This window comes from Halomonas ramblicola (assembly GCF_030409215.1).
GTDB lineage: Bacteria > Pseudomonadota > Gammaproteobacteria > Pseudomonadales > Halomonadaceae > Halomonas > Halomonas ramblicola.
Genome location: NZ_JAUFPL010000017.1, coordinates 13,411 through 69,075 on the forward strand (window position 1 = coordinate 13,411; position 55,665 = coordinate 69,075).

At 68.3% G+C, this 55,665-nt stretch carries 52 protein-coding genes, 4 tRNA genes and 1 riboswitch (1 of these 57 only partly in view); of the genes, 42 read left to right on the forward strand and 14 right to left on the reverse strand.

The features are described 5' to 3' along the window. Positions 1-136 precede the first annotated feature (136 nt). The 3 genes from QWY80_RS04380 (at position 137) to QWY80_RS04390 (ending at position 1,275) form a co-directional block, all read left to right on the forward strand. On the forward strand, positions 137-391 hold the full coding sequence (locus QWY80_RS04380; RefSeq protein WP_290229489.1) for a type II toxin-antitoxin system Phd/YefM family antitoxin: 255 nt from the start codon (positions 137-139) through the stop codon (positions 389-391). Further along, positions 391-642 carry a Txe/YoeB family addiction module toxin gene (locus tag QWY80_RS04385; protein WP_290229490.1) on the forward strand — a complete coding sequence of 84 codons (252 nt, stop codon included), beginning with the start codon at positions 391-393 and terminating at the stop codon, positions 640-642. Before QWY80_RS04380 ends, QWY80_RS04385 begins: the two co-directional genes overlap by 1 nt. Before the next feature lie 207 nt (positions 643-849). Next, the gene (locus QWY80_RS04390) at positions 850-1,275 is read left to right on the forward strand and encodes a phasin family protein (RefSeq protein ID WP_290229491.1); all 426 of its coding nucleotides are present in this window, start codon (positions 850-852) and stop codon (positions 1,273-1,275) included. Between the two features lie 206 nt (positions 1,276-1,481). On the opposite strand, the gene QWY80_RS04395 is transcribed toward QWY80_RS04390, so the two are convergent. From QWY80_RS04395 to QWY80_RS04415, 5 genes are all read right to left on the reverse strand, one after another. Continuing rightward, the gene (locus tag QWY80_RS04395; protein ID WP_290229492.1) at positions 1,482-1,697 is read right to left on the reverse strand and encodes a hypothetical protein; all 216 of its coding nucleotides are present in this window, start codon (positions 1,695-1,697) and stop codon (positions 1,482-1,484) included. A 149-nt stretch (positions 1,698-1,846) separates the two neighbouring features. Then, positions 1,847-2,110 (reverse strand): HigA family addiction module antitoxin, encoded by a 264-nt coding sequence (locus QWY80_RS04400; RefSeq protein WP_290229493.1) that lies wholly within the window; start codon positions 2,108-2,110, stop codon positions 1,847-1,849. Between the two features lie 15 nt (positions 2,111-2,125). Further along, positions 2,126-2,407: a type II toxin-antitoxin system RelE/ParE family toxin gene (locus tag QWY80_RS04405; protein ID WP_290229494.1), complete on the reverse strand. Its 282-nt coding sequence runs from the start codon at positions 2,405-2,407 to the stop codon at positions 2,126-2,128. A gap of 110 nt (positions 2,408-2,517) precedes the next feature. After that, positions 2,518-3,063: a hypothetical protein gene (locus QWY80_RS04410; protein WP_290229495.1), complete on the reverse strand. Its 546-nt coding sequence runs from the start codon at positions 3,061-3,063 to the stop codon at positions 2,518-2,520. A gap of 134 nt (positions 3,064-3,197) precedes the next feature. Continuing rightward, positions 3,198-3,752: a hypothetical protein gene (locus tag QWY80_RS04415; protein ID WP_290229496.1), complete on the reverse strand. Its 555-nt coding sequence runs from the start codon at positions 3,750-3,752 to the stop codon at positions 3,198-3,200. 513 nt (positions 3,753-4,265) lie between these two features. Between QWY80_RS04415 and QWY80_RS04420 the strand changes: the two genes are divergently transcribed. The 9 genes from QWY80_RS04420 (at position 4,266) to QWY80_RS04460 (ending at position 14,988) form a co-directional block, all read left to right on the forward strand. After that, positions 4,266-4,841 (forward strand): YqhA family protein, encoded by a 576-nt coding sequence (locus tag QWY80_RS04420; RefSeq protein ID WP_290229497.1) that lies wholly within the window; start codon positions 4,266-4,268, stop codon positions 4,839-4,841. A 383-nt stretch (positions 4,842-5,224) separates the two neighbouring features. Beyond that, positions 5,225-6,649, forward strand: coding sequence for an MBL fold metallo-hydrolase RNA specificity domain-containing protein (locus tag QWY80_RS04425; protein WP_290229498.1), 1,425 nt, complete (start codon positions 5,225-5,227; stop codon positions 6,647-6,649). Beyond that, complete coding sequence (locus tag QWY80_RS04430) at positions 6,646-7,863, forward strand: O-antigen ligase family protein (RefSeq protein WP_290229499.1); 1,218 nt, start codon at positions 6,646-6,648, stop codon at positions 7,861-7,863. Before QWY80_RS04425 ends, QWY80_RS04430 begins: the two co-directional genes overlap by 4 nt. Before the next feature lie 79 nt (positions 7,864-7,942). Further along, the gene (locus QWY80_RS04435; protein ID WP_290229500.1) at positions 7,943-10,333 is read left to right on the forward strand and encodes a Lon protease family protein; all 2,391 of its coding nucleotides are present in this window, start codon (positions 7,943-7,945) and stop codon (positions 10,331-10,333) included. Continuing rightward, positions 10,326-11,072 (forward strand): universal stress protein, encoded by a 747-nt coding sequence (locus tag QWY80_RS04440; RefSeq protein ID WP_290229501.1) that lies wholly within the window; start codon positions 10,326-10,328, stop codon positions 11,070-11,072. Before QWY80_RS04435 ends, QWY80_RS04440 begins: the two co-directional genes overlap by 8 nt. Before the next feature lie 78 nt (positions 11,073-11,150). After that, positions 11,151-12,191: a calcium/sodium antiporter gene (locus tag QWY80_RS04445; RefSeq protein ID WP_290229502.1), complete on the forward strand. Its 1,041-nt coding sequence runs from the start codon at positions 11,151-11,153 to the stop codon at positions 12,189-12,191. Between the two features lie 292 nt (positions 12,192-12,483). Then, on the forward strand, positions 12,484-12,936 hold the full coding sequence (locus tag QWY80_RS04450) for a hypothetical protein (protein WP_290229503.1): 453 nt from the start codon (positions 12,484-12,486) through the stop codon (positions 12,934-12,936). 206 nt (positions 12,937-13,142) lie between these two features. Then, a complete protein-coding gene (locus tag QWY80_RS04455; protein WP_290229504.1) occupies positions 13,143-13,595 on the forward strand; it encodes a tellurite resistance TerB family protein in 453 nt (150 codons plus the stop codon). 148 nt (positions 13,596-13,743) lie between these two features. Then, positions 13,744-14,988 carry an NAD(P)/FAD-dependent oxidoreductase gene (locus tag QWY80_RS04460; RefSeq protein ID WP_290229505.1) on the forward strand — a complete coding sequence of 415 codons (1,245 nt, stop codon included), beginning with the start codon at positions 13,744-13,746 and terminating at the stop codon, positions 14,986-14,988. Between the two features lie 5 nt (positions 14,989-14,993). Here QWY80_RS04460 and QWY80_RS04465 read toward each other — a convergent pair whose 3' ends face one another. Continuing rightward, a complete protein-coding gene (locus QWY80_RS04465; protein WP_290229506.1) occupies positions 14,994-15,419 on the reverse strand; it encodes a hypothetical protein in 426 nt (141 codons plus the stop codon). A 118-nt stretch (positions 15,420-15,537) separates the two neighbouring features. On the opposite strand from QWY80_RS04465, the gene pyrC reads away from it, so the two are divergent. From pyrC to QWY80_RS04480, 3 genes are all read left to right on the forward strand, one after another. After that, entirely contained in the window at positions 15,538-16,578 is a 1,041-nt protein-coding gene (gene pyrC / locus QWY80_RS04470) for a dihydroorotase (protein ID WP_290229507.1), read from the forward strand. Between the two features lie 78 nt (positions 16,579-16,656). Next, positions 16,657-16,959: a helix-turn-helix transcriptional regulator gene (locus QWY80_RS04475; protein WP_290229508.1), complete on the forward strand. Its 303-nt coding sequence runs from the start codon at positions 16,657-16,659 to the stop codon at positions 16,957-16,959. Then, the gene (locus QWY80_RS04480; RefSeq protein ID WP_290229509.1) at positions 16,949-18,202 is read left to right on the forward strand and encodes a type II toxin-antitoxin system HipA family toxin; all 1,254 of its coding nucleotides are present in this window, start codon (positions 16,949-16,951) and stop codon (positions 18,200-18,202) included. Before QWY80_RS04475 ends, QWY80_RS04480 begins: the two co-directional genes overlap by 11 nt. 45 nt (positions 18,203-18,247) lie before the next feature. Here the strand turns inward: QWY80_RS04480 and mtnN are convergent, their stop codons facing one another. The 3 genes from mtnN to folD all read right to left on the reverse strand — a co-directional run bounded on the left by mtnN (position 18,248) and on the right by folD (position 20,382). Further along, entirely contained in the window at positions 18,248-18,976 is a 729-nt protein-coding gene (mtnN, locus tag QWY80_RS04485; protein ID WP_290229510.1) for a 5'-methylthioadenosine/S-adenosylhomocysteine nucleosidase, read from the reverse strand. Then, on the reverse strand, positions 18,973-19,437 hold the full coding sequence (locus QWY80_RS04490; RefSeq protein WP_290229511.1) for an S-ribosylhomocysteine lyase: 465 nt from the start codon (positions 19,435-19,437) through the stop codon (positions 18,973-18,975). The genes mtnN and QWY80_RS04490 overlap by 4 nt, the downstream gene beginning before the upstream one ends. Before the next feature lie 84 nt (positions 19,438-19,521). Further along, positions 19,522-20,382 carry a bifunctional methylenetetrahydrofolate dehydrogenase/methenyltetrahydrofolate cyclohydrolase FolD gene (gene folD / locus QWY80_RS04495; RefSeq protein WP_290229512.1) on the reverse strand — a complete coding sequence of 287 codons (861 nt, stop codon included), beginning with the start codon at positions 20,380-20,382 and terminating at the stop codon, positions 19,522-19,524. A 169-nt stretch (positions 20,383-20,551) separates the two neighbouring features. Between folD and QWY80_RS04500 the strand changes: the two genes are divergently transcribed. From QWY80_RS04500 to QWY80_RS04550, 11 genes are all read left to right on the forward strand, one after another. Beyond that, positions 20,552-20,628 (forward strand) — tRNA-Pro (locus tag QWY80_RS04500). Positions 20,629-20,696: 68 nt separating this feature from the next. Then, positions 20,697-20,773: transfer RNA gene (locus tag QWY80_RS04505), tRNA-Arg, on the forward strand. 55 nt (positions 20,774-20,828) lie between these two features. Then, positions 20,829-20,903 (forward strand) — tRNA-His (locus QWY80_RS04510). A gap of 32 nt (positions 20,904-20,935) precedes the next feature. After that, positions 20,936-21,010: transfer RNA gene (locus QWY80_RS04515), tRNA-His, on the forward strand. A gap of 237 nt (positions 21,011-21,247) precedes the next feature. After that, positions 21,248-22,612 carry a trigger factor gene (gene tig, locus QWY80_RS04520; protein WP_290229513.1) on the forward strand — a complete coding sequence of 455 codons (1,365 nt, stop codon included), beginning with the start codon at positions 21,248-21,250 and terminating at the stop codon, positions 22,610-22,612. 91 nt (positions 22,613-22,703) lie between these two features. Further along, positions 22,704-23,324, forward strand: a complete 621-nt coding sequence (gene clpP / locus QWY80_RS04525; RefSeq protein ID WP_290229514.1) for an ATP-dependent Clp endopeptidase proteolytic subunit ClpP — start codon at positions 22,704-22,706, stop codon at positions 23,322-23,324. A 109-nt stretch (positions 23,325-23,433) separates the two neighbouring features. Next, positions 23,434-24,714 carry an ATP-dependent Clp protease ATP-binding subunit ClpX gene (gene clpX / locus QWY80_RS04530; protein WP_290229515.1) on the forward strand — a complete coding sequence of 427 codons (1,281 nt, stop codon included), beginning with the start codon at positions 23,434-23,436 and terminating at the stop codon, positions 24,712-24,714. A gap of 169 nt (positions 24,715-24,883) precedes the next feature. Then, positions 24,884-27,289 carry an endopeptidase La gene (lon, locus tag QWY80_RS04535; protein WP_290229516.1) on the forward strand — a complete coding sequence of 802 codons (2,406 nt, stop codon included), beginning with the start codon at positions 24,884-24,886 and terminating at the stop codon, positions 27,287-27,289. 176 nt (positions 27,290-27,465) lie between these two features. After that, complete coding sequence (locus tag QWY80_RS04540; RefSeq protein ID WP_290229517.1) at positions 27,466-27,738, forward strand: HU family DNA-binding protein; 273 nt, start codon at positions 27,466-27,468, stop codon at positions 27,736-27,738. Positions 27,739-27,840: 102 nt separating this feature from the next. Continuing rightward, the gene (locus tag QWY80_RS04545; RefSeq protein WP_290229518.1) at positions 27,841-29,658 is read left to right on the forward strand and encodes a SurA N-terminal domain-containing protein; all 1,818 of its coding nucleotides are present in this window, start codon (positions 27,841-27,843) and stop codon (positions 29,656-29,658) included. Then, positions 29,655-30,689: a CobW family GTP-binding protein gene (locus QWY80_RS04550; RefSeq protein ID WP_290229519.1), complete on the forward strand. Its 1,035-nt coding sequence runs from the start codon at positions 29,655-29,657 to the stop codon at positions 30,687-30,689. The genes QWY80_RS04545 and QWY80_RS04550 overlap by 4 nt, the downstream gene beginning before the upstream one ends. On the opposite strand, the gene QWY80_RS04555 is transcribed toward QWY80_RS04550, so the two are convergent. Beyond that, the gene (locus QWY80_RS04555) at positions 30,681-31,442 is read right to left on the reverse strand and encodes a UDP-2,3-diacylglucosamine diphosphatase (RefSeq protein ID WP_290229520.1); all 762 of its coding nucleotides are present in this window, start codon (positions 31,440-31,442) and stop codon (positions 30,681-30,683) included. The genes QWY80_RS04550 and QWY80_RS04555 overlap by 9 nt on opposite strands. Before the next feature lie 80 nt (positions 31,443-31,522). After that, entirely contained in the window at positions 31,523-32,020 is a 498-nt protein-coding gene (locus tag QWY80_RS04560) for a peptidylprolyl isomerase (protein WP_290229521.1), read from the reverse strand. A gap of 351 nt (positions 32,021-32,371) precedes the next feature. Here QWY80_RS04560 and QWY80_RS04565 point away from each other — a divergent pair, with 351 nt between their 5' ends. Both QWY80_RS04565 and cysS read left to right on the forward strand, forming a co-directional pair. Then, positions 32,372-34,066 (forward strand): glutamine--tRNA ligase/YqeY domain fusion protein, encoded by a 1,695-nt coding sequence (locus tag QWY80_RS04565; protein ID WP_290229522.1) that lies wholly within the window; start codon positions 32,372-32,374, stop codon positions 34,064-34,066. 14 nt (positions 34,067-34,080) lie between these two features. Beyond that, the gene (gene cysS, locus QWY80_RS04570; RefSeq protein ID WP_290229918.1) at positions 34,081-35,472 is read left to right on the forward strand and encodes a cysteine--tRNA ligase; all 1,392 of its coding nucleotides are present in this window, start codon (positions 34,081-34,083) and stop codon (positions 35,470-35,472) included. A gap of 84 nt (positions 35,473-35,556) precedes the next feature. On the opposite strand, the gene QWY80_RS04575 is transcribed toward cysS, so the two are convergent. After that, positions 35,557-36,567, reverse strand: a complete 1,011-nt coding sequence (locus QWY80_RS04575) for a DUF1853 family protein (RefSeq protein WP_290229523.1) — start codon at positions 36,565-36,567, stop codon at positions 35,557-35,559. 99 nt (positions 36,568-36,666) lie between these two features. On the opposite strand from QWY80_RS04575, the gene osmF reads away from it, so the two are divergent. From osmF to QWY80_RS04645, 14 genes are all read left to right on the forward strand, one after another. Beyond that, complete coding sequence (gene osmF / locus QWY80_RS04580; protein ID WP_290229524.1) at positions 36,667-37,578, forward strand: glycine betaine ABC transporter substrate-binding protein OsmF; 912 nt, start codon at positions 36,667-36,669, stop codon at positions 37,576-37,578. Between the two features lie 4 nt (positions 37,579-37,582). Beyond that, a complete protein-coding gene (locus tag QWY80_RS04585; RefSeq protein ID WP_290229525.1) occupies positions 37,583-38,767 on the forward strand; it encodes an ABC transporter permease in 1,185 nt (394 codons plus the stop codon). Then, positions 38,764-39,708 carry an ABC transporter ATP-binding protein gene (locus QWY80_RS04590; protein ID WP_290229526.1) on the forward strand — a complete coding sequence of 315 codons (945 nt, stop codon included), beginning with the start codon at positions 38,764-38,766 and terminating at the stop codon, positions 39,706-39,708. The genes QWY80_RS04585 and QWY80_RS04590 overlap by 4 nt, the downstream gene beginning before the upstream one ends. Beyond that, entirely contained in the window at positions 39,701-40,450 is a 750-nt protein-coding gene (locus tag QWY80_RS04595; RefSeq protein WP_290229527.1) for an ABC transporter permease, read from the forward strand. Before QWY80_RS04590 ends, QWY80_RS04595 begins: the two co-directional genes overlap by 8 nt. Before the next feature lie 156 nt (positions 40,451-40,606). Continuing rightward, positions 40,607-41,818, forward strand: a complete 1,212-nt coding sequence (locus QWY80_RS04600) for a thiamine pyrophosphate-dependent dehydrogenase E1 component subunit alpha (protein ID WP_290229528.1) — start codon at positions 40,607-40,609, stop codon at positions 41,816-41,818. A gap of 1 nt (position 41,819) precedes the next feature. Beyond that, entirely contained in the window at positions 41,820-42,797 is a 978-nt protein-coding gene (locus tag QWY80_RS04605) for an alpha-ketoacid dehydrogenase subunit beta (RefSeq protein WP_290229529.1), read from the forward strand. 45 nt (positions 42,798-42,842) lie between these two features. Beyond that, positions 42,843-44,450 carry a dihydrolipoyllysine-residue acetyltransferase gene (locus tag QWY80_RS04610; protein ID WP_290229530.1) on the forward strand — a complete coding sequence of 536 codons (1,608 nt, stop codon included), beginning with the start codon at positions 42,843-42,845 and terminating at the stop codon, positions 44,448-44,450. Positions 44,451-44,787: 337 nt separating this feature from the next. Next, positions 44,788-45,603 (forward strand): glycine/sarcosine N-methyltransferase, encoded by an 816-nt coding sequence (locus tag QWY80_RS04615; RefSeq protein WP_290229531.1) that lies wholly within the window; start codon positions 44,788-44,790, stop codon positions 45,601-45,603. After that, complete coding sequence (locus QWY80_RS04620) at positions 45,600-46,460, forward strand: methyltransferase domain-containing protein (protein WP_290229532.1); 861 nt, start codon at positions 45,600-45,602, stop codon at positions 46,458-46,460. Before QWY80_RS04615 ends, QWY80_RS04620 begins: the two co-directional genes overlap by 4 nt. A 93-nt stretch (positions 46,461-46,553) precedes the next feature. Further along, positions 46,554-47,717 carry a methionine adenosyltransferase gene (metK, locus tag QWY80_RS04625; protein WP_290229533.1) on the forward strand — a complete coding sequence of 388 codons (1,164 nt, stop codon included), beginning with the start codon at positions 46,554-46,556 and terminating at the stop codon, positions 47,715-47,717. Between the two features lie 19 nt (positions 47,718-47,736). Next, positions 47,737-47,834: riboswitch (S-adenosyl-L-homocysteine riboswitch) on the forward strand. 14 nt (positions 47,835-47,848) lie between these two features. After that, the gene (gene ahcY / locus QWY80_RS04630; RefSeq protein WP_290229534.1) at positions 47,849-49,258 is read left to right on the forward strand and encodes an adenosylhomocysteinase; all 1,410 of its coding nucleotides are present in this window, start codon (positions 47,849-47,851) and stop codon (positions 49,256-49,258) included. Positions 49,259-49,362: 104 nt separating this feature from the next. Next, positions 49,363-50,355, forward strand: coding sequence for a methylenetetrahydrofolate reductase (locus QWY80_RS04635; protein WP_290229535.1), 993 nt, complete (start codon positions 49,363-49,365; stop codon positions 50,353-50,355). A gap of 14 nt (positions 50,356-50,369) precedes the next feature. Continuing rightward, the gene (locus QWY80_RS04640; protein ID WP_290229536.1) at positions 50,370-51,932 is read left to right on the forward strand and encodes a bifunctional aminoglycoside phosphotransferase/ATP-binding protein; all 1,563 of its coding nucleotides are present in this window, start codon (positions 50,370-50,372) and stop codon (positions 51,930-51,932) included. A gap of 159 nt (positions 51,933-52,091) precedes the next feature. After that, positions 52,092-53,933: a protein kinase domain-containing protein gene (locus tag QWY80_RS04645; RefSeq protein ID WP_290229537.1), complete on the forward strand. Its 1,842-nt coding sequence runs from the start codon at positions 52,092-52,094 to the stop codon at positions 53,931-53,933. Here the strand turns inward: QWY80_RS04645 and QWY80_RS04650 are convergent. Together QWY80_RS04650 and QWY80_RS04655 are read right to left on the reverse strand one after the other, a co-directional pair. Further along, complete coding sequence (locus QWY80_RS04650; RefSeq protein ID WP_290229538.1) at positions 53,930-55,231, reverse strand: TRAP transporter large permease; 1,302 nt, start codon at positions 55,229-55,231, stop codon at positions 53,930-53,932. The genes QWY80_RS04645 and QWY80_RS04650 overlap by 4 nt on opposite strands. Before the next feature lie 27 nt (positions 55,232-55,258). Further along, positions 55,259-55,665 carry the 3' portion of a TRAP transporter small permease gene (locus QWY80_RS04655; RefSeq protein WP_290229539.1) on the reverse strand. 151 nt of this gene lie beyond the right edge of the window, so 407 of the gene's 558 nt are visible here — the last part of the coding sequence; the start codon falls outside the window, past its right edge; the stop codon is at positions 55,259-55,261.

Below are 55,665 nucleotides of genomic sequence, written 5' to 3' on the forward strand. Positions count from 1 at the left end.
GTCGGCGCCAGTCGACCGGGGGACCCGGCCTCCTGCAGCGCGGCTTCACGCTGATCTGCGCAGAACCCCATTTCTCAGGGTGCTGGCGAATAGGTACAAGAATACGTACAATGAGTAATGAGCCGAGGAGGAAAGCATGGATACCGTTACCTACAGCCACTTTCGCAGCCACCTGGCCAAGGTGCTGGACCGGGTCAACGATGACCACGTGCCGGTGCTGATCACGCGCCAGAACGGCAAGCCGGCCATCCTGATGTCAGTCGAGGACTTCAAGTCCTACGAGGCGACCGCTTATCTGATGGCCAGCCCGCGCAACGCCCAGCGATTGAACGAGGCCATCGCCGAGGTGGAACGCGGCGACGGTGCCGAGCATGACCTGATCGACCCGTGATGCTGACCTGGGCCAGCCAGGCCTGGCAGGACTACCTCTACTGGCAGTCACGCGATCGGAAGACGCTCAAGCGCATCAACACCCTGATCAAGGACATTCAGCGCCAGCCGTTCGATGGCCTGGGCGATCCGGAGCCGCTGCGGCACCAGTGGTCAGGCTACTGGTCGCGGCGGATCGATCGTGAGCATCGCCTCGTCTACAAGGTGACCGACAGCGCGATCGTGATCGTTCAGTGTCGGTATCACTATTGAGGGGCGACTATCTCGGGGACAGGCCCCCATTTCCCCGCTGGCTATGCCAGCTCGATCAGGCGGTTGCCCGCATCGATGCAGGCCTCACAGGCGCCGGGCGGCGCCCTCCCGGCCATGTTGCACTGCACAAAAATCCCTGTTACTATGGCTTGCATCAGAACGGGACTCTCCCGTTCCATGTCATCCAGAACCCCGGAGGTTCCCATCATGACCAACGCCTTCTTCGCATTCGACGCCAAGTCGTTCGACACCGCCCAGTTCGAGTCCCTGTTCTTCGGCCCGGCGCGCGCCTTCGCCGCCCTGTCCGTCGACGTCACCGAGAAGCTGGTCACTACCCAGCTCGAGGCCACCAGGGCCTGTGCCGACATCAACCTGGCGCAGCTGCGCCGCCTGGTGGAGGTCAAGGACGCCGAGGGCCTGAAGGGCTATCTGGAAGGCCAGCCGGAGGTCGCCAAGGAGCTGACCGAGCGCCTGAAGGGCGATGCCGAGAAGGTGGTGGCCCTGCAGCAGGAGTTCGTCCAGGAAAGCCAGAAGCTGACCGAGGGCAGCGTCAAGCAGGCCCAGGAAAGCGCCCAGCAGGCCACCGCGACCGCCACCAAGGCCGTCAAGGAAGCCGCGCCCAAGGCCAAGTAAGCCCTGGGCCCGCCCCGCGGGCCGCGATGGCGCAAGATCAAACAAACCGCCGATCCATGATCGGCGGTTTGTTTTTTTCGTTCCTAGGGCCAATCGGGGATAGGCCCCCATTTCCATTTCCCACCTAGCCTGAAGTTCAGCGGCCGGCAGCGATGCCGGCCGCTGGCGTTTTATCGGATATCATCGTCCCCTCTTTTTCGATGGTCTCAGTCGTGCCGCGGCGTCTTGGGGGGAAGGGGCACGGGGCGGTGGATCCTGGCCCGTTCGCGGCACCGGGTGCAGGTCACCCGGGCCCTGTCGTCGGCCCCGGGCTGGACCTCGAAGCTCTGCCAGCTCTCGCCACGGCCGATCTCGGTGGTGCCGCAGCGACAGGCCATCACGTAGCTGCCCAGCGGGGAGACTTCCAGGGTGATAGGAGGCATCGGCAGGTATCCGTCGATCGAGACGCCGCCAGGCTAGGCCAGGACGGGCGGTCGCGCCAGGCGCCTCTCGCCATGCGGCGTGTAGGCGAAACCGGTATGCGGTCACTAACCCGGCCTCCCCCGGCGGGTCATCCGGCCCCATTTCCCCATTATGCCGCCATGTTACGGCGGGCCTCTTCCAGGTCGTAGGCATTCTGCAGCCGTAGCCAATAGCCTTCGCTGGTGCCCAGGTAGCGGGACAGGCGCAGGTCGGTGTCCCCGGTGATGCGTCGGCGGCCCAGCGTGATCTGGCTGATGCGTGTCACCGGTACACCGATCGCCTTGGCCAGGGCATTCTTGCTCAGCCCCATGGGTTCGAGGAACTCCTCCTGGAGGATTTCGCCAGGATGGATGTTCGGTAGCTTGTCAGGCATGGTCGCACCTCACTCTCAGTGATAGTCGACAATCTCGACTTCGTAGGCATCCCCATCCGAGAAGCGGAAGCACAGTCGCCATTGGTCGTTGATGCGGATGCTGTACCGTCCCTCACGATCGCCTCTCAGTGCTTCCAGCCGATTACCGGGTGGGATGCGTAGATCGTCCAGGGTGGCGGCGGCATCCAATAGGCGGAGCTTCTTCAAGGCTTGGCGCTGCATGTCTTGAGGCAGCTTGCGAGATACGTTGCCTCGGGCGATGGTTTCAGCCTGTCGATCCTTGAAGTGCTTGATCACATCCGCCCCCGGCGGGTGCTATGTCATGTTTCGACTTTAACGCATGGCGTTATGATTTGCACGGACGATAGGTAATGGGAATCGCGGGAGTCGGGGATGGGCTGGCGCGATCACTCGTCGTCGTCCTTCCAGTCGTCCTCGCGCTTGCGGCGGAGTCGGCGATCCTCGTCGATGCTGTCGCGCAGGTCGTCGGGGGACTCCAGTTCATCCTCGGGGCGGAAGACCACCTGGCCGGGCGGTGGCCGGTCGGGGTCGACGTGCCTGACCACCGCCGTCAGGTCCTCGGTGCTGGTGAAGTGGGGCAGGGTGTCCGGCAGGCTGGGTTCGCAGGTCAGCCGCCCGGTCCAGGTCCAGCAGCGCTGGGGCACCCGGGAGACCTCCCAGATGCGGGTGCGCCAGTGGGCGCGGTGCAGGTCGTCGAGCTGCAGGGTGTTCTCGGGCACCAGGGCGGCGAAGAGGTGGCTGTTGAGCACGATGCCGGTATCACCCATGCGCACCCCGCCGCGGTACTGGCCGTTTCTCAGCAACGCCTCGGCCTCGCGGGGCTTGAGGTCGGTGACCAGCGTGCCCTTCCCGCAGAGGTGCAGCAGGCCGTCGTCGATCTGCTTGATGACCCAGCAACGAAGGCGTCTTCTGCCGAACAGCGCGCCTAGCATGGTGACGTGTCCCGATGCCACGGGCGCCGGCGCCCTTGGAATGGTAGCTGGCGACCGTGGACGAATGGACGATGGGGAAAGGCCGGACCATCCATTAGTATCGCACAGCCGTGGGGATCGGGGGGCGGCGTTCTTCAGTGCTTGCGTCGGTCGGCCTTGCGTTCGCCGTGGCGGCGGGCTTCCTGACTGAGCTTGTCGATGGGCTTGCGCTGCTGGACCCGGGTGTGGGCTTCCAGCTCGTTCACGGGACGGAATTCCACCTGGCCCGGCGGGGCCGCCCGGGGATCCAGCCGTCGGCTGACCTCGCTGACGTCTTCCACGCTGATTCGGTGGGGCAGGGCGTTCAGCGGGTTGGGTCGGGTGACCAGGCGGCCCGTCCAGGTCCAGCACTGCTGCGGCACCGTGGCCACCTCCCACCATCTGCCGTGCCAGTGGGCGCGGTATTCGGCGTCCAGCCGCAGCTCGTGCTCGGGGACCAGCAACTCGAACAGCCCGCCGTTGAGCACCAGCCCGGTGTCGCCCATGCGCACGCCACCGCGGTAGCGGCCCTCGCGTGCCCGGGTCAGGGCCTCGTCGGCCTTGAGGTCGCTTTCCAGGGTGCCCTGGCCGCAGAGGTGCAGCAGGTCGGGGTCGACCTGCTTGATGATCCAGCAGCGCGGGCGTTGCTTGCGAAACAGGCGCTTCAGCATGAGGGGATCCTGGAAGGGGCGCTTGACGGAGGGGGAGCGCCCGCCTGGCATCCATGTACGAAGTGGGCGACTCTAGCATGCCGGGAAGCCGGGAGGAAAGGTCCTGGGAATCATTCGTATTTTCCGGTTGCCACCCGGAATGAGGCTCACGCAGCGAAATGCCGGCCTTCGTGTAGGAGATCGATGACGGGGTAGGCAAGCCAATTTCCTATGCCGTGCTCAGCCTCCGCCTGTATCGGAGGCGCCGCTGGGCCGCTAGCATGGGAATCGCTCTTGGCGCTCTCATCCCCCGCAGCCTTGAGCCCCTTGCTTCGCTGCCCGCCGCCCTGGCGGGTTTTTTATGGATCATCGCCAGGCAGCGTGAAGCCGCGATGGGGCATCGGCTCGGGGCGAGGACCTCCGCCTCGAGCCGCGGGATGATCGCCGAGCTTCCCGCGTAGCCGAGGATCCGGCTTCCTCTGCGAGTGGCGCCTCCGGTATCGTGAGAGCGGTTATCGGACACGAGGAGTCGCCATGACCCCGGACAAGGATGCGCAGCCGCCCGGTGACGGGCCGAGGGAGAGGGGGCCGAGCCGCCGCGAGCGTGCCTTCGAGGCCTTCCTGTGGAAGAGCCGCCTGCTGGTGATGCTGGCGGTGGTGCCGAGCCTGCTTGGGGCGCTGGTGCTGTTCATCATCGGCACCCTGGACATCCTCGGGGTGGCCGTGGATGCGGTGACCTACTACCTGCTGGGCGGTACCCGGGACATCCACGACACCGTGGTGCCGAGCATCGTGCTGGCGGTGGACATCTACCTGGTGGCGATCGTGCTGCTGATCTTCGGGCTGGGCGTGTATCGGCTGTTCGTCTCGCCGATCGAGGCGGCGGAGGCCCACCCGGCCTCGAACCCGTTCAGCGTCAGCTCCTTCGACCAGTTGAAGGACAAGATCGCCCGGGTGGTAATCCTGGCGGTGATCATCGAGTTCTTCCGCGCCGTGGTGGATATCCGCTTCCAGTCACCGCTGGATGCGATCTACCTGGCGCTCTCGGTGCTGGCCCTGGCCGCCGCCCTCTACCTGATGAGCCGCGCGGAGCAGCATCATCATGATTGAGGCGGCTCAGACGTAGGGCAGGATGCGGCGCTGGGGGAGCCATTCCTTGCGCTTGCGCTTCGCCTTGGGCGCATCGTCTTCGAGGCGGGCCACCGGGCGGCTCCAGATGGTGAGGAAGCGTTCGGAGGAGCGCTGCCAACACCGCCGGGCGCCTGACGGCGCCAGTCGCGCAGCGGAGCTGCCCTCCTACGAGCCGAGCCACTACGCTGCCAACACCGCCGGGCGCCTGACGGTGCCAGTCGCGCAGCGGAGCTGCCCTCCTACGACTCGTGCCACCACGCTGTCAACACCGCCAGGCCCCCATGGTGGCTAGCTTGGCGCCTATTTCGGCGTATTCGCGGGGTCGGGCTACGCTGAGGGGGAAGCCACCAGGAGCCCGTGTCATGGATGACTTTCCCCGTATTCTCCACCACGGCGGCGCCGCCGGCGTCACCGGCAGCTGCCATCGCCTGCAAGTGGCCCCCGACCGGGCGGTGCTGATCGACTGTGGCCTCTTCCAGGGCCAGGACGCCGACCACCTGGACAGCCTCGAGCAGCACCGGGTGAGCTTCCCGATCGACGATGTCCTGGCGCTGGTGGTCACCCATGTACACATCGACCATATCGGCCGGCTGCCCTACCTGCTGGCGGCGGGCTACCGCGGGCCGATCCTCTGCTCGGTGCCCTCGGCACGCCTGCTGCCGCTGGTGATCGAGGATGCCCTGAAGATCGGCTTCACCCGCGACCGGGCGCTGATCGAGCGCTTCCTGCGGGAGGTGGAGGGGCGCCTGGTGGCGCTGGATTACCGCCGCTGGCACAGCCTGGTGGACGACGGGTGCCACCGGGTGCGGGTCAAGCTGCAGCGCGCCGGGCATATCCTGGGCTCCGCCTATGTGGAGCTGGACAGCCTGGACCGCGACACCGGCCGGACGCGGCGCACCCTGTTCTCCGGCGACCTGGGGGCGCCCCATGCGCCGCTGCTGCCGGCTCCCCGTGCGCCGTGGGGCTGCGACACCCTGGTACTGGAGAGCACCTACGGCAACCGCTTGCACGAGGACCGCCTGCACCGCCGCAGGAGACTCGAGGCGGCCATCGACCGGGCCCTGGCGGACGGCGGCAGCGTGGTGATCCCGGCCTTCAGCATCGGCCGCACCCAGGAGCTGCTCTACGAGCTGGAGACGCTGATCCACCGGGCACAGGACCGCCGCTGGCAGGAGCTGGAGATCGTCGTCGATTCACCCCTGGCGGCACGCTTCACCACGGTGTACCGCGAGCTGAAACCGTGGTGGGATGCCGAGGCGCGGCGTCGGCTGCGCGGCGGGCGGCATCCGCTGAGCTTCGATAATCTTTATACCGTTAGCTCCCATGAGGAGCACGAGCGTACCCTGGCCTACCTGGCCGACACTCATCGACCGGCGGTGGTGATCGCCGCCAGCGGCATGGTGAGCGGCGGCCGGGTGGTGAACTATCTCAAGCGCATGCTCGGCGACCCGCGTCACTGCGTGCTGTTCATCGGCTACCAGGGCGCGGGCACGCCGGGGCGCGACATCCAGCGCTACGGCCCGCGGGGCGGCTGGGTGAGGCTCGACGGCCAGCGCATCGATATCCGCGCCCGGGTGGAGACGGTCTCCGGCTACTCGGCCCATGCCGACCGCCAGGACCTGCTCAATTTCGTGCGCCGCATGCGCCGGCCGCCTGGGCACATCCGCCTGGTGCATGGCGACCCCGAGGCCCAGGCCGCCCTGCGCGAGGCCCTGCTGGCCTGGGCCGGGGAGAAGGGGCATGCCCTGGAGGTGTCGCTGGGATACGAGGTGGGGGGACGGCGATGACCGCTTGGCGTCGGGGAGTGGCGGTGGTGGGGCTGCTGGCCGGGCCGTTGTTGCTGCCGTACGGCTACTGGTTGGCTCCCATCCTGCTGGGCTGCCTGGCGGTGGTGCCGTGGCCCGGTGGCCGGCCGAGCCTGCGGCTCTCTCCGGCGCCGTGGGTCCTGCCGGCGGCGTCGCTCGGCCTGATGCTGGCCGGGGCAATCGCCGTGGCCCTGCACGATGGGTTCCGGGTGGTATTGCCGGTCCTCGTGGCGGCCCTACTGGGGGCGACTTGCCTGCCGGCGCTGACGGTATTGCGGCCGGGCGTTTCATGGTACTGGGCGGGCCTGGCCGCGACCGGCGTCGGCACCGGGGTCAGTGCCGTGTGGCAGCGCGGGTGGGAGGGCCACGGGCGGGCCCACGGCTTTCCGGGGGTCGATTCCATTCTCTACGGTGACCTGTCGCTGCTGGTGGGGGTGTGCTGCCTGGCCGGGTTGGCCTGGGCACGACACGTTCCGCATCGCGAGCCCTGGATGGCCCTGCTGCTGGCCGGTGCCGTCGGCGGGGCACTGGCCTCGGCACTCTCCGGGGCCCGCGGTGGCTGGCTGGCGCTACCCCTGGTGGCCTGGGTCTTCTATCTCGGCCACCGGTGGGGGTTGGCGCCGCACCGGCGCGGAGTGGTCGTGGGGCTGATGTTGCTGCTGCTGGCGGGGATGTTGCTGTGGCCCTCCAGTGGCGTCCAGCAGCGGCTGGGCAGGGCGGTCGACGAGACCCAGCGCTATGTCGCCGGCGAGGTGGGGGGATCGGTAGGCACGCGGCTGGAGATCTATCGTGGCAGTCTGCTGCTGATCGCCGAGGCGCCGCTGGCCGGACAGGGGCCGGCGGACTACTGGCCGGGCATGCAGCGCCTGATGGCCGAGGGGCATATCCGTTCATTGGCGCACCGTTACGAGCATGCCCACAACGACCTGCTCGATGCCTGGGTGCGCTATGGCCTGCCGGGCCTGCTGGCGGTGTTCGCGCTCTACCTGGCGCCGCTGCGGCGTTTCGTGCCCGCACTGCGCGCCGGCGAGCCGGGGCGTCGGGCCCTGGCCCTGGCCGGCACCCTGATCCCCGTCTGCTATTTCGCCTTCGGCCTCAGCTACTCCCTGTTCGCCTACCCGGTCGGCGTGGTCGCTTACGTCGGTTCGCTCTCCCTGCTGTGGTGGTTGCTGGGCGAGGATCCGGCAATCCCTTGAGTGAGCCCCGTGGCAAGTGCTCCCACGGGGGCTATGGTTAGCTCATGAGGCGGACATGCCACCGCCGGGGGAGGGCGCGATGACCGAGCCATTGACGGTAGCGGAGGTGTACCGGCCCTGCCCGGAGGAGACGTTCGCCTTCGCGGTGACCAGCGAGCTGGAATCGCTGGACCTGCTGAGCGGCCATGAGCGGGCGCGGGAGGCGCTGGCCTTCGGTACCGCCATCCGCAGCGACGGCTTCAACCTCTTCGTGCTGGGCCAGCCGGGCCACGGCAAGCACAACCTGGTGGGCCGCTACCTGGGCGAGCGTTCCCGCAACGAGGCCGTTCCTTCCGACTGGTGCTATCTGCACAACTTCGCCGACCCCTCGATGCCGCGCTACCTGTCGTTGCCGCCGGGCATGGGCCGCGAGTTGCGCGCCGACCTGGAGCTGCTGGTGGAGGAGTTGCGCGCCGCCATCCCCGCGGTGTTCGAGGGCGACGAGTACCAGAACCGCCTGCACGAGTTGAAGCAGGCGATGGGCGAGCGCCAGCGCGACGCCATCGAGGCGGTGCGTCGCGAGGCCCGCGAGCAGGGCGTGCTGCTGCTCTCCACCCCCAATGGCTTCACCTTCGCCCCGGCCGACGGCGAGCAGATGATGGCGCCGGAGGACTACGAGCGGCTGCCCCGGGAGGAGCGCGAGCGCATCGAGCATACGGTGGAGATCCTGCAGCGCAAGCTGGCCCGCGCGATACGCCGCATGCCGAGGCTCGCCAAGGAGCTGCGCGAACAGGTCCAGCGGCTCAACGAGGAGGTGCTACAGACGGTCATCGGGGCGCCCCTGGCCGAGCTGGAGGAGCGCTACGGCGAGCAGCAGGGGGTGCTGGACCACCTGGATGGTATCCGGCAGGCCATCGTGCAGCATGCCGAGTCGTTCGCCAGCGACGAGCCGGAGATCCCGCCGGAGGCGATCTTCAGCCGTTTCCCGCTCAACCTGCTGGTGGACAACGCCGACACCCAGGGCGCGCCGGTGATCTACCAGGACCTGCCGGGGCACCAGCACCTGGTGGGGCGCATCGAGCACCATGTGCACAACGGCACCCTGGTCACCGACTTCTCGCTGATCCGCCCCGGTGCCCTGCATCGCGCCAACGGCGGCTACCTGGTGCTGGACGCCAACAGCCTGCTCATCCAGCCCGGCGCCTGGGAGACCCTGAAGCGGGTGTTGCGCGCCGGCGAGATCCGCACCGAATCCCTGGAGCAGGCCTACGGGCTGATCAGCACCGTGACCCTGGAGCCCCGGCCGATCCCCCTGGACGTGAAGATCGTGCTGCTGGGCGAGCGGCTGTTCTACTACCTGCTGTGCGAGCATGATCCGGAGTTCCTGGAGCTGTTCAAGGTGCAGGTGGACCTGGAGGATGACCTGCCGTACAGCGACGAGCGCCTGGCGCTCTATGCCCGGATGATCGCCACCCTGGCCCGGGAGGCGGCGCTGCGGCCGCTGGATCGCAGCGGCGTGGCGGCGGTGATCGAGCGGGCCGGCCGGCTGGCCGAAGACCAGCAGCGGCTGACCGCCCGCCACCGCGAGCTCCATGACCTGCTGCTGGAGGCCGACCACTGGGCGGCGGTGGAGGACGCGGCGGTGATCGCCCGGGGCCACGTGGAGAAGGCGGTGGCCCAGCAGCTGTGGCGGGCCGGGCGGATTCGCGAGCGCAGCCACGAGCAGATCCTCCGGGGTACCCTGAGGATCGCCACCCAGGGCCGCGTGGTGGGGCAGGTGAATGGCCTGACGGTGCTGGCGATGGGCGGTTTCGCCTTCGGCCAGCCCATCCGCATCACCGCCACGGCCCGGCCCGGCGGCGGCCAGGTGGTCGACCTCGAGCGCGAATCGCGCCTGGGCGGGCGCGTCCACTCCAAGGCGGTGATGATCCTGGCGCGCTACCTGGCGGGGCGCTATGCCCGGGAGGCGCCGCTGTCGTTGTCGGCGAGCCTGGCCTTCGAGCAGTCCTACGGCGGCGTCGAGGGCGACAGCGCCTCGGTGGCCGAGGCGTGTGCGCTGGTCTCGGCCATCGCCCGGGTGGGGCTCGACCAGGCCTTCGCCGTCACCGGCTCGATCGACCAGTATGGCGGGGTGCAGGCGGTGGGCGGCGTCAACGAGAAGGTCGAGGGCTTCTTCGACGTCTGCCGGGCCCGCGGCGAGCTTGATGGCCAGGCGGTGATTCTGCCGGCGACCAACGTGGCGCACCTGATGCTCAACGGCGAGGTGCGCGAGGCCATCGCGGCGGGGCGCTTCCGGCTCTTCGCCATCCACCATGTCGACGAGGCGCTGGCGCTGCTGGCCGGCGAGGCCCCGGGCGAGCCCGACGACGACGGCAACTTCCCGCCGGAGAGCCTCAATGGCCGGGTGCAGGCGCGCCTGGCGTGCTTCCGCAAGGCGGTGAAGCGGGCCGGTGTGCCGCGCACCGAGCGCAAGGACGATGCCGATGAGTGAGCCGGGCATGCAGCGGGTGCTGGCCCTGCTGGACGACTCCCGCCCGGGGATCGCGGCCCTGGGGGCGGCGGCGGCGCTGGCCGAGCAGGCGCGTGTCGAGCTGGTGGCGCTGTTCGTCGAGGACCTCGACCTGCTGCACAGCGCGGCCTTCCCGTTCTCCCGCGAGGTGGGCGCCAGTACCGGCCTGGCCCGCCCGCTGTCGGCGGCGGAGCTGGAGACCCGCCTGACCCGCCAGGCGCGGCACATCGACCGGGCGCTGCGTCATGCCGTGGCGGGGCGCACGCTGCGCCATCGCCTGCAGGTGAGCCGCGGGCGGGTGGTGAGCGAGGCGTTGGCCGCGGTCGCCCCCGGCGACGTGCTGGTGCTGGGCAAGGCGGGGCCGTCGGCGCGCTGGGGCGCGCGGCTCGGCTCCACCAGTCGCCGGTTGCTGTTCGAGGCCCCCTGCACGGTGATGATCTGGGACGAGCGTCATGCGCTGACCCCGGGGCCGCTGCGCCACCTGCGCGGCGAGGCCCCGGCGCTGCCCTGGGGCGAGGCCCCGGCCGAGTCGCTGCGCCAGCATCCGCTGTTCAGCGGCCGCGAGGAACTCGTCCCCACCGGCGCCGCGGCCCTGGCGCGCAGCCTGGCCCACGCCCGCAGCGGCGCCCTGGTATTGACCCGCGCCACCCTGGGCCGCCTGATCGGCGAGGAGCCGGAGCTGCTGGCGCGATTGCCCATCCCGGTGGTGGTGGTGCCTTGACCCGTGACGTCCTTGTGATGCTAATACAGTGACCGGCCCGACAGGCCGGGTGGATCGTCCGGGACAGGAGAGAGCGTGATGATGATTCTGGGGTTCGTCGCCGGCCTGGCGTTGCTGATCGTCGGCGCCGAGGCGCTGGTGAGGGGGGCGTCCCGGCTGGCGGTGCGGGTGGGCATCTCGCCGTTGATCATCGGCCTGACGGTGGTGGCCTTCGGCACCAGCTCGCCGGAGCTGGCGGTGAGCCTGAAGGCGGCCTTCGACGATCAGGCCGCCATCGCCGTGGGTAACGTGGTGGGCAGCAACATCTTCAACGTGTTGTTCATCCTCGGCGTTGCGGCGCTGATCGTGCCGCTGGCGGTGGCGCCCCAGCTGATCCGCCTGGACATCCCGCTGATGATCGTGCTCTCGGTGCTGATGCTGGTGCTCTCCCTCGATGGCCTGGTGGGGCGCCTCGACAGCCTGCTGCTGGTGGCCGGCCTGGCGGCCTACCTGGTGTTCCTGTTCCTGCACAACCGCCGCGAGGCGGCGCCGGCCCTCGAGGTGGAGTCGCCGCCTCTGCCGCGCAACCTGGCCCTGGTGGTCGGCGGTCTGGCGCTGCTGGTGCTGGGTTCGCGCTGGTTCGTGGGCGCCGCGGTGGAACTGGCGGTCCGGCTGGGCATCAGCGAGCAGGTGGTCGGGCTGACGATCGTCGCCGCGGGCACCTCGATGCCCGAGGTGGTGACCTCGATCATCGCGGCGCTGCGCGGCGAGCGCGACATCGCGGTGGGCAACGTGGTGGGCAGCAACGTCTTCAATATCATGGGCGTGCTGGGCCTCACCGGGCTGCTGGCGCCGTCCGGCATTGCCGTCTCCGCGGCGATGCTGGGCTTCGACATGCCGGTGATGATCGCCGTGGCGCTGGCCTGCCTGCCGATCTGCCTGACCGGCGGGACGATCAGCCGCTGGGAGGGCGGGGTGCTGCTCGGCTACTACCTGGCCTACACCGCCTACCTGGTGCTGCAGGTGACCCACCACGACGCCCTGCAGGGCTTCGGCGCGGTGATGGTCTACTTCGTGCTGCCCCTCACGGCCCTGACGCTGGCGGTGCTGGTGGTGCAGGAGCGGCGCCGTCGGGCCTAGGCTTTATGGGACTTATCTCAATCAATGGGAAAAGTTGCTGTAGGAGGCCAGCTCTGCTGGGCGAATGGAGGCCGCAGGCCTCCTGTGGCGGCAACCACCCAACGCTGGAAACGCCGCCGGGCGCCTGCGGCGCCAATCGCGCAGCGGAGCTGCCCTCCTACTCACTGGCTTGATGTCCCAGTGCATGATCCGTCTTTGCCTTGTCTGGCCTTCGCTCGCCGGCTTCTCGGACAAAGCCTGGTCCACCCTTTATGGCACAATATCGGTTTGGCGAGACGAATGAGGAGCGTCGATGGCATACGTGCTGGTGATGGGCGGGTTGGCGCTGTCCGTGAGTTTCACCCTGGGCTGGGCGCTGTGGCGCCTGCTGCGCTGGATGCTGGGGTGGCTGTCGGGAGGGCCGAAGGCGCGTGGCAAGGCCAAGGTCAAGCCCAGGTCACGCCAGCCCAAGGCGGCACCCAAGCGGCAGGCCAAGGCGCCCGCGCGGGCCAGGCCCGCGCCGCGCCGGCCCTGGCGGCTGACTCGCTGGCTGGCCGGCCGCACCTCGGCACTGCCGCTGGCCAGCCTGACGCTGCTGCTCTATGCCTTCACGCGCCTGGCCGCCTTCGGCATGACCCGGCGCCCCCTGGAGGCGCCGGCGGGTTTCCATGCGCTGGTCGAGGGACTGGGCTGGGGGGCGGCCGTGCTGCTGGGAATGGCGCTGGTGCACCTGCTGGCGCGTTGGCGTTGCCATGGCGCGGAGTGAGGCTGGGCGAACCGCGGCCGGCACAGCGAGTCATAGGCTTTATCCGAAAACTGGCTGCGCTCGGCCATACGGCGTTAAAAATCGGCTCAAAGGCCTCATTTACACCCGGTAAACTCCGTCTTTTCACCGATTTTTGCCTAGTCTGGCCTTCGCTCGCCGACTTTTCCGACAAAGCCTAGGCCTGAATAGCCAACGAGGAGGGGCCCGTGCTAGCGAGTATCCAACGTTTCTTCCAGCAGGCCCTGGCCGAGCCCGAGGGCGCATCGGGCCAGGCGCCGAGCCTGCCACTGGCCGCCGCCGCGCTGCTCTGCGAGGTGATGCGCGCCGACTATCGGGTGACCTCAGCCGAGCTGAATGCGTTGCACCAGTTGCTCCACGATCATCTGTCCCTGGATGACGCGGAGATCGACCGGCTGATGGCGCTGGCCCGGGAGGAGGTCGAGAGCGCCGTGGACCACTACCAGTTCGTCAGCCTGATCAAGCAGCACTACGACTATCCGCAGCGCTACGAGCTGGTGCGCATGATGTGGCAGCTGGCCCTGGCCGACGGCGAGGGCCATCACCTGGAGGAGCATCGCATCCGCCAGCTGGCGGACCTGTTGCACGTCAGCCATGCCGACTTCATTCGCGCCAAGCTGGAGGCGCAGGGGCACGCCTGAGGGCGCCCCGCCCTCGTGCGGCGAGATAAGTCTCTGCCGAAGCGTATCAATTTAGTCCTTTATCTTTATTGTGCGCGCGAATTCAGAAAACAAGACTGCCTTCTGGCGGATATCATGAAGATCTATCTGTTCCCTGGAGGTGGTGGTGATGTCCCGTGAGATCGTCGTTCTGGGTGCCGGCATGGTCGGCGTGTCGGTGGCCTGGCATCTGGTGCGCCAAGGCCATGCGGTGACCCTGGTGGATCGCCGCGAACCGGGTCGCGAGACCTCCTTCGGCAACGCCGGGATCATCCAGCGCGAGGCGGTGCGGCCTTACCCTTTCCCGCGCGATCTCGGCACCCTGATGCGGGTGCTGCCCAACCGCGAGGTGGATATCCGCTATCGCCCCACCGGGATGGTCGGTGCCGCCAGCCCGCTGTTCCAGTACTGGCTGAACTCGGGCAAGTCACGCTATTCGCGCATCGTGCCGGAATACGCCTCGCTGATCATGCGCTGCCTGGATACCCATGCGCCGATGGTCGAGGCGGCGGGGGCCGATCACCTGGTGCGCCGGGATGGCTGGCTGGAGCTCTACCACACCCGCAAGCCCCTCGAAGAGCGCCTGGTGGACGCCAGGGAGAACGCCGAGCGCTTCGGGGTCGAGTATGAGGTGCTGGATGCGGCGGGGCTCTACGCCAAGGAGCCGCACCTCAAGCCGGGCCTGGTGGGGGCGATCCACTGGACGCAGCCCTGGACCGTGGCGGATCCCGGCGCCCTGGTCATGGCCTATGCCGAGCACTTCCAGCAGCAGGGGGGGCGTTTCCTCCAGGCCGGAGTGCAGGGGGTGGAGAAGGGCGGCAAGGGCTGGAAGATCGCCACCGACGCCGAGGCGCTCGAGGCCGACCAGGTGGTGGTGGCCATGGGCCCATGGAGCGGCAGTTGGTTGTCCGGGCTGGGGATCTCCGTGCCGCTGTTCGTCAAGCGTGGTTATCACATGCACTACGCCAGCGCGGACGAGAACGCCAGACTCAACCACTGGATCATGGATGCCGAAACCGGCTTCCTGCTCGAGCCGATGCGTGCCGGCATCCGCCTGACCACCGGCGCCGAGCTGGCCGACCTGGATGCGCCTCCCAGGTACCAGCAGCTCAAGGCCGCGGAGCGGGCGGCCCGCGGGATCTACCCGCTGGGCGAGCGCCGCGACCCCGAGCCCTGGAAGGGCGCGCGGCCCTGCCTGCCGGACATGAAGCCGGTGATCGGGCCGGCGCCGGGCCAGGATGGCCTGTGGCTGGCCTTCGGCCATGGCCACCAGGGCTTCACCCTGGGGCCGGTGACCGGTCTGCTGCTGAGCCAGATGATGGCCGGCGAGACGCCCGAGGTGGACATGACGCCCTTTCGCGTCGATCGCTTCTGACGGGGTCAACCCCTGGCCTTGCGCCGGCAGTGGATGTGGTGCAAGGCCAGCTTGATCAGCAGGGTGACCACGAAGACCAGCCAGCCGGCGGTGGCCACGATGTTGAACAGCAGCATCTTGTGCTGGCCGTTCATGGGGGCGATCAGGTTCTCGATGAGGACGGCCATCAGGAAGGCCAGGGTGAGCGGCAGGGCGAGGATGTGCATCCACATCTCGGTGCGCCGCTTGCGCACGCGATAGCGCCGCAGCATCACGCGTATCGGCCGATGGACGAAACTGACCAGCACCATGGTGCCCAACAACAGCAGGGACGCCAGGGTGGGTTCGACGCTTCCGATGCGGGCCGACAGGCTGATCGACCAGTACACCACCAGCCACATGAAGCCGGCCAGGATAGCGAGCAGGTCGGCGTAGTGGCGTACCTTGGGCATGTCGTCTCCCTCGTTTGAATTGCCGGCATGATACGGATTTCAGCGGCGGGTGACGAGCTTGCACATCCGGTATACTGGTCGCCAGTTCCGAACGCCAACCGCCGATACAGGATTCGCCGTGACCTCACTGACCCTGACCCGCCCCGACGACTGGCATCTCCACCTGCGCGACGGCGAGGCGCTCGCCGCCGTGACGGGAGCCTCGGCCCGGCAGATGGGCCGTGCCATCATCATGCCCAACCTCAAGCCGCCGGTGACCACCACCGAGCAGGCGCGGGCCTATCGGCAGCGGATCCTGGCGGCGCTGCCCGAGGGCAGCCGCTTCGAGCCGCTGATGACCCTCTACCTCACCGACGACACCCCGGCCGAGGAGATCGAGCGGGCCCACGCCAGTGGCCTGGTCCAGGCGGTGAAGCTCTATCCGGCCGGGGCCACCACCAACTCGGCGTCCGGGGTGACCGACCTGGCCCATTGCGACGCCGCCATCGGCGCCATGGCACGGCTGGGCATGCCGCTGCTGGTGCACGGCGAGGTGACCAGTGCCGAGATCGACATCTTCGACCGCGAGGCGGTGTTCATCGAGCGGGTGATGAAGCCGCTGCTGGAGCGTCACCCGGACCTCAAGGTGGTGTTCGAGCACATCACCACGGCGGATGCCGCCGAGTTCGTGGCCAGCGCGCCGAGCAGCGTGGGGGCCACCATCACCGCCCACCACCTGCTGTTCAACCGCAACCACATGCTGGTGGGCGGCATCCGTCCGCACTACTACTGCCTGCCGATCCTCAAGCGCGAGCGCCATCGCGAGGCGCTGCTGGGCGCGGCCACCTCGGGCAACCCGAAGTTCTTCCTCGGCACCGACAGCGCGCCGCATGCCCAGGGCGACAAGGAGAGCGCCTGCGGCTGCGCCGGCGCCTATACCGCCCCGGCGGCCATCGAGCTCTACGCCACCGCCTTCGAGCAGGCCGGGGCGCTGGATCGCCTGGAGGGCTTCGCCAGCCACCATGGCCCGGACTTCTACCGCCTGCCGCGCAACGCCGACAGCGTCACCCTGGTGCGCGAGCCCTGGCGGGTGCCCGAGTCGCTGCCCTACGCCGATGGCCAGCGCATCGTGCCGCTGCTGGCCGGCGAGACGCTGGAGTGGAGGCTACAGGGGGGGTGAACCGGCTCGGCCCGTGGATTGTTAAATGCATCATAAAAGTTGCTATACTTGGGTAAATGCAACTTATATGGTGCTTTCATGCCGATCCATGATGAGCTCAAGCGCCGGCGGCAGGCGCTTTCCCTGACCCAGGAGCAGCTCGCCGGTCGCATCGGTATGACCCGTCAGCAGTACCAGCGCCTTGAGCGGGGCGGCAATCCGCGCCTGGATACCTTGATCCAGGCGGCGGATGGCCTGAATACCCGCCTGGTGTTGGTCCCGATAGAGAAGTGGCATGCCGTCAAGGCGCTGCTCGAGGGAGAGCCCGCGGCCGGTACCCCGCTCGATGTCGATCCCTGGCAGGGCCTGCTCGACGACGAGGATAGCGACCATGGTCGATGAGCCGGTCGAGATGCTGGAGCTGTCCCTGCATGGCCGGCGGGTGGCCTATCTGGCCGGCTATCGGGGAGGGCGCAATGTCCTGGTATTCGATGATGCCTGGCGCCTCGATCCCGAACGCGCGACGCTGACGTTGACATTGATGCCGGGGTTTCCGCGGGCCAATGCGCTCATGCAGTCGCCCTGGATTCGCCGCCAGCGGTTGCATCCCTGGCTGTCCAACTTGTTGCCCGAAGGGGCGCTCCGGGAATGGCTGGCCACCAGGCTCAAGGTTCACCCCGATAACGAGTTCCCGTTGTTGGCTCGGCTCGGCCTCGACCTGCCCGGAGCGCTGGTGGCAACGCCGGTCGCTCCGGGGGACATGCCGGATTGGGTGCTCTCCCATCGTCGCAGCGTGACCCCCTCGCCGCGCCAGGCGCCCGGCGGCGAAGGCTTTTCGCTGGCCGGGGTACAGATGAAGTTCTCCATGCAGGAGCGCGATGGACGGTTCCGGATGGGCGACGGTGCCCCCGGGGACTGGATCGTCAAGCCGCCATCGGCTCGCCATAGAAAGGTGCCCGAGAACGAGTACACCGCCATGCGGCTGGCCGAGAAGGCCGGGGTCGAGATACCCGACATCCGGCTGATTCCCCTGGAGAGGCTGGAGGGCGTGCCGGCCCTCAACCTGCCACGGGAAGCGCATGCCTACGCCATCCGCCGCTTCGATCGCGAGGGTGGGGAGCGGGTCCATGCCGAGGACATGGCGCAGGTGCTGTTCTGCTATCCCCACGAGAAATATGATGGCCCAAGCTATGAGCAGATCGGGCGTCTGCTGCGGGAGTTCACCGGCGACGGCCACGCCGCGGCATGCGCCCTGGCGAGGCGGCTGCTGGTCAACCTGCTGTTGGCCAACGGGGATGCCCACCTGAAGAACTGGAGTCTCTACTATCCGGACGGGAAGCTCCCCTCCCTGGCACCCGCCTATGACATCGTCACGACGCGTGCCTATATCCCGGACGAGCATCAGGCGGCACTCAACCTGAATGGCCGCAAGTCATGGTATCGGATCGAGCGGGACGACTTCCGGCACTGGTCGCGGAAGGTGGGGATGGCCTGGCCGGCCATACGGCAGGTACTCGATGAGACCCTGGAACTGGCCCGCGCTTCTTGGCCAGAAGAGCTCGAGGCATTGCCGATGGATGGCGCCCACAAGGCGGTGTTGAAAGAGCACTGGCGCCAGCTTCCCCGGGAGTGGCGGATTCTCTGAGTCGACGACCATGGTAGCCTTTTTGGGGCACCGCCAGCGCTGGGGTTACGCCATTTCCGTGGCGGTCTCGATCCGGGCCAGCCGTGCCACCATGGCTTCCACCATGCGCGAGGAGTGCCGGGCGGCCTTGTCCAGGAACTGCTCGAAGGAGAGATGGTTGTCGCCGCCGCCGGCGATGTCGGAGAGGGCGCGGATCACCACGAAGGGGCAGTCGTAGAGGTGGCAGGTCTGGGCGATGGCCGCGGCCTCCATCTCGGCGGCGAGCATGGTGGGGAAGCGCTCGCGGGTCTTCGATACCAGCTCGGGGCAGGCCATGAAGACGTCGCCGGTGGCGATCAGGCCCTCGGCGACCCTCACTTCCCCGAGAGCCTCGACGCTCTCGCGGGCGATGGCCACCAGCCGCGGGTCGGGGTGGTAGGCCGCCGGCATCTGCGGCACCTGGCCGTGCTCGTAGCCGAACACCACGGCGTCCACGTCGTGGTGGCGGACCTCGCTGGAGACCACCACGTCGCCGATCTCCAGCCCCTCGCCGAAGCCGCCGGCGGAACCGGTGTTGATGACCGCCTCGGGCCGGTACATGTCCAGCAGCAGGGTGGTGCCCACGGCGGCGTTCACCTTGCCGATCCCCGATTGCAGGATCACCATCTCGACGCCATGCAACATGCCGCTGTGGAAGGTCGAGCCGACATGGGTGCGGGTCTCGCGCCCCTCGAGCCGGGAGGCCAGGCGCTCGACCTCCTGGCTCATGGCGCCGATGATGCCGATGCGTTTCATGCGAACACCCGGGTCCACTCGTCGCGCTTGGCCAGGAAGCCGCGGGCGATCGCCTGGGCGCCCTCCAGGCTGTGGCTGGCCGCCCAGCCGCACTGCATCTCGTTGCAGGCCGGCACCTCGGTGGCCTCGAGCACGTCCTTCAGGGTGCCTTCCAGCAACTCGAGCACGCCCGCGTAGTCGTCGTGGTTGATCATCGCCACGTAGAAGCCGGTCTGGCAGCCCATGGGGCTGATGTCGACCACCTTGTCGGAGTGGTTGCGCGACAGCTCGGCCATCAGGTGCTCGAGGGAGTGCAGGGCGGGCATCTCCATGTGCTCGCGGTTGGGCTGGCAGATGCGCATGTCGTACTTGTGGATGGTGTCGCCGTGCTCGCCGGTCTTGATGTCGGCGAGGCGCACGTAGGGCGCCTTCACCTTGGTGTGATCCAGGTTGAAGCTTTCGACGTTCATCTTGTCGCTCATCGACGGGCCTCGCGAGTCGGTGGAAAAACAGCGGGATATTCTATCGGAGTGCGACGAAAGGTGCACGAGCGGCGGCACGGCTGGTTAGGTCGTGGCGTCGTGGATATCGGCGGCCTGCAGGGTGTTCTCCAGCAGGGTGGCGACGGTCATGGGGCCGACGCCACCGGGCACCGGGGTGATCCAGCCGGCGCGGCGGGACGCGGCAGCGAAGTCCATGTCGCCCACCAGGCGGCCGTCGTCGTGGCGATTGATGCCCACGTCGATGACGATGGCGCCTTCCTTGACCCAGTCGCCCTTGACCAGCCCCGGCTTGCCCACGGCCACCACCAGCAGGTCGGCACGCCGCACCTGTGCTTCCAGGTTGCGGGTGAAGCGGTGGCAGACGGTGGTGGTGCAGCCGGCCAGCATCAGCTCCAGGGCCATGGGACGGCCGACGATGTTGGAGGCGCCGACCACGGTGGCGTCCAGCCCGCGCACCGCCAGGCCACTGTGCTCGAGCAGCGTCATCACGCCCTTGGGGGTGCAGGGGCGCAGCAGCGGCATGCGCTGGGCGAGCCGGCCGAGGTTGTAGGGGTGGAAGCCGTCCACGTCCTTGTCGGGGTGGATGCGCTCGAGGATCGGGCGTGCGTCCATATGCTCGGGCAGGGGGAGCTGGACGAGGATGCCGTCCACCCTCGGGTCCGCGTTCAGGCGATCGACCAGGGCCTCGAGGTCCGCTTGGCTGGTGTCGACGGGCAGCTGGTGACGGAAGGACTCGATGCCGGCCTCGAGGCAGGCGTTGTGCTTGTTGCGCACGTAGACCGCGGAGGCGGGATCCTCGCCGACCAGCACGACGGCAAGCCCCGGCGCCCTGCCTCCGGCCTCGCGGCGCGCCTGCACCTGGCGGGCGACCTGCTGGCGAACACGGGCGGCTATGGCTTTGCCATCGATCAGTTGCGCGGTCATCGAGGGTCCTCTGGATCTGCCTGGGAGAATGGAGGCGTGATTTTCGCATGCCGGGGCGCCGAAACAAAGCGCCGCCGGGGCCCGCTCTCTTGACCGCCCGGGAAAGTCACGTAGAATACGCAGCGCTCGACGAGGCCCCTGCGGCGGCGTCCAGCCAGTAGTTTGCCGGCGGAGTGTAGCGCAGCCTGGTAGCGCGCCTGCTTTGGGAGCAGGATGTCGGGGGTTCGAATCCCTCCACTCCGACCACAACTCCTTGATTGATTTGATGAAATTTGAATCATGGGGTTGCGGCCAGGCGACCTGGAACGTAGAATGCGCCCATAGCTCAACCGGATAGAGCAACGGCCTTCTAAGCCGTAGGTTGCAGGTTCGAGTCCTGCTGGGCGCGCCATCCTGGTGCAGGCATGGCGGTCAGGCAGGCCGGTTATGAGCGGTATGTCGTAGTGGTGGATGTAGCTCAGTGGTAGAGCCCCGGATTGTGGCTCCGGTGGTCGTGGGTTCGATCCCCATCATCCACCCCATCTCGACATCGCCCACCGGTATCAAGGCAGTGGTGGATGTAGCTCAGTGGTAGAGCCCCGGATTGTGGCTCCGGTGGTCGTGGGTTCGATCCCCATCATCCACCCCACTCCTTGAACCTTCCCCTCGATCTTTTTTCCGTTGCTGTTGTCGATATGACGCGGGCCCCCAGGGTCGGCGCCGTTGGCGTTTCCGCAGGGCGACGCCCCGGCGATGGGCCTTGTATTACGCCGCGGCGCCCCCATGTCATGGGGCACGGCGCTTGCCAGTGCCGGGCGGGCTTCTTAAAATCAGCCCCTTGACCCTTTCCACGCATTCAACGCCCCCAGTCGGTAGAGGACCATTCATGCAAGTTTCCGTCGATACGACCTCCCAGATCGAACGCCGCATCACCGTGCAGGTGCCGGCCGCCGAGGTCGACGAGGCCGTCAACGCCCGTCTCAAGGATGCCGCCAAGAACGTTCGCCTGGACGGCTTCCGCAAGGGCAAGGTGCCGATGTCGGTGATCCGTCAGCGCTACGGCAGCGACGTGCGCAACGAAGTGGTGGGCGAAGTGATGCGCGAGCGCTACGTGCGCGCCATCTCCGAGAACGAGCTCAACCCGGCGGGCTTCCCGCAGATCGAGGCCACCGTCAACGAGGCGGGCAAGGACCTGGAGTTCGTCGCCACCCTGGAGGTCTATCCGGAGATCGAGTTGGCTTCCATCGAGGGCACCGAGGTGGAGCGGCCGGTGGTCGAGGTGACCGACGCCGACGTCGACGAGATGATCGAGACCCTGCGCAAGCAGAATGCCTCCTGGGAGGAGGTGGAGCGGGCCGCCGAGGATGGCGACCAGGTCACCATCGACTTCCAGGGCTTCCTCGGCGACGAGCCGTTCGAGGGTGGCAGTGCCGAGGGTCATGAGCTGGTGCTGGGTTCCAACAGTTTCATCCCCGGCTTCGAGGAGCAGCTGGCGGGGGTCAGGGCCGGTGAGGAGAAGGAGCTCCAGGTCACCTTCCCCGAGGACTACCAGGCCGAGAACCTGGCCGGTCAGGAAGCGACCTTCAAGGTCAAGGTCCAGGCGGTGAAGGCCCAGGCCCTGCCCGAGGTGGATGCCGAGTTCGTCGAGCGCTTCGGCGTCGAGGACGGCGATCTCGACAAGTTCCGCGCCGAGGTCAAGAAGAACATGACCCGCGAGGCCGACCAGGCCGTCGACAACCGCGTCAAGCAACAGGTGCTCGGTGCCCTGCAGAAGGCCAACGAGATTCCCGTGCCCCAGGCGCTGATCCAGCAGGAGACCGACGGCCTCAAGCGCCAGGCGGCCCAGCAGTTCGGCCTGGGTGAGGACTTCGATGTCTCCCAGCTGCCCGACGAGCTGTTCGCCGAGCAGGCCAGGAGCCGCGTCGAGATCGGCCTGCTGCTGGCCCAGGTGATCAAGTCGAGCGAGCTCGAGGCCGGCGACGACGAGATCCGCGCCAAGGTCGAGGAACTGGCCGATCAGTATCAGGAGCCCGAGCAGGTCGTCGAGTACTACATGAGCAATGACCAGATGAAGACTCAGGTCAAGTCGGCCATCCTCGAAGAGAAGGCGGTCGACAAGCTGCTCGAGCAGGCCAGCGTCCAGGACGTGACCATGAGCTACCAGGAGGTCCTGGCCGCCGCCCAGCAGCAGACCGAGGCCGACGACGAGGAGGAGGGCAGCGAGGCCGGCGAGCAGGAGAGCAACGCCTGAGCCGGTTCCTCGATCCTGCCCGTGCTCCGGTCCGCGCCGGGTCACGGGCGACTCCCCGCTTCCATACATCGGATGCAAGGACATCACACTGATGAGCAACGAGTTCGATATCCAGAACGCCGGCGGCCTGGTGCCGATGGTGGTCGAGCAGAGCGCCCGCGGCGAGCGGGCCTACGACATCTATTCCCGCCTGCTCAAGGAGCGTGTGATCTTCCTGGTGGGTCCGGTGGAAGACTACACGGCCAACCTGGTGGTGGCGCAGCTGCTGTTCCTGGAGTCCGAGAATCCGGACAAGGACATCCACCTCTACATCAATTCGCCGGGCGGTTCGGTGACCGCGGGCATGTCGATCTACGACACCATGCAGTTCGTCAAGCCCGACGTCTCCACCGTGTGCATCGGCCAGGCGGCGAGCATGGGCGCGCTGCTGTTGGCCGGCGGTGCGGCGGGCAAGCGTTTCTGCCTGCCCAACTCGCGGATGATGATCCACCAGCCGCTGGGCGGCTACCAGGGCCAGGCCTCGGACATCGAGATCCACACCAAGGAGATCCTCGGCATCCGTGATCGCCTGAACCATATCCTGGCCCACCACACCGGCCAGGACATCGAGACAATCGCCCGTGATACCGACCGTGACAACTTCATGGATGGCAAGCAGGCCTCGGAATACGGCCTGATCGATGCCATGCTGGATAAGCGGCCGACATCCTGATAGCGTGAAATCCATCACGCCCTGATCGTTCCCGGCGGCTGCGGCCGCCGTTGTGAGCCCGGTGGTACCCCTCGAGGCGGTCGCCACCACCATGAAATGAGGTATGCGAATGGCCGACGGCAAAGGCAAGGACGAAGGCGGCAAGCTGCTGTACTGCTCGTTCTGCGGCAAGAACCAGAACGAAGTGCGCAAGCTGATTGCCGGTCCGTCCGTGTATATCTGCGATGAGTGTGTCGACCTCTGCAATGACATCATTCGCGAGGAGGTGCTCGATGCCGATGCCGAGACCGACGAGGAGCGGCTGCCCGTTCCCCGCGAGATTCGTCACACCCTCGATGACTATGTGATCGGCCAGGACCGCGCCAAGATGGTGCTCTCCGTGGCGGTCTACAACCACTACAAGCGTCTGCGTTCCGAGGTGAAGAACGAGGACGTGGAGCTGGGCAAGTCGAACATCCTGCTGATCGGTCCCACCGGCAGCGGCAAGACGCTGCTGGCCGAGACCCTGGCGCGGCTGCTCAACGTGCCCTTCACCATCGCCGATGCCACCACCCTCACCGAGGCGGGTTACGTCGGCGAGGATGTCGAGAACATCATCCAGAAGCTGCTGCAGAAGTGCGACTACGATGTGGAGAAGGCCGAGCGCGGCATCGTCTACATCGACGAGATCGACAAGATCTCGCGCAAGTCGGACAACCCCTCCATCACCCGCGACGTCTCGGGCGAGGGCGTGCAGCAGGCGCTGCTCAAGCTGATCGAGGGCACCACCGCCTCGGTGCCGCCCCAGGGCGGGCGCAAGCACCCCCAGCAGGAGTTCCTGCAGGTCAACACCGGCAACATCCTGTTCATCGTCGGCGGCGCCTTCGCCGGCCTGGACAAGGTGATCCGCGACCGCACCGAGAAGGGCGGCATCGGCTTCAATGCCGAGGTCAAGAGCAAGGACGAGACCAAGGGCGTGGGCGACGTGCTGGCCAGCATCGAGCCCGAGGACCTGGTCAAGTTCGGCCTGATTCCCGAGTTCGTGGGGCGCCTGCCGGTCATCGCGACCCTCAGCGAGCTCACCGAGGATGCCCTGATCCAGATCCTCACCGAGCCCAAGAACTCGCTGATCAAGCAGTACGCCAAGTTGTTCGAGATGGAGGGCGTGGAGCTGGAGTTCCGTGAGGACGCCCTGCGGGCGGTGGCGGGCAAGGCGATGGCCCGCAAGACCGGTGCCCGCGGCCTGCGTTCCATCCTCGAGTCGGTGCTGCTCGACACCATGTACGAGATTCCTTCCCTGGAAGGGGTGAGCAAGGTAGTGATCGACGCCTCCGTGATCGCCGGCGAGAGTGAGCCGTTGCTGATCTACTCGCAGCAGCAGGAAGCCGCCAGCGACGGCACCGACGGCTGAGCCGTCGGGCCCTCGGGCCCCGGGCGGGAGCGTCCCGTCTCCAGGCGTCGGCCGCGTGGCCGGCCGGAGGCGCGGCGGCGCTCCCGCCTTTTTGATGTCTTGCAAAGTGGCCAGGGTGCCCCCACCCCCATAGGTAATTCCACCGTACTTGTCTTGAGGAACGTCTGCGATGCAGCAGAACGCCGAACAGACCCTGAGTCTGCCCCTTTTGCCGCTGCGGGACGTGGTCGTCTACCCGCAGATGGTCATCCCGCTGTTCGTCGGCCGGGAGAAGTCCATCGAGGCCCTCGAGGCGGCCATGAGCGCCGACAAGCGGGTGCTGCTGGTCGCCCAGCGCGAGGCCAGCAAGGATGATCCCGACCGCGGCGACCTCTTCGCCATCGGCACCGTGGCCGAGATCATGCAGCTGCTCAAGCTGCCCGACGGCACCGTCAAGGTGCTGATCGAGGGCATGTCGCGTGCCGACCTGGGCGAACTCCATGCCGGCGAGTCCTACACCCGCGCCGATGCCGTGCTGCGCGAGAGCGTGCCGCTCACCGAGCGCGAGCAGGAGGCGCTGGTGCGCGTGCTGCTCAACCAGTTCGAGCAGTACGTGAAGATGTCGAAGAAGGTGCCCAACGAGGTGCTCAACTCGCTCTCCGGCATCGAGGACCCGAGCCGCCTGGTGGACACCATCTGCGCCCACCTGTCGCTGAAGATCGACGACAAGCAGCAACTGCTGGAGATGGACCGGGTGCGCGATCGCATCGAGCACCTGATGGCGCTGATCGAGTCCGAGATCGACCTGCTGCAGGTGGAGAAGCGCATCCGCTCGCGGGTCAAGGACCAGATGGAGAAGTCCCAGCGCGAGTACTATCTCAACGAGCAGATGAAGGCCATCCAGAAGGAGATGGGCGAGCTCGAGAACGTGCCCAACGAGGCCGAGAAGTACGAGAAGGCCATCGAGGAATCGGGCATGCCCAAGGAGGCCCATGACAAGGCCGTCCAGGAGCTGGGCAAGCTGAAGATGATGTCGCCCAACTCCGCCGAGGCCACGGTGGTGCGCTCCTACCTGGACTGGCTGGTCTCGGTGCCCTGGAAGAAGCGTACCCGGATACGCCACGACCTGCGTCACGCCCAGCAGGTGCTCGATGAGGACCACTACGGCCTCGATGAGGTCAAGGCGCGCATCCTCGAGTACCTGGCCGTGCACAAGCGGGTCAAGAAGCTCAAGGGGCCGGTGCTGTGCCTGGTGGGCCCCCCGGGGGTGGGCAAGACCTCGCTGGGGCAGTCCATCGCCCGGGCCACCAACCGCAAGTACGTGCGCCTGGCGCTGGGCGGGGTGCGCGACGAGTCCGAGATCCGCGGTCATCGCCGCACCTACATCGGCTCGCTGCCCGGCAAGATGATCCAGCGCATGACCAGGGCCGGGGTCAAGAACCCGTTGTTCCTGCTCGACGAGGTGGACAAGATTGGCATGGACTACCGCGGCGATCCGGCCTCGGCGCTGCTCGAGGTGCTGGATCCCGAGCAGAACGACACCTTCAGCGACCACTACCTGGAGCTGGACTACGATCTCTCCGAGACGCTGTTCATCTGCACCGCCAACTCGATGAACATCCCGGGGCCGCTGCTCGATCGCATGGAGGTGATCCGCCTGCCCGGCTACACCGAGGACGAGAAGCTGGCCATCGCCAAGCGTTACCTGGTGCCCAAGCAGCTCAAGGCCAACGGCTTCAAGGACGAGGAGCTGGCGTTCTCCGACGAGGCGCTGCTGGAACTGATCCGCTACTACAGCCGTGAGGCCGGGGTGCGTGAGCTGGAACGCCAGATCGCCAAGGTGTGCCGCAAGGTGCTGCGCGAGCGCCTCGAGAAGGAGAGCCAGGAGGGCGCCCAGGCGCCGCTGCTGCTGGCCGCGGCCGACATCGAGGACTATGCTGGGGTGCGCCGCTACAGCTACGGCCTGGCCGACCAGGAGGATCAGGTGGGGCGTGTCACCGGCCTGGCCTGGACCTCGGTGGGTGGCGAGCTGCTCAATATCGAGTCGGTGGTGACTCCGGGCAAGGGGCGCATCAACAAGACCGGCTCGCTGGGCGACGTGATGAAGGAGTCGGTGAGCGCCGCCCAGACGGTGGTCCGCGCCCGGGCGCTCAAGTTCAACATCGACCCCGAGCGCTTCGAGAAGGAGGACCTGCACATCCACGTACCCGAGGGGGCCACGCCCAAGGACGGTCCCAGCGCCGGCATCGCCATGGTGACCGCCATGGTGTCGGCCTACACCGGGCGTCCGGTGCGTTGCGACGTGGCCATGACCGGCGAGGTCAACCTGCGTGGCGAGGTGCTGCCGATCGGCGGCCTGAAGGAGAAATTGCTGGCCGCCCGGCGCGGTGGTATAAAGACCGTGCTGGTGCCAGAGGAGAACCGTCGGGACCTCAAGGAGGTACCGGATAACATCAAGGATGCTCTGGACATCAGGCCGGTTCGCTGGATCGATGAGGTGCTGGAGGTGGCATTAGAGAAAAGGACTGAGACCTCCGAGGGGGAATCCCGGTCCGAGGATACCGCCTCACCCCAGTCGATGATCAGCACGCACTGACGATATTTTCCCCATCATCCCGGTAGTGAAAGCCCGGTATGGTGGGGTTTCGCGCGGTACTTTGCTTGACAGTGCTTTCATCGCATTGCTATAAATTGGCGCATGCTGTGATCGCGCCTGTCGGTAGAAAGCCGCGTCGATTAGAGCCAATTTCCGAAAACGTCAAGGGGTGAAGTGTGAACAAATCCGAGCTGATCGAAGCCATCGCCGCGTCTGCCGACATTCCGAAGGCCGCCGCTGCCCGCGCATTGGATGCCATGGTCGATGCCGTGACCGACAGCCTGAAGAAGGGAGACAGCGTTTCCCTGGTCGGCTTCGGTACCTTCCAGGTCAAGGAGCGCGCCGCCCGCACCGGTCGCAACCCGCAGACCGGCCAGCCGATCGAGATCAGCGCTGCCAAGGTGCCGAGTTTCAAGGCCGGCAAGGCGCTCAAGGATTCCGTCAACTGAGAGACGCGCGCCGCCCGCGCCGCTGACGGTTGATCTTTCTACAGGCGCATCGCCCTCGGCGGTGCGCCTGTCTTCGTTATTATCAACTCTTCCGAGGCCTGCATGCTGCAAAGTATTCGTGACCGCTCCCGGAGCTGGGGAGCCAAGATCATCGTCGGGGCCGTGGTCGTGGCCATGGCACTGTTCGGCGTGGAGTCGCTGGTGGGACTGTTCGGAGGCGGTGGTGACGATATCGCCGAGGTCAACGGCGAGCCGATCACCCGCCAGCAGCTGGAGATGTCGGTGCAGCGGGCCATCCGCAGCGGCCAGGTGCCGCCGGAGCAGGAGCGCCAGTTGCGTGCCGAGATGCTCGACCAACTGATCACCGAGCGCCTGCTGACCCAGTTCGTCGACGACGGTGGCCTGCATCTCTCCGAGGACCAGCTCGACCAGGTCATCGTCAACCTGCCGGAGTTCCAGGATCAGGAGGGGCGCTTCGACCGCGAGCTGTTCCGCAGCCGCCTGGCCAGCGCCGGCTATACGCCGGTGGGGTTCCGCGAGCAGCTGCGCGGCGACATGAAGCAGCAACAGCTTCAGCAGGGCCTCGTGTCCAGTGAGTTCACCCTGCCCGACGAGCGGGAGACCCTGGCGTCGCTGCAGCGCCAGACCCGGACCTTCCGCTATGCCGCCCTGAGCGAGTCGATGATCGACGACGAGGTGCAGGCCGGCGACGAGGCGATCCAGCGTTACTACGACGAGCATCGGGACGATTATCGGCGTCCCGAGCAGGTGCGCCTGAAGTACGTGCTGATCGACCGCCAGGCGATGGCCGAGGAAATGGAGATCGACGAGGAGGCGCTGCGTGACGCCTGGCAGGAGCGGACCGCCGACGCCGACCGCCGCCTCTCGCACATCATGCTCACCTACGGCGAGGAGCGCAGCCGCGAGGAGGCCGTGGCCGAGCTCGAGGCCGTCCAGGAGCGCCTGGCCGATGGCGAGGCGTTCGCCGACCTTGCCGCCGAGGTCTCCGACGACACCGTCTCCGCCGAGCAGGGCGGCGACCTGGGGGTGGTGAGCCGCGGCTTCTTCGGCGAGGCCTTCGACGAGGCGGCCTTCGCCCTCGGCGAAGGCGAGGTATCGGATATCGTCGAGACCGACAACGGCCTGCACCTGCTGAAGGTCACCGGCCTGGAGCGCGAGTCCTTCGAGTCGATGCGCGACGAACTGCGCCGGGACCTGGCGCTGTCCGAGGTCGATGGGGAGTTCAACGACAAGGTGCAGCGCCTGATCGACGAGAGCTTCGCCGCGGATGACCTGGAGAGCGTCGCCGACGACATCGGCCTCGAGCTGCAGACCAGCGACTGGGTCTCCCGCGATGGCGGCGAGGGCGTACTCTCCGAGCCGGGCGTGATGAGCCAGGCGTTCAGTGGCGACGTCCTCGAGGAGGGTTACAACAGCGAGGTGATCGAGCTCGACGACGATCGGCGCATGGTGCTGCGGGTGGCCGAGCATCGCGAGGCGACCACCCTGCCGCTGGAGGAGGTGCGCGACCGGGTCGAGGCCGCCGTCGAGGCATCGCTGCGCCGCGAGCGCCTGCAGGCCCTGGCCGAGGAACGTATCGCGGCATTGCGCGACGGCGAGTCGCCGGGGCTCGACTGGCAACGGGCCGAGGCGGTGAGCCGCCAGGCCGACCATGGCCTGCCGCGCGAACTGGTGGACGCCGCCTTCCGCCTGCCGGCCCCCGAGGGCGAGGCGCCCGTCTACGGCCAGGCGGTGGACGGCGATCGCGTCGTGATCATCGCCCTGGAGAGCGTGGGCGAGGGCGAGGTCGACGAGCAGGTGGAGCAGTATGTCGCCAACATGACCGAGCGGCTGCGCGCCCAGGCCGCCATCCAGGGGCTGATCGAGCACCTGCGTAGCGAGGCGGAGATCGAGCGGTGAGGGATGTCCCCGTCCATCTGATCACCGGCTTCCTGGGCAGCGGCAAGAGCACCCTGATCCACCGGCTGATCGACCAGAAGCCCGAGGGCGAGCGCTGGGCGGTGCTGATCAACGAGTTCGGCCAGGTGGGCATCGACCAGGCGATGTTCGCCGAGCGCGACGACCTGGTGGTCAAGGGCCTGCCCGGCGGTTGCCTGTGCTGCCAGCTGGCCTTCGTGATGCAGGCGACCCTGGTCAACCTGCTGCACCGCCATCGCCCCGACCGGCTGATCATCGAGCCCTCCGGCCTGGGGCATCCGGCGGGGCTGCTGGAGGTGCTGCGGGGCGAGGCCTTCGCCGGGGTGCTGGCGGTGCAGGACATCATCACGGTGCTGGATCCGCGGCGCCTCGACGATCCCCGCTCCCGCGAGCACGAGACCTTCCGCGACCAGTTGGCCATGGCGGATGCCGTGGCCCTGACCATGACCGACCTGGCGACGCCGGCCCAGCGCGACGCCGCCGAGGCCCTGCTGGGTGAGAGCTGGCCGGCCAAGAAGTGGATCCGGCCGGCGCCTCACGGCGAGCTGCCGCTGGCACTGCTGGTCGAGGGAGTGGGCGAAGGCGAGGCGCCGTCCCGGACGTCAGCCGACAGCGAGGCGCACCGCCGGTTGCGCGAGGCCGCGGCCGGCGGCCTGGTGCTGGAGGGCTTCGGTGATGCCATGCCGACGCCGGGGCATCCCGTGCGCCAGCAAGGCGGCTCGCTGGGCTATGCCACCCTGGGGTGGCGTTGGCACCCGGATGATGCCTTCGACCTGGACCGCATCACGGTGCTGCTGGGCGAGTTGCCGGCGCGGCTGCGCATCAAGGGGGTGCTGCATACCGACGCCGGCTGGAAGCGCTACAACCGGGCCGACGCCACGGTGAGCCTGGAGGAGGCCGCCTGGCGACAGGATTCGCGCCTGGAGCTCATCGGCGAGGCGGGTAGCCTGCCGGATGCGGAGGCGCTGGAGGCGCGGCTCGAGGCCTGTCGGCTCTCGTCGCCTTCAACGTAACGGGAACTCCCGCAGCCGTGGCTCGCCACCGTCCTCGACCGCGATCTCCCAGCCCTGGCCGGGGCGCCAGTCGCCCAGCACCATGCGCCGCGCGGGCTCGCCGGCGACCTCCAGCTCATGCACCGCGGGGCGGTGGGTATGGCCATGGATCAGGGTGGTCACGCCGTGATCGGCCATGGCCTTCTCGACCTCCTCGGCGGTGACGTCCATGATGTCCTCGGCCTTGTTGGAACTGGCCTCGCCGGACTGCTCGCGCAGCTGCCGGGCCAGGGCGATGCGCTCGGCGATCGGCATGGCCAGGATGCCGGCCTGCCACTGGGGGTCCCGGGCCTGGGCGCGGAAGGCCTGGTAGTCGGTGTCGCGGGTGCACAGGCTGTCGCCATGCATCAGCAGGACCCGCCTGCCCCCCAGGGTGATCACGCTGGGGTCGGGGAGCAGGGTGGCGCCGGTCTCGGCGGCGAAACGCTCGCCGAGCAGGAAGTCACGGTTGCCGTGCATCAGGTAGAGGGCGCTGCCGTCGTCGGAGAGGCGCTTCAGCGCACGGGCGACACGCGCCGCCAGATCGGCGTTGCCGGTGGGGTCGACGCCCGCCAGGTCGAGCAGGTCGTCGCCGATCCAGGCCTCGAAGAAGTCGCCGAGGATGTAGAGGGCCTCGCAGCCGCGGGCACGCTCCTCGAGCCAGCGCAGGAAGCCGTCGGTGATCTCGGGGGCGCCGGGGTGCAGGTGCAGGTCGGAAATCAGCAGGGTGGTCATGACGGGCGTCGCTTCTTGTCTGGCGGGTCGATGGCAAAGCGCCCGCACGAGGGCGGGCGCAGTCGGCGAGGCGAGGGCGATCAGGCCTCCTCGAGGTAGGCCTTCTGGATCACCACGTCCTCGGCGGGCACGTCGGCGTGCATGCCGCGGCGGGTGGTGGCCACCCCCTTGATCTTCTCGACCACGTCCATGCCCTCGACCACGCGGCCGAAGACGCAGTAGCCCCAGCCCTGGATCGACTTGCCGCTGTGATTCAGGAAGCCGTTGTCGGCCACATTGATGAAGAACTGGGCGGTGGCGGAGTGCGGGTCCTGGGTACGCGCCATGGCCAGGGTGCCGGTGACGTTCTCCAGGCCGTTGTCGGCCTCGTTCTCGATCGGGTCGCGGGTGGGCTTCTGGTTGAAGTTCTCGTCGAAGCCGCCGCCCTGGACCATGAAGCCGTCGATCACGCGGTGGAAGAGGGTGCCGTCGTAGAAGCCGTCGCGCACGTACTGCTCGAAGTTGGCGGCGGTCTTCGGTGCCTTGTCGTGGTCAAGCTCGACGTGGATGTCGCCGTAGTTGGTCTGCAGAACGATCATCGATAAGTTCCTGTGCGATAAAGGGGCGTTGCCTTGGCGTTGCCCATGGGCGTGACGCTATAATACCGGTTTTGCTGCGAGGCGCGAAGCGAGCGTCGAGACTCGAGGGAAAGCTCGCATGGCTGTAGCGAGAGGCGCCGGGGACAGGTCGTAGAGGAGGTCCTACGCCAGGGATGGCGTCGGTAGCGCCCAGGGAGGGGTTCACAGCGCCTCCTCGGAGGCCTGTCCCCGGATCAGCCTCGAGCGGTGCTGCGCCAATCCCCCCGGCGCCCCTCGCTCAGTGAATCACCCGGGGAGCTGCGCTCACGCCGCCAGGCTCGCACCCTTCAATCAGAGGTCGTTTTTTCCAACATGTCCACCGAGACCATCAGCGCGCCGAACTTCATCCGCAACCAGATCCGCGAGGAGATCGAGGCCGGCCGCTCCGGCAAGATCGTCACGCGCTTCCCGCCGGAGCCCAACGGCTTCCTGCACATCGGGCACGCCAAATCGATCTGCCTGAACTTCGGGCTGGCCGAGCAGTTCGGTGGCGACTGCCACCTGCGCTTCGACGACACCAACCCGGCGAAGGAGGAGCAGGCCTACATCGATGCCATCAAGGCCGACGTCAGCTGGTTGGGATTCGCCTGGGCCGGCGAGGTGCGCTTCGCCTCGGACTACTTCGACCAGCTCTACGCCTGGGCCCAGCACCTGGTGCGCGAGGGCAAGGCCTATGTGGACGACCTCTCGCCGGACGAGATCCGCGAGTACCGCGGCACCCTCACCAAGCCCGGCCGGCCGAGCCCCTATCGGGAGCGCGGCGTCGAGGAGAACCTCGAGCTGCTGGAGCGCATGCGGGTCGGGGAGTTCGCCGAGGGCGAGAAGGTGCTGCGCGCCAAGATCGACATGGCCTCGCCCAACATCAACCTGCGCGACCCGATCCTCTATCGCATCCGCCACGCCCATCACCACCAGACCGGCGACAAGTGGAAGATCTATCCGTCCTACGACTTCACCCATGGCCAGTCGGACGCCATCGAGGGGGTCACCCACTCCATCTGCACCCTGGAGTTCGAGGACCATCGCCCGCTCTACGACTGGTTCCTGGACAACCTGCCGGTACCGGTCAAGCCGCGCCAGATCGAGTTCGCGCGGCTCAACATGAACTACACCCTGACCTCCAAGCGCAAGCTCAAGCTGCTGGTGGACCAGGGCATCGTCGATGGCTGGGACGACCCGCGCCTGCCGACCATCTCCGGCATGCGCCGGCGGGGCTACACGCCGGCCTCGATCCGCAGGTTCTGCGAGATGATCGGCGTGACGCGTGCCGACGGCGGCCTGGTGGACATCGCCATGCTCTACCACGCCATCCGCTCCGACCTGGAGGACAACGCGCCGCGGGCGATGTGCGTGCTGAGGCCCCTCAAGGTGGTGCTGACCAACGTGCCCGAGGACCACGAGGAAGCCTTTGATGTGCCCGGTCACCCGGCCCGTGAGGATATGGGCGTGCGCAAGGTGCCCTTTACTCGTGAAATTTATATTGATCACGACGACTTTATGGAGGAGCCGCCCAAGAAGTTCTTCCGCCTGGCACCGGGCAAGGAGGTGCGGCTGCGCAACAGCTACGTCATTCGCTGCGACGAGGTGGTCAAGGGGGCGTCCGGCGAGATCGAGGAGCTGCGCTGTAGCGTGGACTTCGACACCCTGGGCAGGAACCCGGAGGGGCGCAAGGTCAAGGGCGTGATCCACTGGGTCAGTGCCGCCCACGGCGTGCCCCTGGAGGTGCGCCTCTACGACAACCTCTTCCTCGAGGAGCAGCCCGACAAGGACCGGGATGCCGACTTCCTCGAGCACCTGAACCCCGAGTCGCTGGTCACCTGCCAGGCCATCGGCGAGCCGAGCCTGGCCGACGTCGAGGCGGAGGCGCGCTTCCAGTTCGAGCGCGTCGGCTACTTCTGTGTCGACCGCCATGCCCGCGCCGAGGGGCGGCTGGTGTTCAACCGCACCGTGGGGCTCAAGGACAGCTGGGCCAAGGTCCAGAAGAAAGAAGCGCAGAAGAAGGGGTGAACGTGAGCGCCGACATCCAGATCTACAATACCCTGACCCGACGCAAGGAAGCCTTCACGCCCATCGAGCCGGGTAGGGTGCGCATGTACGTGTGCGGGATGACCGTCTACGACTACTGCCACCTGGGCCATGCCCGGGTGATGGTGGCCTTCGACGTCATCACCCGCTACCTGCGCCACCGCGGCTATGACGTCACCTATGTGCGCAACGTCACCGACATCGACGACAAGATCCTCCGGCGCGCCGAGGAGAACGGCGAGCCCATCGGCTCGCTCACCGCGCGCATGATCGACGCCATGCACGAGGACGAGGCGCGCCTCGCCGTGCTGCCGCCGGACCGGGAGCCCCGTGCCACCGGGCATGTCGACGACATCGTCGCCATGATCGCGACCCTGATCGACAAGGGCTACGCCTACGCGGCGGACAACGGCGACGTCTACTACCGGGTGCGCCGCTTCGAGGGCTACGGCAAGCTCAACAATCGCGACCCCGACGAGATGCGCGCCGGCGCGCGCATCGAGGTGGACGAGCACAAGGAGGACCCGCTCGACTTCGTGCTGTGGAAGGCGGCCAAGCCCGGCGAGGCCAGCTGGCCCTCGCCCTGGGGCGCGGGGCGCCCCGGCTGGCACATCGAGTGCTCGGCCATGTCGAAGTGCTGCCTGGGGGAGACCTTCGACATCCACGGTGGCGGGCCGGACCTGACCTTCCCGCACCACGAGAACGAGATCGCCCAGAGCGAGGCGGCCAATGGCAAGCCCTTCGTCAACACCTGGATGCACGCCGGGGCGGTGCGGGTGAACCACGAGAAGATGTCCAAGTCACTGGGCAACTTCTTCACCATCCGCGAGGTGCTCGAGTACCACGACCCGGAGGTGGTGCGCTACCTGCTGGTGGCCAGCCACTACCGCAGTCCGATCAACTATGCGCCGGACTCCCTGCTTGATGCCCGCAAGTCGCTGGAGCGCTTCTACAATGCGCTCGACGGGATCGATCCCGCTGAAGGGCAGGTCGATAACCGCTTCCACGAGCGCTTTACCGCCGCCATGGACGACGACTTCAATACCGCCGAGGCGCTGTCGGTGCTCTTCGACCTGGCCCGCGAACTGAACCGGGCCAGGAAGGAGGCACCCGAGCAGGCGCCGGCCCTGGCCGCCGAGCTCCGACGCCTGGGCGGCGTGCTGGGGCTGCTCACCCAGGAGCCCGCCGCCTTCCTCAAGGGCGGAGCGGGGGAGCTGCCGCTGCCCGAGGCCGAGATCGAGTCGCGCATCGCCGAACGCGCCGAGGCCAAGAAGGCGAGAGACTTCGCCCGGGCCGATGCCATCCGCGACGAGCTCGCCGCGCTGGGCATCGTCCTCAAGGACTCCCGCGAGGGCACCTCCTGGGTGGTGGAGAAGCCCGAGGGCTGATCGCCGCAGGTCGCCGAATCGACACCCGGCCCGCCGCTGGCGGTGCCGGGTGTGTTGTTTCAGGGGCCGGGGCTGCAGGAAGCGTCACGGGACGACGCCGGCCGGCTCGGGCCCCTCCGGCTGACGCCCGAACGGCGGCAGGGGAATCTGCCGCGGCCAGTCGTCGGCGACGACGAAGACCCGTTGCCAGCCGGCGTCGCCGTGCCACAGGACGACCTGGACCGGTGCGGCGGGCTGGAGGAAGTGCTGCGCCAGACGCGCCTCCAGCGCCCTCAGCGGCAGCAGGGCCTCGGCCCGCGGCAGGGCCAGCCAGTGGGGCTTGTTCAGCCAGGCGCCGCGGGTGCCGGCGGCCAGGCCGTCGCGGAAGTCGCGCCAGCTCGACCAGGCGAGCCAGATGCCGCGCAGGTGGTGGGCGCCGGCATCGCGGGGCCGCGGCAGGTCGGCGTGCCAGGGATAGAAGAGCACGCCGGGGATGGCCACCTGCCGGCGGATCGCCAGCGGCCGGTCGGCGCCCACGGCGTCGGCCAGCCGCAGGGCCTGGATGACCTCGCGCGCCTCGGGCAGCTCGCTGAGGCGCAACTGGCGACGGTGCAGGTGCTCGCGCTTGCCGGCCAGGCTGTCGGCCCCGCCGGGACCGATCCAGCGCGCCTGATCATCGGTCTCGCCGGGCCCCTCGACCAGTCCCAGGTAGTACTTGATGGCCACTTCCAGGTGGATCACCTCGGCCTCGCCGGTGTGACGGTAGAGCAGGTCGAGCTCGCCGAGGGTCTGCTTGTCGCGGTGGATGCGCAGGTTGTGGGCGAGCAGTTCGGTGCCCGGCGCTTCGGCGAGCAGGAACTGCCAGAGTCGCTCGTGATAGAGCCCCATGCGTCCGCTCAGGGCGTCGCCGATCCGTGCCTCCAGCAGGTCGGGATAGGCCTCCAGGTCGTCCAGCCAGGCGGCGAGGCACGCCGGGTCGCCGAACCCCAGGGTCGCCGGGGCGGGGCGACCGGGCCAGGGCATGCTGACCAGGTCGGGGGCCTCGAGCAGCCACGCCAGGTCCCGGACCAGCGGGTGATGGCAGTGGTCGAGGCGGGGACTCGACGAGTCGGGCATCGGACACCTTTCCGTGCGTTGGTGGCAAGCCTCTGACAGGCAAGCCGGCGTATCTCTATACTCAAGCTTACATTCATGACCCCCTCAGGCGATATTCCCATGAGCGCAACCTTCTCCCGAGTGGCGGCGCTGGCCGCCGGCAGCCTGTTGACCCTCGCGGTGGCCCAGGCCCAGGACCCCGTGGTGGTGGCCTCCAAGATCGATACCGAGGGCTCGGTGCTCGGCCAGCTGATCCTGCAGCGCCTGGAGGCGGGCGGCATCCGGGTCGAGGATCGCCTGCAACTCGGCGCTACCAGCATCGTGCGCGAGGCGCTGCTGGCCGGCGAGATCGACCTCTACCCGGAGTACACCGGCAACGGCGCCTTCTTCTTCGACATGGCCGACAGCGATGTGTGGCACGACGCCGAGGCGGCCTTCGAGACGGTGCGCGAACGGGACGCGGAGAACGGCCTGGCCTGGCTGGCGCCGGCCTCGGCCAACAATACCTGGGCGATGAGCGTGCGCGGTGACCTGGCCCGCGAGCACGACCTGGCGAGCCTGGAGGATCTGGCCGATTACCTGGCCGAGGGCGGCGAGTTCAAGTTCGCCGCCAGCGCCGAGTTCGTCGAGTCGCCCCAGGCGCTGCCCGCCTTCCAGGAGGCCTACGGCTTCGAGCTCTCCGACGACCAGCTGCTGGTGCTCTCCGGCGGCAATACCGCCTCCACCATGCGCGCCGCGGCCCAGCAGACCAGCGGCGTCAATGCGGCCATGACCTATGGCACCGACGGCGGGCTCAACGCCCTGGACCTGGTGGTGCTGGAGGATACCCTGGGCGTCCAGCCCGTCTACCAGCCGGCGCCGGTGGTGCGCCGCGAGGTGCTGGAGACCTACCCGGAGATCGAGACGCTGCTCGAGCCGATCTTCGCCGAACTGGATCTCGCGACCCTGCAGCGGCTCAACGGCGACGTGGCGGTGAACGGGCGGGACCCGCGCGACGTCGCCGCCGACTTCCTGGCCGACCTGCCGGAGTGAGCCGGTGACGCGCAGGGACGCGCTGCCGGTCAATCGGGTAGTGCCGGCGCTGTCGCTGGCCGCCGCGGCGGCCTGGCTGGCGCTGGCCTCGGTGAGCGTGGCGCCCAACCGCATCGTGCCGGGCACCGCCTATGCAGCCAGCGAACTGCTCGGCTGGCCGTTGGCCGGGGTGGCCTGTCTGCCGCTGCTGGGCCTGGCGGCGCTGGCCTGGCGGCCCCATCGTGGGCGGCTGCGCCTGGCGCTGGCGCTCAACCTGCTGCTGTTGATGGCGCTGCCGGCCTGGGTGGCGCTCGCCGGCGCGCTGCGCCTCGATCCCGACCAGCCCCAGGCGCGGCTGGGGCTCGGCCCGGCGGTGTGGCTGTTGCTGTTCTGCCTGGTCCTGCTGACCATCGAGCTGAGGACCCGCCTGGCGCTGCCCGCCTGGAGCGGCTGGCTGCTGCCGGTGCCGATCCTGGGGGCCTGGGTGCTGGCCGCGCCCTGGCTGGGGTCGCTGGCGCTGTGGCAGGAGTACAGGGGGCGCAGCGGGCAGTTCGCCGAGGCGCTGCTGGACCACCTGCTGCTGGTGGGCAGCGCCGTGGGGGCGAGCCTGGTGCTGGGCGCGGCGATCGCCCTGGCGATGCGCCGCGACGCCCGCCTGGAGCGACTGGGGTTCACCCTGCTCAACTTCCTGCAGACCATTCCCAGCCTGGCACTGTTCGGCCTGCTGCTGGCGCCCCTGGCCTGGCTCTCGGCCCGGCTCGACTGGCTCGCCGCCCTGGGGGTCAGCGGCATCGGCTGGGCGCCGGCCTTCCTGGCCCTGCTGGGCTACAGCCTGCTGCCCATGGTGCGCAACACCTTCGTGGCGCTGGCCGAGGTCGATCCCGGGGTGCTGGAATCGGCCCGCGGCATGGGCATGGGGCCTGGCCAGGTGTTCTGGCAGGTGCGCCTGCCGCTGGCCCTGCCGGTGGTGCTGGAGGGCGTGCGCATCACCACCGTCCAGGCCATCGGCCTGACGGCGGTGGCGGCGCTGATCGGCGCCGGCGGCCTGGGGACCTTCATCTTCCAGGGGCTGGGGCAGGCGGCCATGGACCTGGTGCTGCTCGGCGCCCTGCCGATCCTGGCCATGGCGCTGGTGGCCGATGCGCTGCTGGGCGCCCTGACGCGTCGCCTCGATCACCGTACCGCGCTCAGGCAGGGAGTCACGCCATGATCGAGCTGCTGGGAGTCACCAAGCGCTTCGGCGAGGAGACCGCCGTGGACGCCATCTCGCTGACGGTGGAGAAGGGCGAGCTGTGTGCCCTGGTGGGCACCTCGGGCTGCGGCAAGTCCACCACGCTGCGCATGATCAATCGCCTGATCGAGCACGACGGCGGCGAGATCCACATCGACGGGCAGCCGATCCGCGAGTTCGACGGCCGGCTGCTGCGCCGGCGCATCGGCTACGCCATCCAGAGCACCGGGCTGTTCCCCCACTGGACGGTGGCCCGCAACATCGGCCTGGTCCCGCGGCTGCTGAAGTGGCCGAAGGCCCGCGTCCGGGCCCGGGTGGAGGAGCTGATGGCGCTGCTCGGCCTGCCCGTCGAGCAGTTCGCCGACAAGTACCCGGAGCAACTCTCCGGTGGCCAGGCCCAGCGGGTGGGGGTGGCCCGGGCGCTGGCTGCCGACCCCGACATCCTGCTCATGGACGAGCCCTTCGGCGCCCTGGACCCCATCACCCGCGAGACCCTGCAGGTCGAGCTGCGCGAGCTGCAGGCACGCCTGCACAAGACCATCGTCTTCGTCACCCACGACATGGACGAGGCCCTGGCCCTGGCCGACCGCCTGGCGGTGATGCGGGCCGGGCGGATCGTCCAGCAGGGTACGCCCCTGGCCCTGCTGCGCGAGCCGGCCGATGACTTCGTCGCCTCGCTGCTGGGCGGCGACGAGCGTGGCCTCAAGGAGGCGGCCATCACCCGCGTCGGTGAGCGCATGCTGCCGCTCTCGCCGCGCTTGCTGCCCCAGGCGCGGGTGCATCGCGACGCCACCCTGCGCCAGGCCCTGTCGGTGATGTTCCGCGAGCATGCCGACCGGCTGGCGGTGGTCGACGACGAGGCGATGGCGGTGGGGGAGTTGTCGCTGCGGCGTCTGGTGGGGGCCGGCCGCGATGAGTGACCGGGCGCCGACCGCCGCGGTCCGGCTGGCCGCCTGGCGGGGGCCGCTGGTGTGGCTGGCGCTGCTGCTGGCGCTGGCCTTTGGCATGCCGACCCTGGAGCCCGTGCTGCGCGGGATCGAGTCCGACACACGCCAGGTCGTCTATGCCCAGGCCGGCCTGCCCAGCCTGTTGGCCAATCACCTGCTGGTGGTGGGGGTCGCCTCGCTCTTGGCGGTGGCGCTGGGCGTGGGGGCGGCGGTGCTGGTGACCCGCCCCGCGGGGCGCGACTTCCTGCCGCTGGTCGCCCAGTTCGCCTCCATGGGGCAGACCTTCCCGCCGGTGGCGGTGCTGGCCCTGGCCGTGCCGGTGCTGGGCTTCGGCACCTGGCCGATCATCGTGGCCCTGCTGCTCTACGGCCTGCTGCCCATCGTGCGCAACACCCTGGCGGGGCTGGAGGGCATCGACCCCGGCGTCCAGGAGGCGGCCCGCGGCATGGGCATGGGCGGTGCCCAGCGCCTGTGGCAGGTCGAGCTGCCGTTGGCGGCCCCGGTGATCCTGGCCGGCATCCGCACCTCGGTGACGGTCAATATCGCCACGGCGGCCCTGGGCGCCACGGTGGGCGCGAGCAACCTGGGGGCGCCGATCATCTCGGGCATCGTCAACGGCAACACCGCCTACGTGCTGCAGGGGGCGGTGCTGATCGGCCTGCTGGCGCTGACCGTGGACAGCGCCTTCGCCCGATTGACGCCCGCCCGAGGGTGAGCCCTCTTCCGGTCAGCCGAAGGCAGGGGTACCCAAGTCCTTCAGTTTACGTTAACGTCATATCGGGTTGCGTTGACCCGCCAGGGGCAATCCTCCTGGCAATGGGCGAGACAAGCGACAACACTGCCCTCAAAAGGGGTGGTAGAGGATCCCGAGATGACAACCACACAAGACATCCATTCGCCGGACTTCCTGGTCGGCGACGAGTTCACCATACCCACCTTCCGCCTGCTCCGGCAGGACGGCACTCTGTGCGACGGCGCCGAGGCGCCGGAGTTGTCCCGTGAGCAGGCGCTGAAGATCTACCATGCGATGGTCGCCACCCGGGTGCTGGACGAGCGCATGATGGCGGCCCAGCGCCAGGGGCGGCTCTCCTTCTACATGCAGTGCACCGGGGAGGAGGCGGCGGTCATCGGCGCCACGGCGGCGCTCGACGACGCCGACATGATCATGGCCCAGTATCGCGAGCAGGGGGCCCTGGTCTACCGCGGCTTCGGCTACGACGAGTTCATGAACCAGCTGTTCGGCAACGAGCAGGACTACGGCAAGGGGCGCCAGATGCCGATCCACTACGGGTCGCGCAAGCTCCACTACATGACCATCTCCTCGCCGCTGGCCACCCAGATTCCCCAGGCGGCCGGCTACGCCTATGGGCAGAAGCTGGCCGGCGAGGGGCACTGCACCATCACCTTCTTCGGCGAGGGGGCGGCCTCCGAGGGCGACTTCCATGCCGCCCTGAACATGGCGGCGGTGCACGAGGCGCCGGTGATCTTCTTCTGCCGCAACAACGGCTATGCGATCTCCACGCCCGCCATCGAGCAGTTTGCCGCCGACGGCGTGGCACCGCGGGCCTTCGGCTACCGCATGCACGTGATCCGCGTCGACGGCAACGACATCCTCGCGGTGCTGGCGGCGACCCGCAAGGCGCGCCGCATCGCCGTGGAGCAGAACAAGCCGGTGCTCATCGAGGCCATGACCTACCGCCTGGCCGCCCACTCCTCTTCCGACGATCCCTCCGGCTACCGCTCCCGCAAGGAGGAGGAGGCGTGGCGCGAGAAGGACCCCATCCTGCGCATGCAGCACTGGCTCAGCGACCAGGGGTGGTGGAACGACGACGAGGAGAAGGCGCTGCAGGAGTCGCTGCGCCGCGAGGTGCTGGAGACCATGAAGCGCGCCGAGAAACGGCCGCCGCCACCCCTCGACAGCCTGGTCACCGACGTCTACGCCGACGTCACCCCGGCGCTGCAGCGCCAGCTGGATCGCCTCAAGGCGCATATCCGCCTCCATCCGGACGCCTATCCCCGAGGGGCGCGCTCCCTGGATCCAAGCGTGAGCGCCAACGACGACGCCGGCCAGGGAGGGAAGTGAGATGCCGACCATGAACATGCTGCAGGCGATCAACAACGCCCTGGACATTGCCATGGCCGAGGACGAGAAGGTCGTCTGCTTCGGCGAGGACGTGGGCTTCTTCGGCGGGGTCTTCCGCGCCACCAGCCACCTGCAGGAGAAGTATGGCCGCGCGCGCTGCTTCAATACGCCGCTGGTGGAGCAGGGCATCGTCGGCTTCGCCAATGGCCTGGCCGCCCAGGGCTCGGTGCCGGTGGCGGAGATCCAGTTCGCCGACTACATCTTTCCGGCCTTCGACCAGATCGTCAACGAGACCGCCAAGTTCCGCTACCGTTCCGGCGACCTCTTCAACGTCGGGGGCCTGACCATCCGCGCGCCCTACGGTGGCGGCATCTCCGGCGGCCACTACCACTCCCAGTCGCCGGAGGCCTACTTCGCGCACACCCCGGGGCTCAAGGTCGTGGTGCCGCGCAACCCCTACCAGGCCAAGGGCCTGCTGCTGTCGGCCATCCGCGATCCGGACCCGGTGCTGTTCTTCGAGCCCAAGCGGCTCTATCGCGCCTCCACCGGCGAGGTGCCCGAGGAGGACTACCAACTGCCCATCGGCGAGGCCGAGGTGACCCGCGAGGGCAGCGACGTCACCCTGCTGGGCTGGGGGGCCCAGATGGAGGTCATCGACAAGGCCGTGGAGCTGGCCGAGAAGGAGGGCATCTCCTGCGAGGTCATCGACCTGCGCTCCATCCTGCCCTGGGACGAGGACACCGTGGTGGAGTCGGTGCTCAAGACCGGCCGCCTGGTGATCACCCACGAGGCACCCCTGACCGGTGGCTTCGCCGGCGAGATCGCCGCCACCGTCACCGAGCGCTGCTTCCTGTACCTGGAATCGCCCATCGCCCGGGTGACCGGCCTGGATACGCCCTTCCCGCTGACCCTGGAGAAGGAGTATCTGCCGGACCACCTGAAGGTCTTCGAGGCGGTCAAGGCCAGCGTGGCCTTCTAGGCCCCGATATCCGGACAGAAGCGAGCCAGGACAGGAGTGTACGAGATGAGCGATTTCATGCTGCCCGATATCGGCGAAGGTATCGTGGAGTGCGAGGTGGTGGAGTGGCGCGTCGCCGAGGGCGACGTGATCGAGGAGGACCAGCCGGTGGTCGAGGTGATGACCGACAAGGCGCTGGTGGAGATCACCGCACCGGAGGCGGGCCGCATCACCCGCCTCTACGTGGACAAGGGCGAGATCGCCAAGGTCCACGCCCCGCTGTTCGCCTACGAGGCCGAGGGTGAGGCGTCTTCCGAGGCGGAGGCCCCGCAGGCCGGCCCGGCCAGAGAGGAACACGCCGAGCCGGGGCCAGCGGCTCCGTCGGTGGCGCCGGCACCGGCGGGGGCCAGCAAGGACTTCATTCTGCCGGATATCGGCGAGGGCATCGTCGAGTGCGAGATCGTCGAGTGGCGGGTCGCCGAGGGCGAGCGCATCGCCGAGGACCAGCCGGTGGTGGACGTCATGACCGACAAGGCCAGGGTGGAGATCACCGCCCCGGAGGCGGGCGTGGTGCACAGGCTGCACGTGGCCCAGGGCGAGATCACCCGGGTCCATGCGCCCCTCTACGCCTACCTGCCGGAGGGGGGCGAGGCGGTCGCCGAGACGCCGGTTCCACGCCGGGCGTCTCCGGCCCCGCCCGAGACCGAGGCGCCGCGTGCCGAGGAGGGCGAGTCCCGCCGCGGCCGCGGCCCCTATGGGCGGATCCCCGCGGCACCGGCGGTGCGTCGCCTGCTGCGCGAGCATGGCCTTGCGCTTTCGGAGGTGCCCGGCAGCGGCAAGCAGGGGCGGGTGCTCAAGGAGGACGTGCTGCGTCACCTGGAGCGCGGCGGCGACGAGACGGCGGCTGCCGTCTCCGCTCCCCGGACGGCCGAGGGGCGGGCGCCCGGCGCCGGCGAGCCGGTAGCCGGGGAGGTGCGGGTCGAGCCGCTGCGCGGCGTGCGCGCGGTGATGGCGCGGCGCATGGTGGAGGCCGCCACCACCATCCCGCACTTCCAGTATGGCGAGGAGATCGACGTCACCGAGCTGCTGGCGCTGCGCGAGCGGCTCAAGCCCCGGGCCGAGCAGGAGAGCGTACGTCTCACTCTCATGCCCTTCTTCATGAAGGCGATGGCGCTGGCGGTGCGCGAGGAGCCCATCCTCAACGCCCGCTTGAACGACGATGCCAGTGAGATCCACTACCTGCCCGCGGTCAATGTGGGCATGGCGGTGGATAGCCGGGCCGGCCTGCTGGTGCCCAACGTCAAGGGCGTGGAGCGGCGCAGCCTGCTGGGCGTGGCGGCCGAGATCCAGCGCCTCACCGAGGATGCCCGCTCCGGCAAGGTGGCGGCATCGGACCTCAAGGGGGGCACCATCAGCATCTCCAACATCGGCGCCATGGGCGGTACCTATGCGGCGCCGATCATCAACGCCCCGGAGGTGGCCATCGTCGCCATCGGCAAGACCCAGTGGCTGCCGCGCTTCGACGTAGACGACCGGGTGGTCAAGCGGGCGATCATGACCGTGACCTGGTCCGGTGACCACCGCATCATCGACGGTGGCACCATCGCGCGCTTCTGCAATGCCTGGAAGGGCTACCTGGAGGCGCCGGAGACGATGCTGCTGCATCTGGGCTGAGTCGCTCCCGCGGCCATGGCACCAGCCGAGCGCCATGGCCGCGAATCCCCGCATGCGTGGTGCCAGGCCACCGCTCCCCCTTGTCGCCCCGTGGCTGTTGGAAGCCGAAGATAAGTTACCTTGCTTATCTAGCAGCGACTTCTATCTTTCTGTTTGCGACAGTTTCAAACCCGATGTGGGACAGATGACAGGCTCTGCCGACGGCGAATGAGGGGCGCATCTGTACCCACCATCCAAGCCGCCAGCACGCGCGCCACGGCACGGCTTGCCGGGACGGTCGGGACGTCTGTGTCTTCGGGGCAGCACCGGCCTTTCCGGTTCACAGGAGGGGCGTTGCATGAAGGTAGCATTCCAACACAACCAAGATTTTGGAGAGGATCCCCTGGCGTGTCGCGAGACAGGCCACTACCAGCGCGAGTACATCGAGGGCTTCGTCAACAAGTGGGACGAGCTGATCGACTGGGAGAGTCGCGCGCACAGCGAAGGGACCTTCTTCATCGATATGCTTCGCGAGCACGGCGTTCGCCGCGTGCTCGACGTGGCAACCGGTACCGGCTTCCACTCGGTGCGATTGCTCGAGGCAGGCTTCGAGGTCGTCAGTGCCGACGGCAGTCCCGATATGCTGGCCAAGGCCTTCGAGAACGGACGGGCCCGCGGCCACATCCTGCGCACCGTGCAGGTCGACTGGCGCTGGCTCACCCGTGACATCCACGACCACTACGACGCCATCATCTGCCTCGGCAACTCCTTCACCCACCTGTTCGCCGAGCATGACCGTCGCAAGGCGCTGGCCGAGTTCTATGCCACCCTCCGTCACGATGGCCTGCTGATCCTCGACCAACGCAACTACGACGCAATCCTCGACGTGGGCTATTCCTCGCAGCACACCTACTACTACTGCGGCACTCATGTCTCGGTCCGCCCGGAGTACGTGGACACGGGCCTCGCCCGTTTCCGCTACGCCTTCCCGGACGATGCCATCTACCACCTGAACATGTTCCCGCTGCGCAAGGCGTATACCCGGCGGCTGCTCGAGGAAGTGGGATTTCAGTGGGTGGACACCTACGGCGATTTCCAGGAGACCTACCGCGAGGTGCAGCCGGATTTCTTCATTCACGTGGCCCACAAGCGCTACCGGGAGGCAAAATCATGAACAAGGTAATGGAGCACGACTATGCGCCGGCCGTGGCGACCGCGCGCGACTACTACAACAGCGAGGATGCCGACAACTTCTATTCCCTGGTGTGGGGCGGCGAGGACATCCATGTCGGCCTCTACGAGCATCCCCGGGAGGCGGTCTTCGATGCCAGTCGGCGCACCGTCGTCGAGATGGCCAGGCGCCTGCCACGGCTGACCGCCGAGACCCGGGTGCTCGACATCGGCGCCGGTTACGGCGGTTCGGCGCGTTTCCTGGCTCACGAGTTCGGCTGCCTGGTGACGGCGCTCAACATCAGCGAGCGTGAGAACGAGCGCGGCCGCCGGATGAACCGCGAGCAGGGCGTGGCGCGCCTGGTGACGATCATCGACGGCAGCTTCGAGGCGCTGCCCTTCGACGACGCCGAGTTCGACGTGGTGTGGTCGCAGGACGCCATCCTGCACAGCGGCGATCGGCGCCGCGTCCTGGAGGAGACGGTCCGCGTGCTGCGGCCCGGCGGCCACTTCATCTTTACCGACCCCATGCAGGACGACGGTTGCCCGGCCGAGGCGCTGGAGCCGATCCTCGCCCGCATCCACCTGGAGACCCTGGGCTCGCCGGCGTTCTACCGCGACACCCTGACCGCGCTGGGGCTCGAGGAACTGGTCTTCGAGGACGCCTCGCAGATGATCGCCCTCCACTACGGGCGCATTCGCGATGTGCTTGTCGAGCACGAGGACGAGGTGGCCCGGGCGGTCAGCCGCGACTACATCACGCGCATGAAGCGCGGGCTGCAGCACTGGGTCGACGGCGGACACCGGGGCGACCTGCGCTGGGGGATCTTCCTGTTTCGCAAGCCCCGAGGCGTCGCCTGACGCAGGCCCAAGCCATCGCCGCGTGGGAACCCTCGCGCGCCACGCGGCGTCATGCCGGATGCCACGACCAGACCACCATAGGGAGAGGGCACCATGACCAGAGAATACCTGTTCACCTCGGAATCGGTTTGCGAGGGCCACCCGGACAAGGTGGCCGACCAGATTTCGGACGCCGTGCTCGATGCGATCATCGCCGAGGACCCGCGGGCGCGGGTAGCGTGCGAGACGCTGGTCAAGACGGGTATGGTGATCATCGCCGGCGAGATTACCACTTCGGCCTGGATCGACCTGGAGGAGCTGACCCGGCGCACGGTCACCGACATCGGCTACGATAGTGCCGAGGTGGGCTTCGATGGCGCCACCTGTGCCGTACTCAACGCCATCGGCAAGCAGAGTGCCGATATCGCCCAGGGGGTGGACCGCACCGCCGAGGAGTCGCAGGGTGCCGGCGACCAGGGCATGATGTTCGGCTACGCCTGCAACGAGACCGACGTGCTGATGCCGGCCCCCATCACCTATGCGCATCGTTTGATGAAGCGCCAGAGCGAGGTGCGTCGGCGCGGCGTCCTGCCGTGGCTGCGCCCGGATGCCAAGAGCCAGGTCACGCTGCGCTACGCCGACGGCGTGCCGGTGGCGGTGGATACCGTGGTGCTCTCCACCCAGCACGCGGCGAGCATCTCCCAGGCCGACCTCAAGGAGGCGGTGATGGAGGAGATCATCAAGCCGGTGCTGCCCGCCGAATGGCTCGACGAGGACACCCGCTATTTCATCAACCCCACCGGCAACTTCGTCATCGGCGGGCCGGTGGGCGACTGCGGTCTCACCGGGCGCAAGATCATCGTCGATACCTATGGCGGCATGGCGCGTCACGGCGGTGGCGCCTTCTCGGGCAAGGACCCCTCCAAGGTGGATCGCTCGGCGGCCTATGCCTGCCGCTACGTGGCCAAGAACATCGTGGCCGCGGGGCTTGCCGACAAGTGCGAGATCCAGCTCTCCTACGCCATCGGCGTGGACCAGCCCACCTCCATCAGCATCGAGACCTTCGGCACCGGCCAGGTCGCCGAATCGCGGTTGGTGGAACTGGTCCGCGAGCTGTTCGACCTGCGGCCGTACGGCATCCTGAAGATGCTTGACCTGGTGCGCCCCATCTACCGTCCCTCCGCGGTCTATGGCCACTTCGGCCGTGACGAGGAGACCTTCACCTGGGAGCGCACGGACAAGGCCGAGCTGCTGCGCGAGGCCGCCACCGCACGCTGACCCCACCACGGCCGCCGCCCTGGTCGAGGAGCGCTGCACCCCGTGTCATCCGCCGCTGGCGGTGGGCGGGGGAGGCTCGACGAGGGCGGCCACCCCGAACAACGGCGCTCGCCTGCGACGGGAGAGAGACCATGAACCAGGTTGCCGACCCCCCCACGGAGCACGTCATCGCCGATCCCGCCCTGGCGCCCTGGGGGCGTCAGGAGATCGCCATCGCCGAGACCGAGATGCCCGGGCTCATGGCGATGCGCGAGAAGTATGGCGCCGAACGGCCGCTGGCCGGCGCGCGTATCGCCGGTTCGCTGCACATGACGATCCAGACCGCGGTGCTGATCGAGACCCTGATCGAGCTCGGCGCCGAGGTGCGCTGGGCCTCCTGCAACATCTACTCGACCCAGGATCATGCCGCCGCGGCGATCGCCGCGCGCGGCGTGCCGGTGTTCGCCTACAAGGGCGAGACCCTGGAGGAGTACTGGGACTACACCCACCGTATCCTCGACTGGCCCGACGGCGAGCCCAGCCTGATCCTCGACGACGGCGGCGATGCCACCCTCGCCGTGACCCTGGGCGCCAAGGCCGAGCAGGACCCCTCGGTGCTCGACGACCCCGGCAGCGACGAGGAGCGCGCGCTGTTCGCCGCCATCGGCAAGCGCCTGGACACCCAGCCCGGCTTCTACGCCCGGGTACTGCAGGCGCTCGGCGGCGTCAGCGAGGAGACCACCACCGGCGTCAAGCGCCTCTACGCCATGGAGCGTGACGGCGCGCTGCCCTTCCCGGCGATCAACGTCAACGACTCGGTGACCAAGTCCAAGTTCGACAACCTCTACGGCTGCCGCGAGTCGCTGGTAGACGGCATCAAGCGCGCCACCGACGTCATGATCGCCGGCAAGATCGCCGTGGTGGCCGGCTACGGCGACGTGGGCAAGGGCTGCGCCCAGAGCCTCAAGGCCCTCGGCGCCACCGTCTGGGTCACCGAGATCGACCCCATCTGCGCGTTGCAGGCGGCCATGGAGGGCTATCGGGTGGTGACCATGGACGAGGCCGCCGGCCTGGCCGACCTGTTCGTCACCGCCACCGGCAACTACCATGTGATCACCCACGATCACATGGCGGCCATGAAGCACGAGGCCATCGTCTGCAACATCGGCCACTTCGACAACGAGATCGACGTGGCCAGCCTGCGCCAGTACGAATGGGAGAACGTCAAGCCCCAGGTCGACCACATCGCCTTCCCCGACGGCAAGAGGCTGCTGCTGCTCGCCGAGGGGCGGCTGGTCAACCTGGGCTGCGCCACCGGCCACCCCAGCTTCGTGATGTCGGCGAGCTTCACCAACCAGGTGCTGGCCCAGATGGCCCTGCACCGTAACCGGGGCGAGTACGGCAAGGCGGTCTACGTGCTGCCCAAGGACCTGGACGAGGAGGTGGCCCGGCTGCACCTGGAGAAGATCGGCGCCCACCTCACCGCCCTCAGCCAGGAGCAGGCGGACTACATCGGCGTGCCGACGGTGGGGCCGTTCAAGCCCGAGTACTACCGCTACTGAGGCGGTCGCGGGGCGGGCCGCCACGGCCGGCCCCGCCCAGGGCTCCGCCTCCCGCCGTGTGCCGGAGGCGGAGGTCGTCCCACGACGCAGGAGGAAGGGACCCGATGGACAGCTTGGCAAGCCGACCGGCGCCGCCCCATGAGCTGGTGCTGGAGGCCGTGCCGCCGGAGCTCGAGCAGGGCCGGCGCGGCATCGAGGCGACGCTGGAGAAGGTCGCCGACCTGCATCACGCCCTCGGCCTGGACGCCGTGAACATCCCCGAGATCCGCGAGGAGAGCGCCAAGAGTGACAAGGGCGAGCGCCGCAAGCCCTTCGCGCCGCGCGTCGAGCCTCGCGAACTGGCCCGCTGCATCCAGGAGCGCCTGGACGTGCCCTGCATCATCAACCGGGTGGTGGTCCACCTCGAGCGGGAGCGCCAGCTCGACTGGTTCCGCGAGACCTGGGAGGACTACGGGGTGCGACGCTTCGTGCTGGTTGGCGGCGAGCGCAGCGACCGCCGCTATCCCGGGCCCTCGGTCACCGAGACCTGTCGCCTGCTGCGCGAGCGCGTCGACGTTCCCGGGCTGCGTCTCGGCAACATCTGCATCCCCACCCGCCGTGGCGAGGTCGCACGCATGCGCGCCAAGCTCGACGCCGGCGCCGACTTCTTCACCACCCAGGTGGTGTTCCACGCCGAGGAGGTCACGGCACTGCTCGATGCGCTCGGCGATCGCCCGGGCGGCGGCCGCGCCCCGGGGCTGCTGCTGTCGCTGGCGCCGGTGCGCTCCGAGCGCAACATCCGCTTCCTGCGCTGGCTGGGGGTGAGCCTCTCCGACGAGCTGGAGGCCTGGCTCAGCGCCGCGGGCCCCGAGGCGGTGACCGAGCGCTCGTTGACGCATATCCGCGGCACCTGGGCGCGTATCGCCGGCCACGCGGCCGCCGCCGGTTCCCCCTGGCCGCTCGGCGTCAACCTGGCGCCGATCGGGCGCATCCCAGCGGCGACCACTCTCTGGCTGGCGCAGACGCTCATGGGCGGCAGCGCTCCGCTCACCGGGCAGGCGCTCGAGACGATCGCCAGCTCCTGTGCCAACCATGACGATACTCGGGCCCGGAGATGAAGGAGACCGTCAGCATGAGTCGTGAACTGATTGAGGCACTGCAAGACCCGCAATGCTACGACCATCCGACCGGTGACTTCGCCCTGCACGAGACGCATATCTCCTGGGTCGTGCTGACGGGCGAGTTTGCCTACAAGATCAAGAAGCCCATGGACTTCGGCTTCCTCGACTTCTCCACCCTGGCACAGCGCCGCCACTTCTGCGCCGAAGAGGTGCGCCTCAATCGCCGCCTGGTAGCGGACCTCTACCTGGATGTGGTGCCCATCACCGGCAGCCCCACCGCGCCGCGACTGGGCGGGGCGGGTGAACCCTTCGAGTATGCCATCCGCATGCACCAGTTCGACCCCGGGCAGATGCTGGACAAGCTCTCCGACGAGGGGCGCCTCTCGGCCGCCCACATGGACGAGCTGGCCGATCAGATCGCCGAGTTCCACGACGACCTCCCGGCCACCCAGCGGGACGAGCTGGGAACGCCGGCGGCGGTCCTGCACGACGCCGAGGAGAATTTCGAGCAGATCCGCCCGCTGCTGGAGACGGACGCGCAGCGCGAGCGTCTCGACCGCCTTGCCGCCTGGAGCCGCGAGACCTTCGAGCGGCTGGAGCCCCACTTGGCACGACGTCACGAGGAAGGTCACGTGCGCGAGTGTCACGGTGACCTGCACCTGTCCAACGTCACCCTCTACCGCGACCGGATCACGGTGTTCGACTGCATCGAGTTCAACGAGCGCATGCGCTGGATCGACACCTGCAACGACCTGGCGTTCCTGCTCATGGACCTGGACTACCGGGAAGCCCCGCGGTTCGCCAACCGGGTGCTGAACCGCTACCTGCAGCTCACCGGCGACTTCGACTGCCTGCCGCTGCTCGACTTCTACAAGGCCTACCGCGCAGTGGTGCGCGCCAAGATCGCGCTGCTGACCCGGGGCAGCCCGGACCTGAGCGATACCGACAAGCAGGCGCTGTTTGCCAGCTACGAGTCCTACCTGGACCTGGCGGAAGGCTATGCGCTGCCGCGCCCCCGCTACCTGCTGGCGACCACCGGCGTGTCCGGCAGCGGCAAGAGCTGGCTGAGCGAGCGGCTGGCCGAGTCCCTGAACCTGATCTGGCTGCGCTCGGACGTGGAGCGCAAGCGTCTGTTCGGTCTGTCGCCGCTCGCCGATAGCCAGGCCGGGCTCGATGCCGGGATCTATACGCCCGAGGCCTCGCGCGAGACCTACCGGCGCCTCGCCGAGCTCGCCGCCGACGTCCTGGCGGCCGGTTACTCGGTGATCGTCGACTCCACGGCGCTGCACCAGGAGGAGCGTGACCGGCTCGTGGACGTCGCCGCGTCCCGGGGCCTGCCTTACCTGTTGCTGGCCTGCACCGCACCCGAGCCCCAGCGTCGCCAGTGGCTGCGGACTCGGGCGGCCCAGGCGGCAGACCCCTCCGAGGCGGACGAGCAGGTCATGGAGCGTCAACAGGCCGATGCCCGGCCCCTGGCCGAGGCGGAGCGAGCCTACTGCCTGCGCGTGGAGACGGCCGACTTGAGCGATGCCGACCCCGTGGTCCGGCGGATCCGCGACCGGCTGCTCACCTGAGCTGCCTGCGCGGGGCGATCGCGGTTGATCCTCTTCGACCCCCCTCGAGGAGGCCCGGTTGCGATTGCGCTGGATACCTCCATCCATTGCGGGCCTGCAGGTCCTGTTGCAAGGTAGAGGCGGAGGCTAGTCCGCCCGCCACACAAGCGATCCCGTGACATGACCCAGGCCCCCCTGCAGCAGTTCTATATCCCGGAAGAGCAGTCGGTCTACCTGCTCAGCCACGACGATGCCCGCAAGCTCAAGGAGTGGGTGGCGCTGTGTCAGGCCCAACTGGAGCAGTTGGGCTACCGGGACATCGAGCTGATCGGCAAGGGCGCCTACGGCTTCGTCTTCGCCGGGGTCACGGCGCTGGGCGACGAGTACGTCTTCAAGTTCACCCGGGTCAACCTGCCCCAGCAGCTGCAGGACCGCCTCGAGGAGGAGGCCTTCATGCTGGAGCAGGTCGACCACCCGCTGGTGCCCAGGCTGATCGCCTACCAGCGGGTGCGCCACCAGTCGATCCTGGTGATGCAGCGCGCCCCGGGCCAGAACCTGGAGGAGGTATCGCTCCAGGAAGGGCGGCTGGCGCCGCGGTTGGTGGTACGCATCGCCGACCAGCTGGCCGATATCCTGCGCGCGCTGCGTCGCGAGGCGGGCCCCGCCGGCAAGCCCGTCGTGCATGGCGACATCAAGCCCTCCAACCTGGTGTTCGACCCGCGGGAGGAGCGCGTGGCGCTGATCGACTGGGGCTCCTCGGTGTTCGCCCAGCTCGACGCCAACCAGCAGTTCGTGGCGGCCAGCGTCATGGAGCTGATGTCGGACAACCTGCAGCAGACCAACGCCCGGCTCGGCGACGTCTACTTCATCGGCGACGAGCAGCTGAACGGCGCGCTCTCCTCACCGCGCTTCGACGAGCAGGGCGCCGCCGGCACCCTCTACGCCCTGGCCTCGGCCCAGTCGTGCCGCTTCGGCCATCGCGCCATTCCCGCCACCTCCCTGGGGCTGCCCGTCGAGTTCGCGCGCACGCTGGACGGCATGCTCGATCCCGACCCGCGCATCCGCATGCGGGCGGGGGATCACTTCATCCGCGAGATGCCGCGACTGGCCCGGGTGGTGATGCTCGACCTGCCGGAGCCGCCCGAGGCCGCCCTGGTGCCGGTCTGGACGCGCCCCGCCAGCCGCGAGATCGATACCGTGGTGTACAGCTCGCGCAAGGCCTTCCTGCGCGAGGAGGGCGCCCCGGAGACCCTGAGCGACGTCAACGACGTCCAGCTCGACCGCTATTACAAGAACTTCATGCAGGGCATGGGCGAGACCGAGAAGGCCTTCCTGGCCGCGGTGAGCCGCCTGGGCCGCTACCCGGTGGTGGGCGGGCTGGCGGTGCGCTGGGAGGCCGACGGCGTCTACATCGACACCTCGCTCAACCTCCACGACCCGGCGCTCAAGCCCGCCTTCGTGGCGGCGGTCAACAACATGGTGCACCTGGCCCGGGCCATCTATCGCCAGGGCATCTTCAAGAGCTGCCTGTTCAACGCCCGGGATACCCTTCACCTGGACCGCGAGGGCCCGGAGCAGCCCTTCGTCATCGAGCCCGGCATGCGCCTGCACTACGAGGTCAGCGCCGTGCCCGAGCTGGAGGACCGCAGCCGATTGCACAGCTACTTCGAGGACGGCCCCGACCCGGAGGAGTTCCTGATGCTGCCGGAGGCGATCATCACCTCGCTCGAGGCCCTCAACGAGATCCACCACACCGGCATGATCATCTTCGAGGCCTTGCCGGCGCACCTCAAGATCCACAGCTACTACCGACTCCTCGATCCCTCCCGCGAGGCGGAGTTCCGTCGCCGCCTGGAGGACATCCTCGACGCCGTGGGGCTGATCGAGGGCCTGGGCGTCTCGGGCTTCATGAAGATGCCCTACAAGGACACCCGCTTCTTCCCCCACGCGGAGCGCCAGCCCGATCGCTTCTATCCCCGCGATCCGCGGGCGGTGCTGCGTGAGGCCTGCCAGAACGCCTAGTTCATCGCCCGGGGCAGGTAGAGGGCGACCTCCGGGAAGCGGTGCAGCAGGACGATGGCCAGCAGCATCAGCAGGAAGAAGGGCAGAGTGGCGCGGGTGATGGTCATGATGTCCTTGCCGGTGAGGCCCTGGATGACGAAGAGGTTAAAGCCCACCGGCGGGGTGATCTGCGACATCTCCACCACCACGACCAGGTAGATGCCGAACCAGATCAGGTCGAAGCCGGCGGCCTCGACCAGGGGCATGATGATGGCGGTGACCAGCAGGATCAGCGAGATGCCGTCGAGGAAGCAGCCCATGCCCAGCAACAGCAGGGTCAGCGCCAGCAGCAGCATGCCCGGCGACAGCCCCATCTCGCCGATAGTGCGGGCCAGCTGCATGGGGAGCTGGGTGAAGCCCATGGCCGAGGTGAGGAAGGAGGCCCCGGCGATGATGAAGGCGATCATGCAGGCGGTGCGCACCGCGGCGAACAGCGAGTCGCGGAAGATGGTGCGGTCGAAGTGGCCGTTCCGGCGGGCGATCGCCATGGACAGCACCACCCCCATGGAGGCCGCCTCGGTGGGCGAGGCCAGGCCCCCGTAGATCGACGCGATGATGCCGCCGATCAGCGCCAGGATGGGCAGCAGCGACAGGCTGTGGCGCAGCTTCTCGCCCAGCGCCAGGCGCGGCCCGGCCTCGCCGGTCAGGCCGGCGCGGTTGCCCTTGAGCAGGGCCCAGAGCATCAGGTAGCCCATGAACAGGGTCAGGATCATCAGCCCGGGGCCGATGCCGGCGATGAACAGCCGCGAGATGGACTGCTCGGTGACCACGCCGTAGACGATCAGCATGATCGAGGGCGGAATCAGCAGGCCCAGGGTGGCGGCGCTGGCCAGGGTGCCGATGGCCATGCGCGAGTCGTAGCCGCGGCGCTCCAGCTCGGGCAGGGTCATCTTGCCCACGGTGGCGCAGGTGGCCGCCGACGAGCCACACACGGCGGCGAACATTCCGCTGCCGATGATGTTGGTGTGCAGCAGGCGGCCGGGAATGCGCCGCAGCCAGGGCGAGAGGCCGCGGAACATGTTGTCGGCAAGCCCCGAGCGGAACAGGATCTCGCCCATCCAGATGAACATCGGCAGGGCGGTCAGGTCCCAGCCGTAGCTGGCACCCCAGAAGTCGGAGGCGAGGATGGGCCCCGGCGCGAAGCCGGTGAACAGCGTCAGGGCGAGCCAGGCGGTGCCGATCAGCGCGAAGGCGATCCACACGCCGCTGCCGAGCAGCAGCGTCAGGATCAGCAGGGTGGTCAGGCTGAGGGTGAGCACGGCATTTCTCCGGTGGCGATGTGACTCTCAGGGGCGCGGGTCATCGTCGGGTTCCGCCCGGAAGCTCGCCGGATCCCGCACGGCGATGCGCAGCGTCATCACCAGGGCCTCGGCCAGCGCCAGGACGAGCAGGCCGACGCCGATGGTCAGTACCGTCTGCGGGATCCACAGCGGGATCGCCAGGAAGCCGGAAGAGACGTCGTCGTAGGCGAGGCTCTCGCGGATCAGCCCGATGAGTCCGTAGACGAGCGCCCCGGAAATGGCCAGGGCCACGCCCAGGGCGAAGGCCTCGAACCACACCCGCAGCGTCGCGGGCAGGCGCGTGACCAGCAGGGTGACGCGGATATGGGCGTGATGGACGAAGGTATAGGCGAGCCCCAGGAAGGTCGCCCCCACCAGCAGGTAGGCGGCGATCTCCGAGAGCCCGGTGATGC

Bases quoted from the DNA above. Each gene is read 5' to 3' on its own strand.
- QWY80_RS04380 (WP_290229489.1), top strand. From the start codon at position 137: ATGGATACCGTTACCTACAGCCACTTTCGCAGCCACCTGGCCAAGGTG.
- QWY80_RS04385 (WP_290229490.1), top strand. From the start codon at position 391: ATGCTGACCTGGGCCAGCCAGGCCTGGCAGGACTACCTCTACTGGCAG.
- QWY80_RS04390 (WP_290229491.1), top strand. From the start codon at position 850: ATGACCAACGCCTTCTTCGCATTCGACGCCAAGTCGTTCGACACCGCC.
- QWY80_RS04395 (WP_290229492.1), bottom strand. From the start codon at position 1,697: ATGCCTCCTATCACCCTGGAAGTCTCCCCGCTGGGCAGCTACGTGATG.
- QWY80_RS04400 (WP_290229493.1), bottom strand. From the start codon at position 2,110: ATGCCTGACAAGCTACCGAACATCCATCCTGGCGAAATCCTCCAGGAG.
- QWY80_RS04410 (WP_290229495.1), bottom strand. From the start codon at position 3,063: ATGCTAGGCGCGCTGTTCGGCAGAAGACGCCTTCGTTGCTGGGTCATC.
- QWY80_RS04415 (WP_290229496.1), bottom strand. From the start codon at position 3,752: ATGCTGAAGCGCCTGTTTCGCAAGCAACGCCCGCGCTGCTGGATCATC.
- QWY80_RS04420 (WP_290229497.1), top strand. From the start codon at position 4,266: ATGACCCCGGACAAGGATGCGCAGCCGCCCGGTGACGGGCCGAGGGAG.
- QWY80_RS04425 (WP_290229498.1), top strand. From the start codon at position 5,225: ATGGATGACTTTCCCCGTATTCTCCACCACGGCGGCGCCGCCGGCGTC.
- QWY80_RS04430 (WP_290229499.1), top strand. From the start codon at position 6,646: ATGACCGCTTGGCGTCGGGGAGTGGCGGTGGTGGGGCTGCTGGCCGGG.
- QWY80_RS04435 (WP_290229500.1), top strand. From the start codon at position 7,943: ATGACCGAGCCATTGACGGTAGCGGAGGTGTACCGGCCCTGCCCGGAG.
- QWY80_RS04440 (WP_290229501.1), top strand. From the start codon at position 10,326: ATGAGTGAGCCGGGCATGCAGCGGGTGCTGGCCCTGCTGGACGACTCC.
- QWY80_RS04445 (WP_290229502.1), top strand. From the start codon at position 11,151: ATGATGATTCTGGGGTTCGTCGCCGGCCTGGCGTTGCTGATCGTCGGC.
- QWY80_RS04450 (WP_290229503.1), top strand. From the start codon at position 12,484: ATGGCATACGTGCTGGTGATGGGCGGGTTGGCGCTGTCCGTGAGTTTC.
- QWY80_RS04460 (WP_290229505.1), top strand. From the start codon at position 13,744: ATGTCCCGTGAGATCGTCGTTCTGGGTGCCGGCATGGTCGGCGTGTCG.
- QWY80_RS04465 (WP_290229506.1), bottom strand. From the start codon at position 15,419: ATGCCCAAGGTACGCCACTACGCCGACCTGCTCGCTATCCTGGCCGGC.
- QWY80_RS04475 (WP_290229508.1), top strand. From the start codon at position 16,657: ATGCCGATCCATGATGAGCTCAAGCGCCGGCGGCAGGCGCTTTCCCTG.
- QWY80_RS04480 (WP_290229509.1), top strand. From the start codon at position 16,949: ATGGTCGATGAGCCGGTCGAGATGCTGGAGCTGTCCCTGCATGGCCGG.
- mtnN (WP_290229510.1), bottom strand. From the start codon at position 18,976: ATGAAACGCATCGGCATCATCGGCGCCATGAGCCAGGAGGTCGAGCGC.
- QWY80_RS04490 (WP_290229511.1), bottom strand. From the start codon at position 19,437: ATGAGCGACAAGATGAACGTCGAAAGCTTCAACCTGGATCACACCAAG.
- folD (WP_290229512.1), bottom strand. From the start codon at position 20,382: ATGACCGCGCAACTGATCGATGGCAAAGCCATAGCCGCCCGTGTTCGC.
- tig (WP_290229513.1), top strand. From the start codon at position 21,248: ATGCAAGTTTCCGTCGATACGACCTCCCAGATCGAACGCCGCATCACC.
- clpP (WP_290229514.1), top strand. From the start codon at position 22,704: ATGAGCAACGAGTTCGATATCCAGAACGCCGGCGGCCTGGTGCCGATG.
- clpX (WP_290229515.1), top strand. From the start codon at position 23,434: ATGGCCGACGGCAAAGGCAAGGACGAAGGCGGCAAGCTGCTGTACTGC.
- lon (WP_290229516.1), top strand. From the start codon at position 24,884: ATGCAGCAGAACGCCGAACAGACCCTGAGTCTGCCCCTTTTGCCGCTG.
- QWY80_RS04545 (WP_290229518.1), top strand. From the start codon at position 27,841: ATGCTGCAAAGTATTCGTGACCGCTCCCGGAGCTGGGGAGCCAAGATC.
- QWY80_RS04555 (WP_290229520.1), bottom strand. From the start codon at position 31,442: ATGACCACCCTGCTGATTTCCGACCTGCACCTGCACCCCGGCGCCCCC.
- QWY80_RS04560 (WP_290229521.1), bottom strand. From the start codon at position 32,020: ATGATCGTTCTGCAGACCAACTACGGCGACATCCACGTCGAGCTTGAC.
- QWY80_RS04565 (WP_290229522.1), top strand. From the start codon at position 32,372: ATGTCCACCGAGACCATCAGCGCGCCGAACTTCATCCGCAACCAGATC.
- QWY80_RS04575 (WP_290229523.1), bottom strand. From the start codon at position 36,567: ATGCCCGACTCGTCGAGTCCCCGCCTCGACCACTGCCATCACCCGCTG.
- osmF (WP_290229524.1), top strand. From the start codon at position 36,667: ATGAGCGCAACCTTCTCCCGAGTGGCGGCGCTGGCCGCCGGCAGCCTG.
- QWY80_RS04590 (WP_290229526.1), top strand. From the start codon at position 38,764: ATGATCGAGCTGCTGGGAGTCACCAAGCGCTTCGGCGAGGAGACCGCC.
- QWY80_RS04595 (WP_290229527.1), top strand. From the start codon at position 39,701: ATGAGTGACCGGGCGCCGACCGCCGCGGTCCGGCTGGCCGCCTGGCGG.
- QWY80_RS04600 (WP_290229528.1), top strand. From the start codon at position 40,607: ATGACAACCACACAAGACATCCATTCGCCGGACTTCCTGGTCGGCGAC.
- QWY80_RS04605 (WP_290229529.1), top strand. From the start codon at position 41,820: ATGCCGACCATGAACATGCTGCAGGCGATCAACAACGCCCTGGACATT.
- QWY80_RS04610 (WP_290229530.1), top strand. From the start codon at position 42,843: ATGAGCGATTTCATGCTGCCCGATATCGGCGAAGGTATCGTGGAGTGC.
- QWY80_RS04615 (WP_290229531.1), top strand. From the start codon at position 44,788: ATGAAGGTAGCATTCCAACACAACCAAGATTTTGGAGAGGATCCCCTG.
- QWY80_RS04620 (WP_290229532.1), top strand. From the start codon at position 45,600: ATGAACAAGGTAATGGAGCACGACTATGCGCCGGCCGTGGCGACCGCG.
- metK (WP_290229533.1), top strand. From the start codon at position 46,554: ATGACCAGAGAATACCTGTTCACCTCGGAATCGGTTTGCGAGGGCCAC.
- ahcY (WP_290229534.1), top strand. From the start codon at position 47,849: ATGAACCAGGTTGCCGACCCCCCCACGGAGCACGTCATCGCCGATCCC.
- QWY80_RS04635 (WP_290229535.1), top strand. From the start codon at position 49,363: ATGGACAGCTTGGCAAGCCGACCGGCGCCGCCCCATGAGCTGGTGCTG.
- QWY80_RS04640 (WP_290229536.1), top strand. From the start codon at position 50,370: ATGAGTCGTGAACTGATTGAGGCACTGCAAGACCCGCAATGCTACGAC.
- QWY80_RS04645 (WP_290229537.1), top strand. From the start codon at position 52,092: ATGACCCAGGCCCCCCTGCAGCAGTTCTATATCCCGGAAGAGCAGTCG.